This window comes from Flectobacillus rivi (assembly GCF_030056655.1).
Taxonomy (GTDB): domain Bacteria; phylum Bacteroidota; class Bacteroidia; order Cytophagales; family Spirosomataceae; genus Flectobacillus; species Flectobacillus rivi.
In genome coordinates this window covers 115,344-173,014 of record NZ_JASHIE010000014.1, presented here as the reverse complement: position 1 = coordinate 173,014, position 57,671 = coordinate 115,344, and the positions used below count along the sequence as shown (strand labels likewise).

The window sequence follows — 57,671 nt, the reverse complement described above, 5'->3', positions numbered from 1 at the left end:
TTGATGGAGAATTTGAAAGAGGAGAAGTTTTTGAAATCTTAGACCAAGCTACAAACGTAATAGCTATTGCAAGAGCGAGAGAGTCATCTTTAGTGATTGCACAGAATCTCAAAACCCAAAATTTTGAGGTAGCCAACGCCGACGAAATTGTATTATTATAAAATTGAAAGGGCCGAAGAGGCCCTTTTCTTTGCCTTCTTTACCTGCTTATGAACTTGATTCGAACCTTAAAGTACGCTTCGCTTATCTATCTTCTTATTCCATCCATCTTGTTTTTATTGACTTGGGTCAACCTTAGTGTGGGGATAAGTGCTAGTATCTTGATGATTACCTATTTCTTTTGGTATGTGAAAAAAGATATAGCAAATGATATTAGAGAAGTGTCTGCTCAGTATTATGGTTGGGCTCATATCGTGGGGATATTGACTTTAGCAATAGGTGTGAATGTATTATTAGGGATAGGAGAGTTTAAGAGACAAGAGTCTGACTTTGTTGCTAATAATTTCAAATATTATGATTTGATTCAGCATGATTGGCCTTTGTATTATGCTCACTACAAAGTACACATGTGCTATTATCTAGGATATTATCTACCCGTAGCGCAGCTTGCAAAATGGTTCTCTTTGGAGAGTGCCCGCTATTTTGCTTTGGCATGGAGTGTTTTAGGTTTATTTTTTGCGTTATTGTGGATAAGCACTTTTGTAAAAAAGAACGGAGGTTTATTGGTCGTATTAGTCATAATATTTCCAAATGCTTGGATAATATATGCCTTGATTGATTTGATAGGATGGCATCGAGAGGTATTTCCGCACTATTTTATTCTTATCAACGATTTTTATCTTGTGCTTTCCAAATTTGAAGATAACTGGGCTTGGGCTCCTCAACATACTTTACCCGCTGTATTGGGGGCTTGTTTTATTTTAGAGGCGTTTTTAAGCAAGAAAATTAACCGACCTGAGCTCTTGTTAATGCTACTTTCAACCATGTATTGGAGTCCTTTAGCGAGTATCGGTTTATTTCCTTTTGTATTAATTCTTTTTTTAAAAGACTTCCAGACACTTTTCCTTCAAGAGAGGCTGCCTGAATTATTCGGAATGATAGGGTTAGTGACAGCTTTCCTACCTCTTATGATTTACTTTATCAGTACCGAAGGAGTGAATAGCGGAAATACAGGCTTTATTTGGCAAGCGGGCAGTTCGTTATGGATAGTTTACTATGCCATCTATGTGCTCGCAAATGTAGGTATTTGGTATTGTTTTATTCGAACTGAGCCATTCGACTGGAGCCCATTAATCTATGGGTGTATGTGTTTAATTATGATATTTGGTATTTATCGAGTAGGACTCTACAATGATTTGAACATTCGTGGTGTGATACCAGCGTTTACTATCATGTCTTGTTGTATCAGTATTTGGATTATGTATTATTGGAAAAAAAAGAAATGGACCGTTTATTTTTTAGCCATATACATTTTATTAGGAGGGCTACATTCGATACGTAATTTCGGTTTAGCAATATCTCCAAGTAAGCCTCAAACTACGATTGCAAAACCTTTTATAAATAATTATACCTCAATGCTCTCTTTTCAGGAAAGTGCTTATGGCGACTCTACGGCAATTAAAGAGTATTGTTTGAAAAAAGATGGCTTTTTTGATAAATACCTTTTGAAAAAATAATTACTTTTTGATAGTCAAGAATACAGAGCTACCAAACGGAGTTGAATCAAATAGCCTTCTTTCTATCCTTGAACACTGATAAAACAATTGATTGATACCTGCACTGGGAAGAGACACATCCGATACAATTTGAGTTTTATCAATCAAATTTAATTTAAGTTGTAGTTGTTGTAACTTACGTACTGCCAAGATGAGTGGAGATAAAAAAAATGGCCAATAGGTATGTTTCTCTATGGTTAGAGTGGCTGGCAAATACTGTGCATACGTAGATTTGGTAAAACGATGTTTACCTCCCACAGCGATATCATGAGTCCCGAAGAACATATCAAAGGCATTGTTATTTGTTAAAAAAACGCCTTTCGGTCGAAGTAATTTTGCAATCCCCGCTAAAGTACTTTTAATAGCCTCTGAGTCAAGACAATATACGACATCATTGCAAACAATTACATCAAAAGATTCATTGGGAAAATGATTACCCAATTCGGCAGCATTCATTTTCTGAACGTTTAAGCCACGCTGTTGACAAAAACTTAGAGACGATTCCGAATAATCTATACCTTGAATATTCGTATATCCTTGTTTTTGTAGAAAGGTTAATAATCCTCCTGTACCAGCACCAACATCTAATATCTGAATTTCCTTATTTTGTCCAAAATTCTCGACAATACCTTCCAATACCCTTTGATGTAGCGTTTGATACCACCAGAGTTTTTCCTCTACCTCAAACATCATTTTGTATTCTTCGTGACTACTATTCAGCATGGTTGATATGTTTTGATTTTATGACAAATTGTGGATGATTATTTTGGGTCAAAAAGCCTTTGGCAACATATTCGCCAATAATTCCTAGTCCAGTAATCTGAATACTTCCTAAAATAGAAATGGCATAAAAAGTGGCACTACAATCAATAAAACCAAGAAGTTGTATCAAAAGAAGTATAAAACTTAACCCGAGAGTGATAAGCCCAGTGCTGAGAATGATTCTAACAGGTAAAAGTGAGTACCCAAAAAGAATGGATAGGAATAATGCGACTAATTTTTGAACGGTATAACTGGATTGTCCTTCGGTTCGTGCATGATGTTCAACCAAAACACGACCAACATTTTTGGTTACCCGAAAAATTAATGCATCGATATAAGGGTAAGGTCCTGTGTATTTACAGATTTCGGTTACCACTTCTTTTTTAATAAGTTTAAAGCTAGACAAGTACAAATCTTTAGGTTTTCCGAAAAGGTATGTTGTCATTTGATTGACGAGCCAGCTGCCAATATTGCGAAAATAATGATGCTTTTTATCTTCGTAATAACTATAAACCACATCTAGATTATCAGATTGAGCTTTCTGTAAAAGTTTTAGGATTTCACTAGGAGGGTTCTGGAAATCGTCATCGATGATTACAGCAAAATACCCTTTCGTATGGTTAAGCCCACAGATTACCGCATTAAATTCTCCAAAATTTCTACGCAAAGAAATAAAGCTTACTCTTGGATAACGGAGCGCCAATGCAGCACAAACTTCCTCAGAATTATCAGGACTTCCGTCGTTTACAAGAACGACTTCGAATGAAACGCTCTGTAAGGTTTCATGTAATTTACTTACCAACGAACCAATAGATTGCGCTCCTTTATAGACAGGAATTACAACTGATAATAGCATATCTTAAATGAAAGGATGATAACTTTTTGGGAAAGATTTCAAGAGAATGCTCTCTAACCTTTAAAATTATTGATTTTTTCGATAATGTACTCAATTTCTAATTCTTGCAAAGTAGGGTTTAAAGGAATACTGAGTACTTCTTGATGAATCTTTTCTGTAATTGGAAAACTGAGATGATTAAACTCTGAAAGTGCCTTTTGTTTGTGTGGAGGAATGGGATAATGTATGTCAGTTCCGATACCATTCTCTGCTAAATAGGAACGAAATTTGTCCCTATCGGAGGTTCTAATCACAAATAAATGCCATGCATCCTCATCGATTGAATTAGATGGAGGAAGGACGATTGAAGGGTTTTGAATTTGTTCTAGATAATGGCGAGCAATTTTTTGACGATACAGATTTTCGCCATCCAAATGTTCTAGTTTAAGAGATAGAAAAGCAGCTTGTATTTCATCTAAACGACTATTGAGTCCAACTTCATCAAATACATATTTTTGAGATGAACCATAATTTCGAAGTTGTCGATACGCTTGAGCAAGCGATTTACTATTGCAAGTAATCGCACCACCATCACCCAATGCTCCAAGGTTTTTGGAAGGATAAAAACTAAAACCTGCTGCATCACCTAAATTGCCTGCTTTTACACCTAAGTACGTAGCCCCATGAGCTTGCGCTGCATCTTCAAAGATGTGTAATTGATATTTTTCTGCAATAGCTTGAATAGCTGTCATCTCACAACATTTTCCATACAAATGTGTAAGCATGATAGCCTTAGTATTAGTGGTAATAGCTAGTTTTATTTGATTGGGGTCAATCAGATAAGTCTCTTGTGATGGTTCGACTAATACAGGCTTTAGACCAGCATTGATTACAGCCAAAATCGTAGCAATGTAAGTATTAGCAGGTACAATTATTTCGGATTGTGGAGGATATTTACAGGCTTTTAGGATAATGGTAAGAGCATCTAAACCATTGGCTACCCCTAAGCAGAAATTAGTTTCACAGTAGCTAGCAAAGCGATTCTCAAATGTGACTAACTCTTGCCCTAAGATAAACCAACCTTTTTCAAGTGTTTCGGTAAAAATTCTTTTTAAATCATCATGATAAGGCTTATTGGTATTTTGAAGGCTCAAAAAGGGGATAATCATACGGTTGTAATGGTCGATTGAGGGTAAGGTTCATAAATGTAGTCTTCTTTATCATAAAACTGATTGGCCAAGACTAATAGAATAGCATCACTAGAAAACTGGTCCATTACGTGCCAATCCTCTGGTGCTAAGACTAAACATTTTTGAGGCGAATCTAGTAAGAATTCTTCTTGTTTAAGGCCGTTATTATTGAGAACGCGACAACTTCCAGAAATACATACTAAGGCCTGCCAAGTTTCCTTGTGACGATGTCCACCTCGGACAGAATCTTCTTTTCCTTGAATATAAAACACGCGTCTTATATGTCCAGGAAGGATTTTTTCAAATACAGTTAAATTTCCTGCATCAGAGCTGAATGTATCCAATAGTAACAATTGACTCACTATTATTAACGAAGGTTTAAAAAATGACGTGGTTGTATAAAGTATACTAGGTACGATTATCGTTGTATTTTAATCGATAACGCAATTGATTGGAAGATATATATGTATTGTAAATACTATAGAATCCAAAAATACTAAATATAATTTAATTGTAAGGGTAATAGGGCTTTTAATTGCTCAATTAGGAGAGTAAATAGATTAAACGGTTATAAAGTGCGAAAATCTATAATATGATTGAATCGTGTAGAAAAAAATATACCTTTGTAAAATATTTACGATTTCAAAATCCTGTTGAAGGGATTCTTTGATATAGATTTTAATATAAAAATGGTTAATTTACAAAAAAACGCCCGTTTTGCGGGCGTTTTTTGTTTTTGTTATGCAATCACAACTGCAATGCCTTTCTCTACATCTTGCTCAACAGTTTTGTATTTTACATTTTCCTTAATTGAACCATCTTGATATTGAACGGTTACTCTTTGATTGCGATCAGCAATTTTGATGGCTTGTCTTGGAGCAACTTTCTCAACATGCTGACCTGCGCTTGGATCAATATAATCAAGACCTGAATCTAAAGTACCAGCCAAACCACCTACTAATGATGAAATAGCTTCATCTTTTTGTGTTTGTAGCTTCGGTTGTGGAGCTGGTGCTTGTTGTACCACAGGTTGTTCTACTGCTTGCTGAAAATCAGGCATGTCGGCCTTCATTAAGAAGCTAACAGTGTCTACGTTGATACGACTCAAGAAACGTTCGAACAATTTAACAGCTTCGAATTTGTAAATCAATAATGGATCTTTTTGTTCAAATACTGCATTTTGTACTGATTGTTTCAAGTCATCCATATCACGAAGGTGCTCTTTCCACTCTTGGTCAATAAGGCTTAATGCAATGAATTTCTCCATTTCAGAGATAACCTTTTTGCCATTTGTAGCAAGCGTTTCGTTGGCATCAGCAAAGACACCTGTTACCAATACGCCATTTGTGATAGGCACCTGAATACCTTGATAGCCTTGAGATAAAGCTTCTTGAGCAAAGTCAATAACTTTTTCTGCTAGCGCTTTATTTTTGGCGTTATAGTGTTTCTCTGCTGCATCGTACAAGCGATTTGTACGCTGTTGAGTATTTAACTTGGCAAACTCCTCACGATCGAATGGAGGCTCCATTCCCAAAATATCAATAACACGAAGCTCTACTTCATCGTAAGAAATATTGTTTTGGATAATATCTGAACAAACGTCAAACGTTGTGTTGGCAATATCCAATGACAAACGTTCTCCAAACAAAGCATTCTGACGACGTTTATAGATAGCATTACGTTGATAGTTCATTACGTCATCGTATTCCAACAAACGCTTACGAATACCAAAGTTATTTTCTTCTACTTTTTTCTGAGCACGTTCTACCGACGAAGTAATCATAGAGTGTTGGATTACCTCACCTTCTTCCATACCCATTCGGTCCATCACTTTAGCAATACGGTCTGAACCAAATTTACGCATCAAGTCATCGTCCAACGATAAGAAGAATTGAGATGAACCTACGTCACCTTGACGACCCGAACGACCTCTTAACTGGCGGTCGACACGACGAGACTCATGACGTTCTGTACCAATAATAGCCAAACCTCCAGCATTTTTAGCTTCTGGTGATAACTTAATATCGGTACCACGACCAGCCATGTTAGTCGCAATAGTAACTTTACCTGCTTGACCAGCTTCTGCTACGATATCGGCTTCACGTGCGTGGTGTTTCGCGTTGAGTACATTGTGCTGAATCTTACGAATCGTAAGCATACGGCTCAATAACTCAGAGTTTTCGACAGAAGTAGTACCCACAAGTACAGGGCGACCACCTTCTACCATTTCTTGAATTTCTTGAGCTACTGCATTATATTTTTCACGAACAGTTTTGTAAACTTTATCTTCGTGGTCATTACGAGAGATCTTTCTGTTCGTAGGAATTGTTACAACATCCAATTTATAGATTGTCCAAAACTCACCTGCTTCTGTTTCGGCAGTACCCGTCATACCACAAAGTTTATGATACATACGGAAGTAGTTTTGTAAAGTAATCGTAGCGTAAGTCTGTGTAGCATCTTCGATGTTAACATTTTCTTTTGCTTCGATTGCTTGGTGCAAACCATCAGAGTAACGACGACCGTCCATGATACGACCTGTTTGCTCATCTACAATTTTCACTTTACCTTCATCGATGATATATTCAGCATCTTTTTCGAATAAAGTATAAGCTTTGAGCAATTGGTTTACTGTATGGATACGTTGAGTTTTTGCTGAGTAATCACGAATCAAAGCCTCTTTTTTAACCAAGCGGTCATGCTCGTTCAATTCTGCATCTTTCTCTATGGTATTCAAATCAACAGACAAATCAGGAATAACGAAGAAGTTTGCATCGTCAATCAATCTTGCCATGAATTCAAGACCTTTTTCCGTAAGTTCTACCTGATTATTTTTCTCTTCGATAGTAAACATCAAAGGAGCATCTGCTTCAGGCATTAACTTCTGGTTTTCAGCAAGGTAGATAGATTCTGTTTCTTGCATGATTTGCTTCACACCAACCTCTCCTAAGAATTTAATCAACGGACGGCTCTTTGGCAAACCGCGGAAAGCACGGAATAATGACAAACCACCTTCTTTTTTCTTTCCTGCTGCAATTAACTTTTTCGACTCTACCAATAACTCCTGAACGATACGTTTTTGTTGATCAACCAATCGAGCTACTAATGGATTGAAAATTTCGAAATCTTGTTCATCTCCACGAGCCATTGGCCCACTGATAATCAATGGTGTACGGGCATCATCAATCAAAACGGAGTCAACCTCATCGACCATGGCATAGTGGTGCTTGCGTTGAACTTGTTCCTCTGGGCTACGAGCCATGTTGTCACGTAGATAGTCAAAACCAAACTCGTTGTTTGTACCATACGTAATATCTGCCAAATATGCTTTACGACGAGCATCTGTATTTGGTTCGTGCTTGTCAATACAGTCAACGGTAATTTGGTGGAATTCAAACAATGGCGCATTCCACTCAGAGTCACGTTTAGCAAGGTAGTCGTTAACGGTTACAAGGTGTACGCCACGTCCAGCCAAAGCATTCAAGAATGAAGGTAGGGTAGAAACCAAAGTTTTACCTTCCCCAGTTGCCATTTCGGCAATTTTACCTTGGTGCAATACAATACCACCGATCAACTGTACATCGTAGTGAATCATATTCCACTCGATTTCGTTACCAGCGGCCATCCATTTGTTATGCCAGATGGCGGTGTCTCCAACAATTTCAACGTTTTTCTTGCGGCTCGACATCTCAATATCATAAGGAGTCGCGGTTACCTCAAGTTTTTTGTTTTCCGTATATCTTCTAGCCGTTTCTTTTACAATCGCAAATGCCTGAGGGAGAATTTCCATCAAAACTACCTCTAGCGATTTGTTACGCTCAACTTCCAATTTATCGATTTGGTTAAAGATATTTTCTTTAACATCAACCGACATTTCAGGATTACCTTCAATTTCTAACTTGAAATCAGAAATTTCAGCATCATATTTGGCTAAGCGCTCTTGAATAAGAGCTTTAAGGTCAACTGTTTTTTGACGAAGTTGATTGTCCGTCAAATTAGAAAGTTTGGCGAATTCAACTTTGACGTTTTCTACAATTGGCATTAATTCTTTGATGTCACGCTCTGACTTAGTACCAAAGAATTTTGTAACTGCCTTGGTTAAATAATTTATCATTTTGTTCGTATTCGTTAATCTTTAGAGATTATTAAATGAGGTTTTAAAATAGGGTATTTTTTCAAACACAAAGCCTGTAAATTCCTATTGGTATTCCTACAGAAAATTAATTACTTACAAATTTAGTTCATTAGAACCTTTTAAAAACAATTTCGTTATAATTAATATTGCATTAGAAAACGATTTGTCATATTTTAGAAATCACTTAAAACGCCTTTTTGAATAGGTAAGTTATTGAATATCATGGAACAAACTCCTCAACGCCGTCGTCCACCTCGTCAAAAGTTAAAAATGCCTTTCTTTGGAGATTTGATGGGCGGATCAGGCAATAGTTCGGCTGGTCAAGAGAAAAATCCTATAAATGGCAAAATCACACCTTTGATTTTTCTAGTTGTGCTGGTGGTTTATGGCATTGATTATTTAACAAGCAGTGGCAAAAATAGGCCTGTTACAGGAGCTGGCGATATTAAACAGATGGCTTGGAATGGTAAAATTACCAAAAAATGGGCCAACGTAATTGATTCGGCACGAATCCATTATTTACTCGAAATAACCGAAGTAGTTAATGATAGCACCAAGGAAAAAAAGGTAATAGATTTGTTTGAAGAGAAAGGTGACTTTTGGGATAAAGTTAGTCCTAAAAATACCTTAATCAAAAAAGAAGGAAGCTTAGATGTTACCATACAACGATATTTTAAAAAGGATACAGTGATAAAATTACAATATCCTTGATAATGAGTTAAGTAAAGATTTGAGTACGATTTAAGGGTGAAGCTTGCTTCACCTTTTTTATTTCATAAACCTCATGGTCGAATGGCATAAAATTTGTACGTATAGATGTATTACCCACACGTTAAGACTATTTATTAAAAAAATGAAAAGAAAGTATCTCCTAGTCCTAAGTATTTTAAGCATTTATACCGCCAATACATTTGCTCAATCATCGAAGAAAAATAGTAGTAAGTTTGCCTTGAAGCTACCAGACCACCAAGCTTTCGTGTTACCTGCCAATCCTTACACGAGCGTGAATGATGTATCTGTTTTACTTTCAGTTTCTTCTCTGTTATCATCATTTGCTTTAGTTGAATCGGTAAAATCCGAAACCCCAGATTTGAAGCTTAGTTCCTCTAATCGTGATTACATAATTACGAATGTCTCGTACGATGACGAAAATGATGAGGATGATGAGGCTGCTTTGCGTTCAATTATGGATAAAAAAGCAAAGGTTAAAGAAACAATTGTTTTACCAAAAACAGCACCGAAAGTAGAAGAGCCCAAGTCTGTTGCCGTTAGCGGTGCAAGTAGTTCTAAAGCAGAAGGCGGGTTATATGAGTATGTCGTGAAAGAGGCTGTTCCAGAGGTAACCTTAACTGAGGAAGAGAAAAAACAATATAATTCTAGAGGAATGCGTGTGCTTTCTTTGTTGGAAGAAGAAGCCTACAGCGATTCAGTTTTTACAAAACCTGATCAAATCGCCGTATTCCCAGGGGGAGCAAAGTCTTTCTTGAAATATTTAGATAAGACACTTAAAACCTCTAAAAAGCTATCAGATGCTGAAAAACAAGATAAGGTTGTCGTACAGTTTGTAGTTCGTAAGGATGGACGTACTGAGCGTTTCAAACTTATGAAAGCTTCTGATATAAATACAACAGGACTAGTGTTGGACGCATTAAACAAAATGCCTAATTGGGAGCCAGCTATTACGAAAGGTGCAACGGTTAGTTCATTAGTGCAGGTAGAAGTGCCTGTTATTAGTGCTAAATAAACTTAGATTAACTAATATAATTTAGGGCTTACAGCGGAGGTTTTAGCTAAAATCTCCGCTGTAAGCCCTAATATTTGAGCAATAATGTACAATGACTTGTTGACCAATTCATCACATAGCCAACTAGTCGCAATAAATAGGTAGTTCTGGGTTATCGTAGTACTCAAACATTTTAGCAATTTGACTTTCTACAACGCGGTCTACTGAAAGAGGAGGGATGTTGTTCCTATCAAAAAACTCTACTGCTGATGTTTCTTGTGTATGTGCATTTAGTTCTCCACCGATGATTTCGCATAAAATAAATAACTTGTAAACATACCAAGCTTGCGGAGGATGAGCATGATTTCTTTTGTCAAAAACCCCCAATAGTTTTACGGCTTTTACTTTAAGACCTGTTTCTTCCCAAGCCTCTTTTTCAGCTACTTCAAATGGGGTATATCCTATATCGCCCCAGCCACCAGGCAAAGACCATTTACCGTCTACTGTTTCTTTTGCCATCAAAATCTTACCCTCTTCATTGAATACCACAGCACGAATATCCACTTTAGGAGTTTGATAACCATCTCGTTCGCTTGCAAATAGGTTAATGATTTTTTCAACAGGTTCATCCGTTAGTTTCTCTAGGATTTTTACGCTTAAATCAGAAATTTCTTGATAACGCTCAAGGTCATAAGGTTTGTCTGCTGCATAAAAAATACCTGCTTGGGCTATTGACTGGAGTTTTTGAGCTATTGCTAGCCAATCTAGATTGTTCATTTGAAAAGGGAGGTAAATTATTAGATTCTGAATCGTTGAAGTTAGAGAAAATAGCAATACTTTTTGTACAAATGCTTTAAAAATGAGGTAAGGGCACAAATAAAAACATAAGTCATCCCTAATTTAGTAATTGAGCGGATGAGTGATTATGTTACAATTTGTATTCTAGTAGTAGAGACGCAATGATTGCGTCTTGAGCTGAATAAAATCTAGTATAATAGCATCAAAAAGCGGTCGAAAAATATTTTTCGACCGCTTTTTGATGAAAATTATGGAGAATAATCCCAATCCTAAAAATTCAGGATGACTCATATTTTAAAAATACATAGCATGATTAGCTATTGCTTAATTTGGTTTCTGAGCCTTTATGTTCAAAGGTTTCCAAACGTTATTTTTTGAGTTGAAATCAGGAAGAACATGGTCAGGATCGATGCTCACTGATTTAAAAGGCAAAGTTGTTGAGGTTTTAAAGGTCCAAGAGTTACCTCTTTGCCAGATTTCAACAGGAAGTTTGATACGTTCTTTCGTACCGCCAACCATTTCTAATTCGACCTCGACAGGCATGGCTAGCTTTTCAAGATTTTCAATAGTGATAACAGCACCGTTTTTAGGATCTTGTTCAATATACTGAACATCTTTTACGGCTTGGTCTAATTTCCAAGTTTCGTAGAACCAACCTCTCCAAAACCAGCTTAAATCTTCGCCAGAGGCATCTTCCATGGTTTTGAAAAAGTCATAAGGAGTAGGGTGTTTAAAAGCCCAACGTTTGATATATTCTTTGAATGCATAGTCAAATCTATCTTTTCCTAAAACTTGTTCTCTCAAAATTTTCAAGCCAATAGCGGGTTTGTAATAGGCTTCATAACCCAAGTTGCTTGACTGCAATACATCAGGAATATTCATGATAGGTTCTGCACTTTCACGGAATAACTGTTTAGCCATTTGGTGCATATCCATTTTATAACCTTTGTATTCGCCATTATTAAAATCGTCGGTCGAGTAAAAATTGATGAAGGTATTAAAGCCTTCGTCCATCCATGCGAATTTACGTTCGTTTGAGCCTACAATCATTGGGAACCAGTTATGTCCAAATTCATGGTCTGTTACGCCCCAGAGGCCTTGTGTCGTGCTTGTACTTCCACAAAAAACAATCCCAGGATACTCCATACCGCTGATTGAACCTGCCACATTGGTAGCCACAGGATAGGTGTATTCATACAACCATTTTGAATAGAATTCCAAGCATGATTTTACGTATTCTGTTGAGCGTCCCCAGCCTTTATCACCTCCAGATTCTGCAGGATAAGCAGACATTGCGAGCGATTTTTTGCCACTTGGTAAATTAATTCTAGCAGCATCAATCACAAATGCTTTCGAAGAAGCAAAGGCTACGTCGCGGGCTGTACTGCATTTAAACTTCCATGTGATTTTACCTTCAGTTTTTGGTCTTGAATTAGCTTCTACAACTTCAGCGGCACTTCTAATCATGACGGTTTTATCGCTATTGCTAGCTTGAGCCAGTCTTTTGAGTTGTTCACTTGTCCAGCATTCTGATGGATTGGTAAGTTCGCCCGAACCTACAATAATATGTGATGCAGGAGCTGTAATAGCATATTCAAAATTACCATATTCTAGGTAAAATTCGCCTGCGCCTAAATAAGGAAGAACGTTCCAGCCTTCAACATCGTCATATACGCACATACGAGGATACCACTGCGCAATTTCATAAACGGTTCCTTGTTGTGCCTCGTGCATTCCCACGCGGTCTGAGCCGTATTTAGGAATCTGGAAAGAATATACAATTTTAATTTTGGCTGAACCGATTTTCTCAGCTATTGGATTCGCCAAACGAATTTGCATACGTGTATCTTCTACCACAAATTCAGCAGGCTTTCCATCGATTGTCACAGACTTGATGGTATAGCCACCATTGAAATTGACATTGCCAAAGCGCCCGCCTGAAATAGGCGTAGTGGCCGAACCACGAGATGTATTACTAAATTGGTTTTGATCAAGTTGTAACCAAAGAAAATTAAGCTTATCTGGCGAGGCATTTTTATAGGTAATTTCTACGTCGCCATCTAAGATATTTTTTTGGTCATCGAGTGCAACATTGATTTTGTAATCTGCTTGGTTTTGCCAATAAGTAGCCCCTGGCGACCCTGTGCCACTGCGAGTAGGAGTAGACAGAGTATAATTGAAAAGTGGGTTAAAAAGGTCGTATTGACTGTAATTAGATTTTTGTTGTGCCTGACTGCTCCAATGCAAGGCAAGCAATGAACCTAAGGCAATTAATTTTTTTACCATCTGTTGTTGAATGTTTAAAAGTAGATTTGGCAGAAACTATAAAAACGAATCCAATGCAATTTAGATGTTTTCCTACAAAGACAATGTTTTATCTTTGTAGCTTTGAGCTAACGGATACCATTTATAGTTAAAATAAAATCATTCTGAAACGATAAACGATTGAGAGAACAAAAATAATGAGTCAAGATACAAGAAAAATTAAACCGCAAGAGCTAGCATTGATAGAGCACCTTTTAGGATTGCTTGGTTTTACCTCAGCACAATATCCCATTCGTGAGGATGTCGTAGAATATGAAGGAGGTAAAATGGGGAGTATAAGTATGGGTGACGACCCTAATCTTTACGATGGGGATTTGATTCAGGTTGAATACGTAGATTCTGATGGAACCCCCGTGGTGATTACGCTCACAAAAGATTCTAATGGCAAGTTGTTGGATTTAGATTTTTGGAAAGTAGATTTTTCCAAATTAATCACCTATCCTCAACCTCACCAAGTGAGTGTTAGACCATTAGATGCAGGGGTGTGAAATTTAAATAAATAGTTCATAAACATATTTTTTATGTTTATGAACTATTTATCTACCATAAATGAACTTTTTGTCCAATATAGCCAAAGTTAATAATCTCTAGGTTTTGAATAGTACAAAGGGCTATTTGATAATCACCTCGCGGGATATCTAGATATGAAAATCCAGAACTAAAACCTGGGTTTAATGGATTTTTACCAGCTAATAATTTTCTAATAGAAGGGGCATTCAAAGTGCATGCAGTCATAAACATATTTTGCTTTCCTATGAGCACAATAAAATGCCCATTTGAATGCAAAATCTTTGATGGTACTGGTAAGTTACTATTTTCAATCACTTCATATTGAGGATAAACCCCATACATATCCTTATTTTTCCCTTGTCCTCTAGTAACTTTAAATAAAGATGGTTGATACTGTAAGGTTGTATCCTTTGCCAACTCTTTAAGATTTTGAACAAATGCTGGAGTGAAAGACCCTTTTGGAGTAAAAATACCTTTTTGTCTTAAAAAGTCATATTGATGTTCTTCATCGTTAGCTATATACTTTGAAGCTTCCCAGTTAAAAATGTCACACTGTAGTCTTTTTTGATATTCAATGGCATTACGAAAGTTTATAAAGTTAGCTCGTGCATAAAATACTAGAGCAAATAGCATCATACTAATTCCCACAATTCTTTTCTTTATTTCACTTTTTTGAAGTCCTGCAAGAACACATATATATATAAGGCTAAAAAGCCCCAATGTAAATATTAATTTATGACCAGTCAAAATTTCTGATAAATACCCATTATAATCTTCTCTCCATCGTTTCAACGTATTCAAAGTAATCATTATTAGCATAAAAGCTATACTTGTGATAATGAAGTTATGTACTGTATTATTCCACCTCATTTTTGTGAAAAATAAAAATACAGGGCAGAATAACAATATTGCACCAAATATAATAGTAGTGAATTCAGAAGAATTAAAAATAGTTATAATATTACCGCAGAATGCAACAACTAAAAGTGTTATCTCTTTAAAATGGAGAAATATTCCTGATAGTTGGTTTCCTGAATGTGGGTCTTTAATGTCTGGAATAGAGATAATCATCAAAAATAAAGCTATCCCAAAAACCATACTTTCCTTGTAGTATTTTCTCACAAGATTATTTAAAAATAAAAATAATGCACAGAGTAGTGCCGTGCTTCCTATACCAAAGGATATAATAATAAATATGATAGCTAGGAATGTTTTTTTCCTAACTATATCTAAGTAGAAAATATAAATAGGAACAACAAAGGAACTGATATAAAAAAAAGTCTCGTATGAAAAAAGATAAGTGAGGTAAGGTCCTAGATTTAAAAATAAGAAAGGAATGGGTAAAAAGTAGAAAGAAGAAACATCTAGCTGTTTTATAATTGTTTTGATTAAAAACAAATACCCTAATAAAATTAAATTACCAAGAATACAAATAAATTGAAAGTTGACATTACCAGTTAATGTGTAACTCAATACATATAAAAGACGAACGACCACAGGTCTACTTTCATTTTCTGGAGCAATAAGTGTTTTGGCTGAATTTATGAATCCTTCAGCATTGTAATAGTTTTTTAGAAATTTTCCTGCAATACGATACTCATCTCTAGAAATCATATTGAAGCTATTTTGTATCAACCAAATGAAAAATAATGATGTTGGTACACATACTATAATCCAAAATAATAAAGGTGAATAATGCTTATGAAGAGCTTTCGAAAACTGAGTAATCATGAAATTGTGAAGTGGTTTCTAATACTTGTTTATGATAAAATAACTAATGTACTAAATGTAAAGGTCGCATAATACGACCTTTACATTTAGCTTATCAAATTAGTGCTGCATGAAGGATTTCAACTGCATGCAAAGCTGTACGACCAGTACCATCATGGATTTGGTGACGGCAGCTTGTACCTGAAGCAGCAATGATTACCTCATCAGGTTGCTGGCGAATCGTCGGGAACAATACTAATTCGCCTACTTGATTAGAAAGTTCGAAGTGTTCTTTTTCGTAGCCAAACGAACCCGCCATACCACAACAACCACTTGGAATCAATTGAACTTCATAGTTACTTGGTAATGAAAGCGCTTTTTTGGCAGGAACTAAGCTAGAAAGTGATTTTTGTTGACAGTGACCGTGTAATTTGATTAAACGTTTTTCACTTGTAAACAACGACTTATCAATACGTTTAGCGTCAATTTCTTTTGCGAAAAACTCTTCTACCATAAAAGTGTTTTTCGCTAATTTTCTAGCATCTTCTAGGAGATTATCATCAACCAAATCAGGATATTCGTCACGGAAAGTTAGAATTGCTGATGGTTCAATACCTACTAAAGGAGTATTTTCTGAAATAACATCTTTTAGTAAGGTTACGTTTTTCGTAGCCAAAGCTTTTGCATCGTCCAATAAACCTTTTGATAATTGTGGACGACCAGATTCCACATGGCTTGGAATAACTACTTCATAGCCCAGTTTTTCTAGCAACTCAACCGCTTTTTTACCGATTTCTACATCATTGTAGTTCGTGAATTCATCAGCAAAGAGATAAACTTTTTTGCTTAAACCAGTTGCTTTTGAGCGTTTCTTGTTCCAATTTAAGAACGTTTCCTTTGCCAAAAGAGGCATCGTACGTTCAGGGTGGAACCCGACGATATTATTAGCAATTTTACGTAGCGCAGGCGTATCAAATACCAAATTGTAAGCCCAAGGAACATAAGACGCAACTTTTGAAAGTTTCGAAAAATTGGCAATTAACTTGCTACGAAGAGGTACTCCATTATCCTTGTAATATTGGTGCAAGAACTCCATCTTTAGTTTTGCCATATCTACGTTCGACGGACAATCAGATTTACATCCTTTACATGCCAAACATAAATCCATTACTTCTTTGATTTCTTCATGATCAAAACGATTGGCTTTGTCCGAACGAGTCAAAAACTCTCTTAAGATATTGGCACGAGCACGAGTTGTTTCTTTCTCATTGCGAGTAGCCATGTAAGAAGGACACATAGTTCCGCCTGACAAATGCGTCTTACGACAGTCGCCTGAACCGTTACATTGCTCGGCATGTTGCAAGATATCTTGGTCGTAAAAACGGAAAGTTGTTTTGAATTCTGGGGTAGTTTGTCCCGGCGTATAGCGTAGGAACGTATCCATCGGAGGAGTATCTACAATTTTATTTGGATTGAAGATATTCTTAGGATCCCAAACCTTTTTGATTTCTTTCATCAATTGATAGTTGTGGTCACCAACCATCTGCTTGATAAACTCGCCTCTCAAACGACCATCACCGTGTTCTCCAGAAAGAGAACCTTTGAATTTTTTTACCAAAGTAGCAATCTCTTCCGCAATCAATCTAAACTGTTTATTGCCTTCTTCCGTCTTTAAATTAATGATAGGGCGGAGGTGAAGTTCGCCAGAGCCAGCGTGCGCATAATGCACACAATACATATTATTGGCTGCAAGAATTTCATTAAACTCTTTAATAAATTCAGGCAGGTCATTGACATCTACGGCTGTATCTTCGATAACAGCTACTGCTTTTTCGTCGCCAGGAAGATTTGATAATAACCCTAAACCAGCCTTTCGCAAATCCCAAACGCGCTTGGTATCAGCACCGTAAACTCTTGGAAAATGATAGCCAAAGCCAGCAGCACGCATTTCAGCCTCGATAGCAGCAGCCTGTTTTTCGATTTCGGCAACATCATTATCGCGAAGCTCAACCACCAAAAGTGCACCTGGGTCACCTTCCACAAAGAAACGATTTTGGCGGTGCTCAGGGTTTGCTTTAGTACATTCTAGGATATAATGATCCATCAACTCCGAAGCAGAAGGCTTGTATTTCATCGCAATAAGATTGGCTCTAAGAGCTTCGTCTATGGTATTGAAATGAACACATAATAAACCGATTTCTTTAGGAGGTAAATCGTTGACATGAATTTTAATTTCGGTGATAAAACAAAGTGTTCCTTCAGAACCAGCAATGAGTTCACACATATTGAATGCTTTACCATTTGGCGTAAATGGCTCACAGTTCAATAGCATATCAAGTGCATATCCTGTATTTCTACGTTCGATGGTAGGCTTAGGAAACTCCGCACGGATTTCGTCTTGATTTTTTGAATCGCTGAGTATATCGTTAGTTTTAAGATAAATCTTATCTAACAAGGTTGCAGAGCCGTTTTTTTGCTGTGCTGTAGCTACTAAAGTGTTAAAGTCTACCTTGTCAGTTGATTTAAAAACCGTTTCTGAACCATCCGCTAAAATAGCATGCACTTCTAATAAATGGTCACGAGTAGAGCCATAAACCACAGAGTTTGAGCCACATGAGTTATTTCCGACCATTCCGCCAATCATAGCACGGTTGGCAGTGGAAGTCTCAGGACCAAAGAACAAACCATGTTTTTTGAGTTCCATGTTGAGCACGTCACGCACTACACCTGGTTGCACACGTACCCAATGTTCGTCTTTATTTATTTCAAGAATTTTCGTAAAGTTTTTGGAAACATCTACCACAATACCGTCACCAACAACCTGTCCAGCGAGCGACGTACCAGCAGTACGAGGAATAATGGAGGAACCGTTATTGGCAGCAAAAGCAATAAGTTTTTTGATGTCCTCTACCGATTTTGGGATAGCAACAGCGGTAGGCATTTCACGATAGGCCGAAGCGTCGGTCGCATACAAGGTACGCATTACGGTATCGTAATGAAAATCACCTTCGAGCGTACCAGCAAGTTGTGCTAAGAGCTGATTACTTACTTTTTGACTCATTTTTGATAAGGGATTAATCTATCAATAGTATGGTTGCTATTGAGATTAATACAACATTAGTACGAATTATGAAAGAGTTTTTTGGTTCATCAATACAGACATTGAATGCCCAAAGATACAAAATTAAAGGCATAACCGCCTAAGTAAAATTGTGGTAATAAAAGATTGAAAAAATTGGAGTGAGATAATCTAACGCATCACTTTGCATGGCAATAGGGGAGTTATTGGAAAGTGTAGATAACTCGGCTAAATAGAGCGATAAATTGGAAGGAAATAGGTAATTAGTATAAAAGCAAACTCGTGCAAAAATATACTTATCGGTCTTGAGAAAATGTATATCTGTAGAGAAAAAACGGGGAGGAATCAAACCTTAAAGTACAGATTATTTAGGATATACATAACGATGTTTAAGGTGAAATATTTTGCAAATGATTGCAAATTTTATGCAAACTTGTTCAAACTATTGAACATGAATTACTTTACTATAACCAGACAAAGTATAGGATTTTTAGATATGTAATAAATAATAGCGGTATGAAGTAAAATACCAAAATGATTTTAAATAAAGTAAAATCAATAATTGTACTTTTTTGTGATGATAGGCTCAAAAGTAGAAATTTTCCTGTTTAAATGTATTAATAAAAGAATGTTAGACTGTTCTAAAGTACACAAAATTTATTATTTTATTTATTAGAAAAGTACAATGTTTTTTTATTGTGCTGATAATGCCGTTTTTAACATTTATTAACAAAAAACGTGAATACGCAAAGTTTTACAAAGTTTTGCAAATCTGTCCTACACTGTGCTAAGTTTGCAAAGTATCGTTTTAGTGCAATTTTGGCAAAAGTAAGTATTTTTTTGAAATAAAATTTTTTCAAAAAAAAATTGAATTATAGAAACTTTATCGCCTACTTTGTTGTGTGAAATCACAGCAAATTCATACTTTTTAGTAAGAAAATTCCATAACTAGGCTAGCTACTAATTCCCAAAACAATTCCTCTAGTATGAGAGTTTTTACCTACAAAAATGCTGTGAATAGCATTCTCAAATTTCATTAACCATTTTTCCCAATCTTAATATTACCTATGAAAAATCATTTTTACCGATGGTTTGGTCGCCCAATGCGACAAGGTTCAGTATCAACGGGGCTTCTTAAGTTCGCGATGATAGCTGTAACTATGCTTTTGTCTATTGGGGCTTATGCTCAAGACAAAACTGTTACCGGAAAAGTTACTGACAGTGGCGATGGCTCTGGGTTACCAGGTGTATCTGTAAGTGTAAAAGGAACAAACAAAGGTACACAGACAGATGCGACGGGTTCATTCAAATTGAACAATGTATCAGACAATGCTGTTTTGGTTTTCTCATTTGTAGGTTATGCAAAACAAGAAGTTTCAGTAGGTGGCCGTTCTCAAGTGAACGTTTCATTAGCATCAGAAACAAAAGCATTGGAAGAAGTTGTAGTAGTAGGTTATGGTACTACAACGAAAAAAGATGCAACAGGTGGTGTTGTAGCTTTGACTGCTAAGGATTTTAACAAAGGTGTGATTGCTTCTCCAGAACAATTATTGCAAGGCCGTGCGGCGGGTGTTCAAATGACTCCTAACTCTGGTGAGCCAGGTGCAGGTATCAATATCCGTATTCGTGGTACAACTTCAATTCGTTCAGGTAATGGTCCATTGTATGTAGTAGATGGTATTCCTTTGGATGGTGGTAACACTTCTGAAGGTACGGATGGTAGTGCTGGTGTTGGTACAACTTCTGCAAGAAACCCATTGAACTTCTTGAACCCAAGTGATATCGAAAATATCTCTGTATTGAAAGATGCTTCTTCTGCGGCTATCTATGGTTCTCGTGGTGCAAACGGTGTTGTATTGATTACTACTAAAAAAGGTAAATCTGGTCAAAGTAACTTGAATTTCTCTGCTAATACAGCGATTTCAAACAACTACAAAAACTATGATGTATTGTCTACTGCTGATTTCTTGAAACAAGCTACTGCTGCTGGTTTGGATGTAAACAACAAATTAATTAATGCAGGAGCTAATACAAACTGGCAAGACCAAGTATATCGTACTGCGGTTGCTCAAAACTACAACTTGAGCTACGGTGGTGGTAATGATAATACTAACTACTTCTTCTCTTTGGGTTATAACGACCAACAAGGTACTATCAAAAACTCAGGAATGAAGAAAGTTACAGCTCGTGTAAATGCTACGCACAAATTGTTTGATAACAAAGTAATTTTGGCTGTAGCAATGACTACTTCTAAGGTAACTGACCAATTGTCTGCAACAGGTGGTGACATCGGTTTTGAAGGTAACGTTATTTCAACTGCTATCAAAACTAACCCTACTTACCCAGTTTATGCAACTGACGGTTCTTATTTTACAAGTGGTACTCCATCGTTCCGTAACCCAGTTTCTTTATTGAATCAATATAGAGGTGGTGCTGTAACGAACAGAACATTGATGAACATTAGCGGTACTTGGAATATCCTTCCAAACTTATCTTACAAAGCTAACTTTGGTTATGACAATTCTGATGGTGTAACAAGAACAAGTGTTGACCCTAACACACCAGGTTTTGCAACAAACATTCCTGGTAACCAAGGTTATGCTCGTATTGCAAACCGTTATTTGACTACAACAACTTTAGAACACACGTTGAACTACAAGTTAGATTTGGGTAAACACAAAATCGACGCTTTGGCTGGTTTCTCTTATCAAAAATTTGAAAACCAAAGTAACTATGTTCAAGCTAATTATTTTGTTTCTCCTGCAGGATTTGATTTGGCAAACAACATCAACTTTGTAGATAACTCAGGAACAAACAAAGCTTACTCTGGAGGTTCTAGCAAAGGTATGAGTGAATTGCAATCATATTTTGGTCGTGTGAACTACAACTACTCAGACAAGTACTTATTAACAGCTACTTTGCGTGTGGATGGTTCATCAAAATTTGGTGCTAACAACAAATATGGTTATTTCCCATCATTTGCAGGTGCATGGAGACTATCTAACGAAACTTTCGTTCCGAAAGAAGTATTTACTGATTTGAAATTGAGAGCTGGTTGGGGTGTTACAGGTAACCAAGAGTTCCCTACAAATACTTCTTTGGCTACTTTTGCTCCTAACTCTTCATCAGGTGGTTTGCAAAAAGAAAACGTACCTAACCCTGACATCAAATGGGAAACTACAACGGCCTATAACATCGGTTTAGACTTCTCATTGTTGAAAGGAAGATTGTCTGGTACTGTTGACTACTTCAACAAATCTACTAATAACTTGTTGTTCCCATTTGCTGCACCACTACCAGATGTAGCTATTACAAGATGGAGCAATATTCCTGCTGACATCAGAAACAAAGGGGTTGAAGTTTCTTTAACTTACCAAGTATTGGCAGGCAAAAAATTGGATTGGGAAGTTTCTGGTAACGCAACATTCTTGAAAAACGAAGTAGCTAGTTTAAACGTAGCAACTATTCAAACGGGTAACTTGTACGGTCAAGGCTTGTCAGGAGCATTTATCCAACCAATCACTCAAGGCTATCCATTATATGGATTTTTCTTGTCTGATTTCTTAGGATATGACTCAAACGGTAACACTAAATTGTCTGCAGATAAATCATACAAAGGAAGTCCATTCCCTACAATGACTTGGGGTTTGAACAACAGTTTCTCTTTGGGTAGCTGGAACGCTAGTTTGTTTATCAATGGCCAACAAGGTGGATACGTTTACAACAACACTGCTAACGCTGTATTGAACAGAGCATCAGTTAAGCAAGGTAACAACGTTACAAACTACACGATCTCTAGCACTACAGGTCAAGCATTCGGTGACGCACCAGTACCGTCATCATTCTACCTTGAGAAATCTGATTTCATTCGTGTATCTAACTTCTCATTGGGTTATACATTCAAGTTGCCTGCTAACAGTTTTGCTAAGTCTCTTAACATCTCTTTGACAGGTCAGAACTTATTGTTGATCTCTAATTACTCAGGTCTAGATCCAGAAGTGACTAACACTGCTGCTACTAGAAATGGTGTTCCTTCATTGGGTATCGACTATATCTCGTATCCTAAAGCTAGAACATTCTCATTGGGTATCAACGCTAACTTCTAAGAACTTGTATAGTTTAGTTTTGACATAGCTTAAGACTTTACTTTAATCCACATTATCCGAAATAAAAAAATGAAAAATTTTAAAAATATATTGTATCCTTCGTTGTTAACACTAGCAATGGGAGGCGCGATCGGATGTACGAACTTGGATGATGCTGTGCTAGATCGTTTGACTGACGCTTCATCTATTTCGCCTGATTTAACATTGAAGTCTGCTTATCAAAGTCTCGGATCTAACTTTACGGATCAAGCAAATGTGTACGCTTTGACAGAGCATCCTTCTGATGAAATGCAAGGTCCTACGCGTGGTGCTGACTGGGATGATAATGGTCGTTGGAGAAACCTTCACACGCACACTTGGACAAACCAGAGTGATGATGTTCTTGGTGCTTGGAATAATCTAAATAGAGGTCATGCTCTTGCCAATGAAGTAATTAACAATCCTAAAGCAACAGCAAAGCAAAAAGCTGAAGCTACTTATCTTCGTGCATTCTATATGTTTTATACAATGGATTTGTTCGGTCAAGTAACATTTAGAGATCCTGCAAATCCAGGTGCATTGCCAAAAGCTTTGAGCCGTAAAGAAGCTGCTGCTCAAATCATTTCTGATTTGAATGCTAATATTCCATCATTGGATAATGCTTCTGGCTCTAATTCAGGTACAGCAACTAAAGAAGCAGCTCGTTTCTTATTGGCTAAAGTTTATTTGAACAAAGCTGTTTATGATCAAGATCCATCTAGCCCAGCAGGTCCGTTTACGTTTGCAAAAGCTGATTTGGATCAAGTAGTATCATTAGCAGATGCTATTACTGGTTCAGGTAAATTTAGTTTAACGGCTAACTATTTTGATAACTTCCACTTCGAAAACTCTGCTCGTTCAAAAGAATTGATTTTTGTAATTCAGAACGAAAAAGGTGCTAGTAATAACAATGGTTCTTCTGTAAGAAACCGTTATTTCATGACTACGCACTACAACCAAGTTCCGAGTGGTTGGAATGGTTTTACTACTTTGTCTGATTTCTATAATAGCTTTGAGAAAACGGATAGCCGTTTTGGAGCTGCTGTTCCAGGATTGACTGACAAGTCAGGTTTGCGTGCAGGTTTCTTGGCAGGTCAACAATATGATCAAAACGGTGTCGCATTGAACGACCGTTCTGGTAAACCACTTAGCTTTACTGCAAAGTACGACTTTAAAGTAGCAAACGAAGCAGATGGTATTCGTGTTATCAAATATATTCCAGATTTGACTGACATCGATTCTCCTGCAAATGACTATGTATTCTTCCGTTATGCTGACATATTGTTGATGAAAGCTGAGGCTTTGTTCAGAGGTGGTAACACTGCTGGTGCTTTAACTATCATCAACGACTTGAGAAAAACTCGTGGTGTAGCTGCTTTGGCAACATTGACAGCAAACGACGTTTTGGCTGAGCGTGGTCGTGAATTGTACTGGGAAGGTTGGAGAAGAAATGACCAAATCCGTTTTGGTACTTTCGCAAACCCTGTTGATAACAGAACAACAGCGTCTCCTGCTTACCGTGTTGTATTCCCAATCCCTCAAAGAGAATTGGAAATCAACTCAAACTTGAAACAAAACTACGGATACTAGTCTTCTGATGGTTTAATCATACGGAAAATGCTCGATTTATCGAGCATTTTCCTTTTAAGGATATTATTATACCTTACATTACCAGAAAAGAAAAATTACTGATTATATTATCAGCTTACCTATTTCATTATTTACTACATAAACATTAATAAGCTCTCAAAATAATGGTACGTCAATTCGTTTTTTTTATTGGAATTTTATTGTTGGTTTCGGGTTGTACAATTTCAGATAAATTCAAGGCTGATGAAGTTTATAATCAGTTGAAGGACGACCAAGCAAAAATTATTTTACATATCAAAGGTAGCAACTTCTATAAGGAGGAAAGTATCTTTCATGGTCACCTCGAAATCGTAGAAAAATCTTTTACTATTAACTATTTCGATCAGTTTGATAGCAATGTAATGATTCATTTCGGTGCGGATAAATGGTATGAAGAAAAACCCATTAAAGCTCCTATCAGAATGTTTAACTCCTCAACTTCTACAGTAATGTTTGGTAAAATCAAAGACAAAGCGAAAAGAAAAGGTGAAGGGTACTTGATGAGCCAAGGGCTTCTTACGTTCAAATCTCTCAACAAAGATAAAATCGTTATTGAGGTAGTCGGAAAAGCAAAAAAATACCCTAATGTTGGTGAAACAGATCCAGCTTTTGAGGTGGAAGGTATTATTGTGTGCAAAAAACCAAAAATAGCTTTTCTGGATGTAAATGAAGCAAATACGCTTTACTAGACAACTGAATCGTTTGAACCTATGAATTAATGAGAAAAATTAAACCTATTAATAGCATTACGCTTCCTATAGTCATCCTACTAGTAGGTATTTTGGGAGCTAACTTTTTTTCTTTGGGACAAACTCAGAGGAGTTCAAATGAATTACTAGCTAGATTGAATTCGTCAGTCAACAGAGATAGAATCTTCCTACGAACCTTTGCGCTTGTTGGAAATGTGGTTGATCTAGAAAACCAAAAACCCATTCCAAATGCAAGTGTTTCTATCGACTATGTGAAGTCAGGTGTGATTACAGATTCTACAGGTAATTTTTATATGAGATTGACACAAGGTGAATATATTTTGAAAATCTCAGCCGTAGGATATAAGATATTTAGAAAGTATATCAAGCTAGATAAAGATACTAAAATGAAGATTGAACTTCAATCTGTATCTAATATGCTTGAAGAAGTGATTGTTTCGAGTGTAGCAACTCGTAAGGATATTCAGACACCCTCTTTAGGGGTTTCTTTGTTGAGCTTAAAAGGTATCAAAAAGATTCCTGCTATGATGGGAGAAGTGGATATTTTGAGAAGTTTGCAGACTCTCCCAGGTGTAAGCTCCGTGGGCGAAGGTAGCAATGGTATCAATGTACGTGGAGGAGCTGTTGATCAAAATTTAATATATGTTGACGACACTCCCATTTTTAATCCAACGCATTTGTTTGGGTTATTTTCCATTTTTCCATCCGATGCGATTCGCGAGGTTGAATTGTACAAAGGTGGTGTTCCTGCTCGTTTTGGAGGACGCACTGCTTCTGTGTTAGATATTAAGATGAGCGAGCCTAGTCTCGAAAAGGGGAGTGTACAGGGAGGAATCGGTGCTATATCAAATCGTTTGACATTTGAAACGCCTTTAATTAAGGATAAACTGTCATTGATGACTTCTGCTCGGGTATCCTTTAATGATTTTTGGTTTAAATGGTTTGGCTCTCCTGAAGTAAAAAATACCAGAGCTAACTTTTACGATTTGGCATCCAAAGTATTTTTTAAGCCTGATAAGAAAAATACGATTTCGCTGACCGCCTACATTAATCATGATTTTTATCGAGTTGATTCTTTGTTTAGCCTTGAGAATGTAGTGGCAAATCAAACGGATTTTACTTACGGACATCAGAATTTAGCCCTACGTTGGAATCATTTTTTTTCAAGTAAAAGTAGTTTAGAGGTTTCTGCGATTTCTAGTTTGTACAAAAGCCAGACGGTTGCTCCTGATACTGCTAATAAGATAGACCTTCGTAATTCGATTCGATATTATAATTTCAAAGCTCAATTTTCCTACTATCCTAACGAGAAGCATAAAATCAATGCGGGTATATCGGGTATTCGATATGAGTTAGAGCCAGGTATATTGAACAGGGATATTGTGTCAAATATTGCCAAAGTCATTTTGGATAAAGAACAGGGCTACGAACTGGCAACTTATGTTGATGATGAATATAAGCTTAGTGAAAAACTAAGAGTTCAATTGGGTTTGCGCTATGTACAATACTTGAGTATGGGACCAGCTCCTAAGCGAGTATATGTGGCTGGTGAGCCTCTTTCGGGCGAAACGCTTTTACAAAGTACATTGACATCAGGTGTGATTGAAAATTATGGAGGACTAGAACCTCGTTTGACAGCACTCTATACCATCGATGCAAACTCTTCTTTGAAACTCGGTTATAACCGAATGCATCAGTTTTTACAATTAGTTTCCAATAATACAACACCTCTTCCAACGGCTAGATGGAAATTGTCGGACAATAATATCAAGCCTCAAAGTAGCGATTTGGTGTCATTGGGATACTTCAAAAATTTGAAAGAAAGTATTTGGGAGTTATCTGTAGAGACTTACTATCGCAGAACTCAAGATATGATTGATTATATTTCAGGCGCAAATCTACAGCTCAATCCTACGATCGAAACTCAATTATTAAACGGAAAGGGTTTGGCTTATGGCGCAGAGTTGATGCTTACGAAGAAAAAAGGAGAGGTTACAGGCTCGATTGGATATACCTTCGCTCGTTCGTTTTCGAAAGTTGATGGTCAATATCCAGAACAACGTATTAATAAAGGAAACTGGTATCCAACCAATTATGATAAGCCGCATACGCTCAACCTGATGTTCAATGCACAGCCTGATAAGCACAATAGTTTTTCTTTCAATTTTGTCTATAGCACAGGACGTCCGTTGACAGCACCTGTAGGAACTTATACGCTTGATGACCAGAAGATTCTGGTATATACCAGTCGAAACAATGACCGCATTCCTGACTACTATCGATTAGATTTTTCTTGGATTATTTCTAATCCGAGTATGAAAACCAAACGATGGGAAGGAAGTTGGGCATTTACGGTATATAACCTTTTGGGGCGCTCAAATGCTTATTCGGTATTTTTCAAAACACAAAACGACGTAATTAGAGCTTACCGATTGAGTGTTTTTGCCTCGCCGATTGTTTCCCTAGGTTATAATTTCAAGTTCAAATAAGTTTTACGGACCTTTAGCATTCATAGCGTATGAAAACCTATTTAAGATTTTTAATTCTGAGTTTAATGCTGGGATTGAGTTCTTGTATCGACGAACTTAGAGATTATACCCAAGCTACAGGAGAACGATATTTGTCGGTAGAAGCCTCGCTTTCAGACTTGAAAGGACCTCATAGAGTGTATCTGTCTTTTTCGTCTCCCAACATCAATATCAATACCGAAAGTACACCTATAACTGGTGCGACGGTATTTTTTGAAGATGATTTAGGAAAACAAGAAAGACTTTCAGAGCTTTCTGGAGGTGTTTATGAGTCTTCATCTACGTTTCAAGGCGTTGTAGGTAGAAGTTATACCTTAAATATTACCTTGCAAAATGGAAAAAAATATAAATCAACACCAGAGCAAATTACGGCATCGCCTGCGATAGATAGTGTTTATACACAGTTTAAAATAGATACGGACTATCCGACCAACGATGCACGAAGATACGCTTTTCAAGTATTTGCCGATTTTAAGGATTCTTCTGACCCCCAGCAATATTATGAATGGAAGTGGACGCATTACGAGCGAACACTTTACTGTGCAAGCTGTGAACGTGGGTATGATTATATCCAGAACAAATGTAGTATAGAAAATAATTTTCCTTTAGGGCAAACAGTTCCTGAACTGATAAATTACAAATGCTCAGAGACTTGTTTTGATATAGAATATTCAACTTTAATTAATATCCTTTCCGACAATTTGTTGAATGGACAAACGATTAGAGGCGTAAAAGTAGCGAGTGTTCCTTACACAGATAAATCTTTGTATTATTTGAAGATTGAGCAAAGAGCTATTCCGACAAAACTTTATCAATATTTGAGAACGATAAAAAATGTATCTCAAAGCTCAGGAACGCTATTTGACGTACCTGCCGAAACACAGTTTAGTCCCAATATCACTTCGGTAGATTTTCCTGAAGAAAAGATTTTAGGTGTTTTTGAAGTATTCGGTGCCAAACAAAAAATAGTTTATATTGACCGCTCGATTGGTTCAGACGGATATACTGCTATTCCAAAAGTATATCAAGGAAGAACCATTCCACCGCCACCAGGGGCATTAAGTGGCCCGTTGACGCCTTGCGTAGAAGGCAAATATAGAACCAAAAAAGAACCTGAAGCTTGGCGTGAATAAGCAATAAGGAATAAAAGCATGACAAAGCATTTGATAGTGATTAAACATATTTTCAAAAATATATTCTACCTAGGTTTTTGGGGTGTAATGGGTATTTCTTGTCAACAGCAAGAAACACTTTTTACGCTTAAAACACCTGAAGAAACTGGTATTCAGTTTGCCAATATCGTGACAGAATCTGAACAGGAAAATATTCTCAATTATGAATATTTTTATAACGGAGGAGGTGTTGCTGCTGCCGATTTCAATAACGATGGTTTAACGGATTTGTATTTTACAGGCAACCAAGTTCTTAATACTTTGTACTTGAACAAAGGAGAAATGCAATTTGAGGATATAACCTCCAAAGCTGGAGTAGCTGGTCGTCAAGGTGCTTGGAAAACAGGTGTTTCGGTGGTTGATATTAATGCCGATGGTTGGCTGGATATTTATGTTTGTTATTCTGGTTTAAGATCAGATGAAATTCGTAAAAACCAGCTTTTTATCAATAATCATAATCTGACATTTACTGAAAAAGCACAAGAATATGGACTAGATGATTCAGGGTATTCGACACAAGCAAGTTTTGTAGATTATGACCTTGATGGTGACTTAGATTGCTTTTTGATTAATCATAACCTAGCTGGATACCAACGTAAGGAGGCAGCCGTTATGCGTGCTGCTCGTGATTATAATGCAGGAGATAAACTTTTCAGAAATGATAAGGGGCATTTTACCGATGTATCCGAACAAGCTGGTATCAAAGGAAACCCATTGGGTTTTGGTCTGGGAGTAATGGTTTCGGATGTTAATCAGGATGGGTATCCCGATATTTATGTAACCAATGATTACGTGGAAGATGATTATTTATACATCAACCAGAAAAATGGAACATTCAAGGATGAGCTTCGTGAGCGTATTGGACATACGTCGTATTCGTCCATGGGAGTTGATATTGCCGACATCAACAACGATGATTTACCCGATATTTTTACCTTAGATATGTTGCCAGAGGATAATGCTCGACAAAAATTGTTGCTTTGGCCAGACAACTGGAATACCTATCAGGCACAGTTGCAAAATGATTTTTGGCATGCCAATATGCGTAATATGTTACAGATAAACCAAGGAAACGGACAATTTGCTGAAATCGGTCAATTGGCTGGTGTATCTAATACCGATTGGAGTTGGGGAACGCTTATGGCAGATTTTGACTTGGATGGTTACAAAGATATTTTTGTAAGTAATGGACTAGGAAAAGACTATACCAATGCCGACTTTATCAAATATTACAACGATGAGGAGGCTTATGGTTCTAAAAAGCCATTATTAGAGCATTTGAAGCAGATGCCAACGAGTCAAACCAAGAATTATATTTTTAGAAATAATCACCAATTAGGCTTTGTCAACGAACAAGTAAACTGGGGCTTTGACCGTGCGACTGTAGCAAGCGGTGCAGTGTATGCCGACTTAGATAATGATGGAGATATTGAAATTATTACAAACAACCTAAATGATAAGGCACACGTTTATGAAAATCAAAGTCAAAAAATTCAGCCAGATTTTCATGCGGTAAAAGTAAAATTGACAGGTTCTTCACAAAACCCTTTTGCTATAGGTGCTAAAGTGCATGTTCGTGTGCAAGTAAAAGATTCCACAATGACTTTGACCCAAGAAATAGCCAATAGTCGTGGTTTCCAGTCGAGTAGTATTGAGCCCTTGACTTTTGGGATTGGTACTGGGAAAGTTATTTCTGTAAAAGTATTTTGGCCTGATGCGCAAGGTTCTATTACAGAACTGTGTCAACCTAAAGCTGATAATAAATACGACATAATTTATCAGAAAACACCAACTTGTAATGCTCTTCAATCGGAGCAAAAAGTAAATCCAATTTTTACCAAAACAACCATTCCTTCGGTGGTTTCTGAGATTGCTCTTACCAATAACTTCGACCGTCAGGTAATGTTGCCAATGCACTATTCTTACACAGGTCCCAAAATGGTAGCAGGTGATTTTAATAAAGATGGACAAATGGATGTTTGGGTATGTGGAAATGCTTTGTCGTCGCCAGTAATCTATCTGGCAAAAGGAGAAGGTTTTACTCTACAAAAACTTTCGGCACCGCCAGTCTTTCAACAAGATGCCGTAGTTGGAGACTTTAATGGCGACCAGTGGCTAGATGTATATGTGACAGTTGGAAATTATGCCAATGCACAATTGAGCGAACAGCAAGACCAGTTATGGTTAAATGATGGAAAAGGAAATTTAAAACTTGCACAAACTATCGAAGATAGTTTGAATACTAAAACAGTAAAAGCCTCGGATTTTGATAAAGATGGCGATTTAGATGTTTTTGTAGGTGGTCATATTCAACCTAACCGTTTTCCAGTGGCAGAAAAGAGTGCTATCCTTTGGAATGACGGGAAGGGACATTTTACCAAACAAGAACTAGAAGCATACGGCTTGATCACGGGTGTCGAAGCAGATGATTTTGATCAAAATGGTACAACTGATTTAGTTATCGTAGGAGAGTGGATGAGTCCGATAATCCTAAAAAATAAGGGTAGCAGAACGTTTGAAATTCAGGCAACAGATATTCCTTCAGGTTGGTACACAAGTATTGCACAAGCCGACTTGGATGGAGACAAAGACTTGGATTTAGTACTGGGAAATATGGGACTCAATACCCAAATTCGTGCTTCGAAAGTAGAGCCAGCTAGCTTGGCTTTTGATGATTTTGACATGAACGGAACGGTTGACTTTTTCCTCAATTATTATATTCAAGGAAAGTCGTATCCTGCTTGTACCAGAGATGAAATGGCAGAACAGATGCCAATTTTGAAAAAGAAATTTCCAGATTATGCCACTTTTGCGAAGGCAACCATAGAGGACGTTTTTGACCAAGCAGCTTTAGAGAAAGCTCATAGACTGGAGATTACTAACTTGAAAACATTGGTTCTGGAAAATCAAAAAGGGAAATTTGTGGCACATCAATTACCGATGCAAGCGCAATATGCTCCTGTGTATGCGATAGCTTTGCAAGATTTTGATAAGGATGGCAAAACTGATATTTTGTTGGCAGGTAATAATAGTAAATTGCGTTTGAGAATTGGCAAGGTTGACGCCAATTATGGTATTTTGTTGAAAAATAAAGGAAAGTTTGCCTTCGAAAGCATGTCCGTCGCTCAAACAGGTCTATTTTTCAAAGGAGATATTAAATCTATCCTAGCGCTACCAAAACATTTATTCGTTGGAAAAAATAACGAAGGAGTGGAAGGGTATGTGTGGAAGTAGGAGGGGAGACGCAATAGTGAACAGGCACAAAGGCACATAGGCACAAAGTGTTTTTAGGGGATAGGGTTTAGGGTATAGGCAAAGAGGAGTTGGGTTTTAGTGAACAGGCACAAAGACACAAAGTGTTTTTATAGGATAGGGTTCAGGGGATAGGCAAAGAGGAGTTGTGTTTTAGTGGGCGATTAAAATTTTACATTCATCACTCAGCATTCACAACTCTCAACTTACAAATCTCTCTTTGTGCCTTTGCTACTTATGCCTTATCCCTCAAAAAAAAGAACCATTTTTATTTAAACAATATTATATCAATCTATGAAATTCACTGGCTTATTATTGGGGCTTTTGCTGTTGTCAGCAGAGGTTTTTTCTCAAAAGGCATATCATCTTGCCTCTCCGAATGCACGTGTTAATTTGACTCTAAATGTCACCAAAGAAGGTAAGCTTACGTATGCCTTAAATTTGGCTCAAACTTCGGTTGTAAAGCCTTCTTCTTTAGGTTTTAAGCTCCAAAAACCTGCTATTTCTCTCACGAACTTTACCGTTATTTCTGCTGATTCTAGTGAGTTTTCTGAAACTTGGAATCCTGTTTGGGGAGAAGTAAAAAGTATCGAGAATCATTACAAGCAACTCAAACTTCGTGTGAAAGCCATTCCTGCGAATGTATTGGTAGATGTTGTCTTTAGGGTTTTTAACGATGGTATTGGATTTCGCTATGAGTTTCCTGAGCAAGAAGGATTTAAACATTTTGTTGTTGCAGATGAGTTAACGCAATTTAATTTAGCGACCAATAACAAAACTTTCTGGATTCCAGGGGATTATGATACAAACGAATATTTGTACAATACAACCTTATTTTCAGAGATTCATGCTTTAGCTGCTGCTAAAAAAGAAAAGGATATTGCCCTACAATCCTTGATTGCGGATAATGCCGTTCAAACGCCTTTGATGATGAAAACCCCTCAAGGAATTTATCTTAATATCCATGAGGCGGCTCTTGTCAATTATCCCGTTATGCACCTGATGGCAAATACCAAGACTTTTGGGCTTACTTCACATCTGACACCTGATGCTGTAGGAAATAAAGCCTATTTGCAAACGCCTTTTAATACTCCTTGGAGAACGATTGTTTTGAGTAATAAAGCTGAAGAAATTTTAGCTTCTAAACTCATTCTTAATCTTAATGAACCGTCTAAAATTGAAAAGACTGATTGGATAAAACCACAAAAGTTTATCGGTATGTGGTGGGAAATGCACGTGGGGAAAGCTACTTGGGAAAAAGTAGGTGGAAAGCATGGGGCAAATACCGAAAATGTAAAAAAATACATTGATTTTGCTTCTGGCAATGGCTTTGACGGTGTGCTGGTAGAAGGTTGGAACGAAGGCTGGGAAGATTGGTTTGGAAATTGGAAAGAGGAAGTTTTCGATTTTGTTACTCCATACTCAGACTATGATGTAGATGCGTTACTCGCTTATGCCAAAAAGAAAAATGTAAAATTGATTATGCACCACGAAACATCAGGTTCGGTGACCAACTATGAACGTCGAATGGATAAGGCATTTCAGTTTATGAAAAATAAAGGTTTTGAAACTGCCAAAACGGGTTATGTTGGTCGTATTATTCCTCGTGGCGAGCATCATGATAGTCAATGGATGGTAAATCACTTCAATCGTGTAGCAGCAAAAGCTGCTGAGTACCAAATTATGATTGAAGCGCATGAATCATCTCGTCCGACGGGCTTGCACCGTACGTATCCAAACTGGCTTGCCAACGAAGCTGCTCGTGGGAATGAGTTTAACAACGCCCCAACTTTGGGTTTGGTACCAGAGCATGAAACCATCTTGCCATTCACTCGCTTGATGGGCGGTCCTATGGATTATACGCCAGGTTTTTTCAAAATGCACCTCAATCAGTTTATTCCATCTCGCACCACACGTGTGCGTACGACCTTGGCAAAACAATTAGCGTTGTATGTGACCATGTACAGTCCGTTGCAGATGGTGGGCGATTTGCCTGAAAATCTCAAGGTTTATCCCGATGCTTTGCAATTTATCAAAGATGTTCCTGTAGATTGGGACGATACCAAAATTTTATCTGCCGAGCCAGGAGAGTTTATCATGATTGCTCGTAAGCAAAAAGGGCAGAACCAATGGTTTGTAGGAGCTGTGAGCGATGAAAATTCAAGAGAGCTTTTGGTGAATTTTGATTTTTTACCTTCTGGTAAAACTTATACAGCAACCATTTATCAAGATGCTAGCAATGCGGATTGGGAGAAAAATCCAGAAGCTTATCAAATCCAAAAAGTTTCGGTAGATTCACAAACCAAGCGCACAATCAAAATCGCTAAAGGTGGTGGTTTTGCAATCAGTATTAAATAGGATATCGACTGTTGGGTTGAAACATGGAATACTTTTCCCAACAACCATAACTAACCTTATATAAACAAAAGAATGAAAGTATTACAACAATTGTCGCTTATAGCCCTCATGGGAATTGGATTGGGATGTTCGAGTAAAAGCGACACCGTGTTCGAACTCATCGATAGTAAGGATACGGGCATTGATTTTGTGAATAAAGTCGAAAACTCAAAAGACTTCAATATATTCAATTACCGCAATTTTTATAATGGCGGAGGCGTAGCCATTGGCGATATCAATAACGACGGTTTGCCCGATATTTTCTTGACATCCAACATGGGCGCCAACAAACTATATCTTAATAAAGGCGACTGGAAATTTGAGGATATTTCCCAAAAAGCAGGCGTAGAAGAAATAGGTAAATGGAATACTGGCGTGGTTATGGTAGATATCAATCATGATGGTTTTCTAGATATCTATGTGTGTAACGCAGGGATTAATAAGTTTACCCAAAAACAAAAAAATGCCCTTTTTATCAACAATGGCAATGCGACTTTTACTGAGTCAGCCGCAAAATATGGCTTGGACGAAGGAGGTTATACTACCCATGCGGCATTTTTTGATTATGATTTAGATGGCGATTTGGACTGTTATATTCTCAACAACAGCTTTATCCCTGTCAATACGCTCAATTATGCTAACAACCGTGAATTACGTGCTGAGGATTGGCCAGTAAAAGATTTCTTGAAAGGTGGAGGTGATAAATTGATGCGTAACGATAACGGCTTTTTCCATGACGTATCCAAAGATGCAGGTATTTACAGCTCTTTGATTGGTTTTGGTTTGGGCGTAACCATTGGCGATGCTAACAATGATAACTATCCAGACATCTATGTTTCTAACGATTTTTATGAAAAAGACTATCTCTATATCAACCAAAAGGATGGAACTTTCAAAGAAGAAATCGAACAGCGTATGAAACATATCAGCCTTGCTTCTATGGGTGCTGATATGGCTGATATCAATAATGATGGTTACCAAGAAATCATTACTACAGATATGCTTCCACGTGATGAATATCGTTTGAAAACTACTTCTTCTTTCGATAATCATTATGTTTTTAAACTGAAAAAAGAACGTGGTTTTTATAACCAATTTCAGCAAAATAGTCTTCAGTTAAATAACCAAGATGGTACTTTTTCGGAAATAGGAAATTACGCTGGCGTAGCAGCGAGTGACTGGAGTTGGGGTGCCTTAATGTTCGATGCCGATAACGATGGATACAATGATATTTATGTTTGTAATGGTATTTATAACGACGTAATCGACCAAGATTTTATTGACTTTTTTGCCAATGAACTGGTACAGGATATGCGCATGACGGGTGTGAAGCAGGATTTTAATAAAATTATTGAAAAAATGCCTTCAACGCCGATTCCTAATAACTTTTTCCATAATACTAAATCATTGAAGTTTGAAGAAAAGGCTAAGGATTTTGGTTTTGATGCACCTTCGTTCTCTAATGGTGCGATGTATGCCGATTTAGATAACGATGGAGATGAAGATTTGGTGGTAAACAACGTGAATGCTCAATGTTTTGTATATCGCAATAACTCTGACAAACAAGCCGAAAAACCTCATTTCTTAAAAGTTAAACTTCAAGGCGAAGGTCAAAATACCTATGCGGTAGGAGCTAAAGTAGATGTTTTTACAGGAAAAGAAACACAAACTCGTTCACTGATTCCTTCTCGTGGATTCCAGTCGAGTGCGGAGTATGTCTTGAATTTTGGTCTAGGAAAAAATACCAAAGTAGACTCCCTCATTATTACTTGGCCAGATCAGCGTATTAGTATTTTCAAAAATCCTAAAATTGATGGCTTGGTTTCGTATCAAATGAAGGATGGTAAAAAAATGTCTTATCCAAAGGCAAAGCTAGTAGATGGATATTTTCAATGGGTAACTCAGCCGTTTGAAAAACATCAAGAAGATCCGTACGAGGATTTTTACCAAGAAAAAAATCTTCCTGCTATGCTTTCGAAAGAAGGACCAAAGGCTGCCGTTGGCGATGTCAATGGCGATGGTTTAGAGGATATTTACATTGCAGGGGCAAAAGATCAAGCGGGTATGTTGTATTTGCAAACAGCCGCTGGGTTCAAATTGTCCAAACAAGAATCGTTTGAAAGAACAGCCTTTTTTGAAGATACTGCGGTGCTATTTTTCGATGCCGATAAAGATGGTGATTTGGATTTGTTCGTAGGTAGCGGAGGTAATGAGGTTTCGGAAGGTACGAATGACTTGTTGGATAGACTGTACCTAAACGACGGTAAAGGCAAATTTACGTATTCGTCAGGAGCTATTCCGATGAATACCTTGAATACTTCTGTAGTATTGCCACTCGATTACGATGCCGATGGCGATATAGATTTGTTTGTAGGAAGTCGTAGTGTACCGATGCAATATGGTTTAAATCCTAATAGTTTTATTTACCAAAACGACGGTAAAGGTGCTTTCAAAGATGTGACAGCAAGCGTTGCGCCACAATTGAAAGAGCTCGGTATGGTACGTGATGCCTCTCTGTCGGATGTCAATAAAGATGGCAAGAAGGATTTGGTCATCGTGGGCGACTGGATGGCACCTGTTACCTTATTAGCTAAAGGTGCAAAATTCGAAAAAACAGATAATGGTCTAGAAGAATATACAGGCTTCTGGGGAGCTATTAAAGTATTAGATGTAGATGGCGATGGCGATAACGATATGGTATTGGGTAATATGGGTGAAAACTTTACGCTACATACCCAGTTAGATGCTCCTTTGAAGGTTTGGGTGAAAGATTTTGATAAAAATGGAAGCATTGATAAAATTTTAACTAAGACAATTGACGAAAAGGATTCTCCTGTTTTCTTGAAAAGAGAAATGGCAGAGCAATTCCCAGCCTTGAAAAAGCAAATTCTGCAACATGCTGAGTATGCTAAAAAGTCATTGCAAGATTTGTTCCCATCGGATGTCTTAGAAGGAAGCTTAACCAAAACAGTGGCTTACTGTAAATCTGTAGTAGCTATTAACGATGGTAAAGGCAAATTTACAGTAGTAACCTTACCTGAGGTGGCTCAGTTATCATGTATCAATGCTATCGAACAAGCTGATGTAAACCACGATGGTAAACCTGATTTGCTTATTGGAGGTAACTACACGGGCTTTATTCCGCAGTTGGCGATGATTGATGCAAGTCGTGGAAATGTATTGATTAATAAGGGCAAAGGACAGTTTGAAGTGCTTACCAATCAAGAAAGTGGTTTTGTTTTGAATGGTGAAATCAAGCAAATTTTGCCTGTTAAAGTAAAAACCCAAACCGAATATTTGGCACTCATTAATAACGAAGTACCAAGGTTATTTGCTCTCAAAAAATAGTTTTGTATCCCCTTACATTGGCAATCACCCTTGTAAGGGGATACTTTTAATACACACATTATTCCAGCTGATTCGATGAAAAGATTTTCATTTCTTATATACCTCCCTCTCGTCCTATTCCTTCTTTTTACGCAAAGTTGTCAGAAGAAAACGCCATCTGCATTTGAATTGTTGGATGGTGAAACTACAGGTATCGACTTTTCGAATAACCTCAATCCAACCAAAGATTTTAATATTTTCCGTTATATGTATTTCTACAATGGTGGAGGTATAGGTGCAGGAGATTTAAACAACGATGGTTGGGTAGACTTGGTGTTTACAGCCAACATGACCGACAACAAGGTCTTTTTGAATAAGGGTAATATGAAATTTGAAAATGTTACCGAAAAAGCAAACTTCAAAGGTGGAAAAGGTTGGTCAAATGGCGTATCGATTGTCGATATTAATCAAGATGGATTATTGGACATTTACGTCAGTCAAGTTGGTGATTTCGAGATTTTAAAAGGACATAACTTATTGTTTGTTTGCCAGAAAATAGGCGTTGATGGCGTGCCTGTTTATGAGGAACAATCCCAAAAATACGGACTTGATTTAATTGGATTTGGCACACAAGCAGCCTTTTTCGACTATGATTTAGATGGTGATTTGGATATGTTCCAATTGAATCACTCGGTGCATCAAAATGGTACCTTTGGTTCTAGAAATAATTTTAAGGGGACCATTCATCCTTTGGCTGGCGATAGATTTTACGTAAATAATAATGGCAAATTTGAGGAAATCACGCAGCAAGCTGGCATAGCAGCCGATGCTTTGGGTTATGGATTAGGGATCGGTTTGGGCGATTTCAACTTTGACGGCTACCCAGATATGTACATTGGAAATGATTTTCATGAAAATGATTATTTGTACATCAATCAAAAAAATGGAAGTTTTGCCGACCAACTTACGAGCCAGATTGGTCATACAAGCCAGTTTTCGATGGGAGTCGATGTGGCCGATTTGAACAATGATTTTTGGGACGATATTGTGTCGATGGATATGCTTCCGTATGACCGAGAAATCCTCAAACGTTCGGAAGGGGAAGATTCTTACTCTACTTTTTTTTACAAAATCCAAGCAGGTTATGGGTATCAGTTTGCAAGGAATAATTTACAACTGAATCGAGGCGATAATACTTTTAGTGAAATAGGTTTATATGCCAATATGTTTGCTACAGACTGGTCGTGGTCGCCATTGATTTTTGATTTTGATAATGATGGTCGTAAAGATTTATTTGTTTCTAATGGTATTCCGAAAAGAGTAAATGATATGGATTATATCAACTTTATTTCTTCGGAGGAGGTTCAAAATAAGCTAGACCAAAAGCAGATGGATGAGAAGGATATTTCTTTAGACGGGAAACTTCCTGAAATCAAAATTCCCAATCAGTTTTTTAAGAATAAACCTGACTTAGCTTTTGAAGAAATCGCTTCGCAAATTGCCAATAATCAAAATTCCTATTCCAATGGCGCTATCTATGCCGATTTAGACAATGATGGCGATTTGGATATTGTGACCAATAATATCAATGAAAAAGCATACGTCTACAAGAACTTAGCGGATGCTTACGCCCCAGAACAAGGACATACGCGTTTGTATTTGAAAGGAAAAGTTCAAAACCTCAATGCCATAGGAGCGAAGGTGCTGATTTTTAAGAAAAATGAAACACTTTATTTTGAAAAATTCCCTGTAAGAGCATTCCAAGCGAGTATGGAGATTCCGATGGTGATGGGATTAGGCAATCGTGCCGAGGTGGATTCGGCTTATTTGATTTGGCCCGACCGAACTTTTCAGAAAATTAGAAAAGAAGACTTGAAAGATTCTTTAACGATTTCGTATAAGGCTAATCTTCCTGTATTTGATTTTGAAGGTTTCAAAAATAAATATCGTCCGAAAACATATTTTAAAGATGCTTCAGACATTTTAGGAGTAACGGTGAAGCATGAAGAAAATCTTTTCCATGAGTTTGAAAGGGAAGCGTTAATCCCGCACAAAATGTCATCGGAAGGACCAGCTTTAGCGGTCGCCGACATCAACCATGATGGTTTGGAAGACTTCTTTATTGGGTCATCGCAAACTAGTTTGGCAAAAGTGTATCTTCAGCAAAGTAATGGGAAGTTTACAGAAATTGCTCAGCCCGATTTGCAAAAAGACCTGAATTATGAGGAGGTAGATGCGCAATGGATAGACATCAATGGCGATTCACATTTAGATTTACTAGTGGCAGAAGGTGGAAATCAATACGCTGTTGGCTCCGAATATATCCAGCCTCGTTTGTATCTCAATGATGGCAAAGGTCTTTTAAAAGCTCAAGGAGGCGCTTTCCCAGCGGTAACAATGACCGAAGCTTGTATCAAAGCCCAAGATATTGACGGCGATGGTCGCCCAGAAGTATTTGTGGGTGGGCGCTCGGTGCCGTTTGCTTATGGTAAAATTCCTCATTCGTATTTGTTTAAATACAATGGAAAACAATTTGTGGATATTACAGCCAAAACAGCTCCAGAATTATCAGAAGTAGGTTTGGTCAAAAATGCTGAAAATGTAGATTTAGATAAAGATGGCGATATAGATTTACTGTTGTCTTTGGAATGGGATGGACTTTGTTTATTCGAAAATCAAAAAGGAAAGTTGGTGAAAAAAATGCTAACGCAAGAAAGAGGTTGGTGGAATTTTACCTATACTACCGATATTGATGCTGACGGCGATTTGGATATTGTGGCAGGGAACTTAGGCTTAAATAGTCGATTAAAAGCCGCTCCAGAACAACCTGTGCGTTTGTATGTGAATGATTTTGATAAAAATGGCTCAACCGATGGCTTATTGACCTATTATTTAGGCGGACAAGAAATTCTTTTTGCCAATAAGACTGAGACGCAAAAGCAGTTTCCTTTTATGAAAAAGAAATTTTTGCTAGCCAAGGATTTTGCCAAAGCCGAAATCAAAGACTTGGTGGGAAGCACTGAACTAGAAGTTGCCAAAACCTTAGAAGCCAACTATTTTTCAAATGCCGTGCTTCTGAATGATGGTAAAGGAAACTTTAGTATAAAAGCCTTGCCATATCAGGCGCAATTTGCCCCATACTTTGCGGCACAAGCCATAAATGCCAATAGTGATAATCTGCCCGATTTTCTCCTGATGGGCAATTTTTACGATTGTAATGTCCAAATGGGACGCTACGATGCCGATTATGGAACCTTGCTGGTCAATAAAGGAAAAGGAGATTTTGAGGTGAAGCCTTTAGGTATTTCTATCAAAGGGCAAGTCAAGCGTTTGAAGCCGATTAAAATACAAGGAAAGACCTATATTTTGGTGGTTAGAAACAATGATACATTGATGGTGCTGTCTCAAATCTAGTAGTTTGTCCGAATGGTCGAATAATTTCTAAAATACAAACCTCACTATGCGTAAAAGCGTGGTGAGGTTTGTATTTTTGTAAGGAAAAGTTGTAGATAGCGGGAACAGGGGCAAAGGCAAAAGTGAGAATAATTCTATTAATGTGAGTTTATCTCTAATCTTCCCAAGATACCCATACAAAAAATGACCTTAGAAAATGCCTAAAGCTTTGGCTCATAGCATTCTGTTTATATGAAAAAAATAGTTGGATTACTAGTATCAATATCGTGTTTATGGAGTTGTTCTACATCGCCCAAGGATACCCTTTTTGAAGAGCTTTCTGCTAGTCAAACGGGTGTGGACTTTACCAATCATATTCTTGATCGACCAGATTTCAACATTTTTAACTACCGTAATTTTTATAATGGTGGTGGTGTAGCCCTTGGTGACCTCAACAATGATGGTTTGCCAGATATGTTTTTGACTTCCAATTTTGAGCAAAACCGCTTGTATCTCAACAAAGGAAATTTGCAGTTTGAAGATATAACCGAAAAGTCTGGAATTTTAGGAAAGAAGTTCTGGAGCACAGGGGTAACCATGGCGGATGTTAATGGCGATGGTTTGCTGGATATTTATGTTTGTAATTCAGGAAATAAAGATAATCGAGGTAACCAACTTTATATCAATCAGGGAATAAAAGCTGGAATGCCAACTTTCAAAGAGCAAGCCCAAGCGTATGGTTTGACCAATGGTGGTTTTACAACCCATGCCGCATTTTTTGATTATGATCGTGATGGCGACCTCGATATGTACTGTCTCAACAATAGCTTCACGCCAATGGATAGGCTAGGATATGCCAATCTCAGGGCAAAAAGAGACTCTTTGGGTGGCGATAAGTTGTATCGGAATGACAATAACCACTTTGTAGATGTCAGCGACCAAGCAGGTATTTATGGAAGTTTAATTGGCTTTGGGTTGGGTGTAACTGTCGGCGACGTCAACAATGATAACTGGCCAGATATTTATGTGTCCAATGATTTTTATGAAAGAGATTATCTCTATATCAACCAACGCAACGGTACTTTTAAAGAAGCCATTGAAGAACAAATTGGACATACCCCATTATCATCTATGGGCTCCGATATTGCTGATTTGAATAACGACGGGTGGCAGGATATTATCGTGACTGAAATGTTTCCAGAAAGTGAAGAGCGTGTCAAGCGTACTGCCACTTATGAAAGTTACGATTTCTTCCAGTTTAAGCTCAAACAAGACTATTATTACCAATATATGCGCAATATGGTGCATATCAATAATGGAGATGGGACATTTTCAGAAATGGGGCAGCAGCTAGGGTTGCATGCGACCGACTGGAGTTGGGGCGGTTTGATGTTTGATATGGATAATGATGGTTTGAAAGACTTTTTCGTGGCAACAGGCATCATGAAGGATTTGACCGACCAAGATTATATTGCCTTCTTGGGCGACGAAAATACCATGCAACAAATGTTGAACGGGAAGAAGTTTGATTACCATGAGTTTGTTGATAAAATGACCTCTACACCAGTGCCCAATTATGCTTTCAAGAATTTGGGGAATCTAAAATTCGAAAATCATGCTGAAGATTTTGGACTTGAAGGTCCAGGATTTTCGAATGGCGCTGCCTATGCCGATTTGGATAATGATGGTGATTTGGATTTAGTGGTAAATAACAATGACTCTCCTGTTTCGATTTACAGAAACAAAACCAACGAAAAACTTCAGCGTAATTATTTGAAAATTCGTTTGAAAGGATATGAAAAAAATGTTTTTGGTGTAGGTGCAAAGGTTTCAATTTTTCAAAAGGGAGAACAACAGGTTTTACAACAGCTACCCAATCGAGGCTTCCAGTCTTCAATGGACTTGTCTTTAAATTTTGGTTTAGGAAAGAATGCAACTATCGATTCTTTAGTGATTATTTGGAGTGATGACGCTAAACAGACACTTCGCAACATTAAAGCGAATCAAACTCTTACGTTGGAACACGCTCAAGCCAAGGAGAGATTCGTCTATAAAACGCCAAACAATCTAAAGCCATTATTAGTAAACCATACCGTACAGTCTGGTTGGAAATATACCCATGTTGAAAATGACTTTGTAGATTATAACCGTGATGGTTTGCTCAAGCAAAAATACTCTACCCAAGGACCAGCATTAGCTGTAGGAGACATCAATGGCGATGGCATCGAGGATGTATTTATCGGTGGTTCGGCAACGCAACCCAAGCAAATCTATTTACAGTCAGCATCGGGACAACTATCATTGAGAAATATGCCTTCTTTTGAACCATATAAGGGTTTTGAGGTGGTAGATGCCTTATTGTTTGATGCTGATGGTGATAAAGATTTGGACTTATACTGGGTCACAGGCAGTAACGAGTTTTTACCTAACGACCCACAATTGGCGGATTGTCTTTTCTTGAATGATGGGAAAGGAAATTTTACTTATAGTCCAACTCTCCCAACTAATCGTACCAGTGGAGCTTGTGCCAAGGCATTAGATTATGATTTAGATGGGGATTTAGACCTATTTGTAGGTACTCGTATGACTCCCGCACGCTATGGGCAGAACCCAAACAGTTTTATTCTACAGAATGATGGCAAGGGTAATTTCAAAGACGTATCGGGTCAGCTTCTAGGCACTAACCAAGCATTAGGAATGATTACCGATGTGACTATACAAGATTTGAATGGCGACCATTATCCCGAAATAATAGCCGTTGGCGACTGGATGTCTGTAGTTATTTTACAAAATAACAAAGGTAAAAGCTTTACCAAATCAGACCTTGGAAATCAGGCTTTAAACGGTTGGTGGAACGCCATCCAAGCCGCGGATTTGGATAATGATGGCGATTTAGATTTTGTGTTGGGTAATCTAGGCAATAATCATCACTTCAAAGTATCTGCCACTGAGCCAGCAGAATTATATGTAAATGATTTTGATAAAAATGGTTCTTTCGAGCAAATCATGACTTGTTATCGTCAAGGAGAACCTTGGCCAATGGTTTTGAAAGCCGATTTGCAAAAGCAGTTACCAGAAATAAAACAGAAGTTTTTGAAGTTTTCAGATTATGCCTCAGCCCAAATGGGGGACCTTTTTGAAGATAGTCAATTGGAATCTGCTACAGTCCAAAAGGTTAATAATAGTGAGTCTGGCGTTATGTGGAATTTGGGCAAAGGACAATTCAAGTTTACACCATTCCCCATGATGGCGCAAACATCACCTATTACCAGTATCCAGTGCGTAGACTTGAATAAAGATGGTGTACTTGAAATTATCATGAATGGAAATTTCTTTGATGTTTTACCAGAAATCGGAAGATTTGATGCTAACTACGGGGTTATTCTTCAAAATGATGGGAAAGGTAATTTTAGGAAAATGACCTCTTTAGAAACAGGATTTTTAGTAAAAGGACAAGTTCGCAAAACAAGAATTCTCAAAAAAGCAAATGGTAAAAAAGCCCTACTCATTGCCAAAAATAATGATACGGCAGAGATTTGGGATATAGTGAATTAGTATGAGTGATGAATTGTGAGTTAGTAAATGATACCCGTAAAGACGCAATGCTTTGCGTCTAACGGCATGAATACAGAATCAAAAAGCCCTCATTCAAAAGTAAAAATGAGGGCTTTTTGATATTTTCTAATAACGAATAACTATTAATAAATAACGCTTACTCAAACATCAAATACAAAGTAACTGAATGAGAATTAAGTCTTTGTATGGCATTAGAGTATGAAAGTGGATTAGTTGGCGCCACATACATATTGGCTAATCCATGTGAGAATCGTAGTTCTGGAGTGAATTTGAAGTATTTGAAAAATTGTTCAAATCCAATGCCATATTCAATCGAAAAATCTCCCGTTTTGGTATTTAATCGAGTAGTTGTAGCTGCATTTTTACGAACATTTGCCTCGAGTCCTATCTTAAATCCTGCATCGACAAACATCCTCGAATTACCCCTTCTTTGAGATTTTAGTTTTAATAATACAGGTATTTCAAGCCATGTTGATTCTCGCAATTCGGGTGGGTAATTGGGAGAATTGTTGAAACGGTAATCAATTTCACGACCATAGAGCGCAATATTAATACCCGTTTTAAGGTCAAAATGCTTACTTAGCGTAAAGTTAGCAATACCTCCAACGAGGAAGGCAAAATTGCCTGGCGAAACGATCGACCTTGATGTATCGGAAGGCGCTGCTACTTGAGGACCATGATACAAGTTGAATCGAGCGTCACCAAAACCAAAAAGAAAACCAAAATGTACAAGTTTTTCATCATAAAACTCGTCATAGATTCTTTTGTATTTGTAGCGTTGCGCCTGAGATTTTGGAGAAAACCCTAGCACCAATATGCCTGTAACAATCGCAAAAATTATTTTTTGCCAATGTAAATCGTACTTATTCCGAACGTAAGTGGTAAGCATTGCGTCTGAGTAAAACCTGCTTTGTGATATACTTTCAAAAAGTCTTCACCATCAGGAAATGCTTGTACAGACTCTGGAAGATATGTATAAGCCGATGAATCTTTTGAAACCATATTACCAATAGTAGGCAAAATGTATTTGAAATAGAAATTATATATCTGTTTGAAAGGGAATGACTTCGGTTTTGAAAATTCCAAAACGATACATGTACCTCCTGGTTTTAACACACGGCACATGTCAGTGAGTCCTTTCTCCAAATTTTCGAAGTTTCTTACGCCAAAACTAACGATGACAGCATCAAAAGTATTGTCTTCGAAAAGTAATCTTTCAGAATCGCCCAATTGCATGTCGATGATATTATCAACGCCCAATTTCTTGATTTTCTCTTTACCCACATTCAACATTCCTTCCGAAATATCCACGCCGACAATTTTTTCAGGCTTTAAAGCTAAAGCTTCAATAGCAAAATCACCCGTTCCTGTAGCAATATCCAAAATGGTTTTTGGTTGAGCAGCTTTCAATAATTTGATGGCTTTTTTACGCCATAAAATATCAATACCACCACTCAAAAGGTGATTCAAAAAGTCGTACTTATGTGAAATATTATTAAACATTTGAGCTACTTGCTCTTTTTTGCTAGCCTCTTGCTCTTTGTATGGAAGTACTGTCATTGTACAAAATATTTTGATGAAAAAAATGCCTTGAAAGTCTAACTGCGCTTTTGTAATTTATAGAATCCAAAACAGACCACAAAGTTACACTTCCTATCTGAGATAACAGCCTGTAAAATAAGAATGTTTTAGGATACATAAATTATCCCTACCTTAGTGTAACTGGAATGTAGAGCTATCATAAGGATTTCGGATTTTAGATTTTGGATTTCAGATTCGTAAATATCGAAGCTGTTTAAACTTTTCAAAAAACATATTTTATTGATTAATTCTTCGTCTTACTTTTTAACTAGGTGTTCCCGCCTTGATACAAAAAGTAACCGCAGCGGCGGCCGCAAAAAAATCAAGAATTATAATCGGAGTGGCGTACCACCTCGCTTCGCTCAAACAGTATAAATTCATTGCTTACGAAAGCAATTTTAAGAAAGTTTAAACAGCTTCTTAAAAAATTTATCATAATCCCAAATCAGCAATCAAAAATCTCAAATCAAACATATTCCTAACCTTTCAAATCCATAGCTATGATGTACTTATTAAGTTTACTGATGGTATTGGCTGGTATTTTTCACTTTGTCAAACCTAAGTTTTTTCTAGCAATAATGCCACCGTATATCCCTGCTCATCAACTGATGGTGGCACTAAGTGGTCTTGCTGAAATTATTTTTGGCGCAGGGCTATTATTCGAAAATACTCGCTCATGGGCTGCTTGGGGGCTTGTTGCACTTTTTGTTGCCGTATTTCCTGCCAACATTTATATGGCTACTTCCGATAAATTTAAACAATTTCCAAAATGGATTTTGTATGCTCGTTTGCCACTCCAATTTGCTCTCATGGCATGGGCATATAGCTATGCGTAGTGGCTTTCAGCTATCGAAAGGATACACTTCCAATAGCTGACGGCTGACAGCCGACCACTCTTTCTAACTCATAAAATAATCTATGAAAACACGTTTACTACTAGTAGGATTATGCCTGTTTTTAGGCTTTTCTTCATTTTCTCAAAATGCCTATTATGATGCGCTCACGCTGCGGGTGTACAAGGATTCTTTGGAGAAAATTTATCCAAACTCAAGCCGTGGTGGCGCCAAACGGACTTTCTTCGGCTATCTGGATACGAAAAGAGTCATGAATGCCAAAGATTATGAGGCGATTAAAAGCTTTGCGAAAAAGCCTTTCTCTAAAGTCAATAATGAGTTGAATACGATTAATCAGCTCCCTAATGCCTTTAAACTTTTTCATGAGTTTGACGGAGCTCAGTCGGTGATTAATGACAAGGCTCGTGTAACGGCTAAGGCGATAGATACCCTCATGAGCAAACTCAAACTGCGCATTGATTCGCTCAATACACGCTACAAAGTCAATGTGGTATATAAAACGACTAGTTTTGTAGGGGCTGAACGTTTGCCTATTTCGAGCCGTAATTTGTATATAAAGTTTGAGCCGATGCCTGATTCTATTCGCCAAAAGTATCAGGAGTCGATTCAAATAACTCAATTCAAAGTAGGTGAAATAGCCTCTGATTTGGATTCTACTTTAAGCGAAATGGCAGGTGCTCGTATAGCGATTATGGATTCGGTTATTAACAAAAATCTTATCAAGAAAAAGGAAAAAGAGATTCTCGAAACACAATCATTTGTTACGACTGATGCGCTTAACAATACACGAAAACCTCAATTACAAAATGTTTCATCCTCGGGCTCAGGGCTATCTTTGGACATGACCACTCGCATGGTGGACGCCACTGCCAGATGGTTGGTCAAACGTACTAAACAGGAATTGACATTGGCCTTTTTTGATAAACTCCGAAATCGACTTGATACAATTCCAGAGCTTCGGGCTTTTTTTCCTGCTACTTACTTGATGTTGCAGAATGATGAAAATATTTACCGATTGCCCTCATTAGGAAATACGTGGTTGGCGGCTTTTCATACTGATGTAACCAAAATTCCTCAAAATTTTGAAAGCTATATTCAGCAATATCATCCAGAAATGTTGAAGGAAGATAGCTTCAAAATCTTTTTGATGACCTATCATTCTTTTGATTTATTGGAAAAAGGTACCAATCCTGCGACCCTATTAGATTTTTTGAAAACACGTTATGCGACCGATGCCGACATTCGAACTTCGGAGGTGAGTCGCACGATACGTTTGTTAGCTTTGTTGTCAGACAACCTTATTGATTTGACTAATGACCCTGCCAATAAGATGTGGATTCGTCCTTCGGAGGCATTGAAGCAGTTTTCGGACCCTTTGGTTGGTCGCTATTTCTTGGGCTTGTTGTACCAAAAAGATACCTTGCTTTTCAATAATTTGAAAGTAGGTGTGGACGGGCAGAGTCTAGGAAATTGGCTAGGCGAGTCCAATAATCGTTTAGAGTATTTTAATCAGACGGTTAGCCAGTTTTTACTCATGCTAGATGATATTCAAAAGCAAATTATCTATAATTCTACCTCCGATAATCTGCCTTTGCGAGATGTAAAGCCCTTTTTACATTATACCCAATCGATTTTTGATATGGTAAATGTAGGTTTTCAAATCAAGTATTTGCTCAAAAGTGGTGAGCCCGATACAAGTTTTTACAAAAGTGCTTATAATCAAAAATGGAAACCCATTGCCACCGATGCTATTGAAGCCATCAAGGCATTTTATACTAAAAGTTATGGTTCGGGCTTACTGCATACTATTGCAGCGATGAAGCCTATTTGGGCAGAGGTTAGTCCCAAAGATGTACGTTTAGGACTTCTGAATAATGGTTTGGCGATTTTACAAAAAACACATATTGCTCAGGTAGAAAAGGATTTGCTAGCCAATAAAGGTCTGATAGCAACAAAAGAGAAAGAAGCGAATCAGCTTTTGAAGCAACTAAAAGACAACATGGACAAAGATTCTTTGAGAATTTTGACCATCAAAAAATTACAAGAAACCAAAATACAGCTGGAGTTGCTACAAAAGCAAGTAGATGATTTGACAAGCCAGAAAAAGACTTTTGAAAGTATTCAGAAAAGTTTATCAGAAGTAAAAAACATCGATGAATTGATGGCTCAAAATAACACTAAGGTTCAGGAAAAACAGAAGGAGCGACTCAAAGCAAAATTTGACCAAATTACCTTTTATGCCAATTTCATGACCGATGTCATTACCTCAGATTCGACGACAGATTTACAGGAAATTATTGATAAATATGCGGCTCCTGTTGGCTCGTATAGTCTTAAGCGCAAAAATGCTTTTAGTCTCGATATCAATGCTTATCCAGGGTTGTATGCGGGCGTTGAGCAACCCATTGCTTCAAGTCGAGGCGTGTCGCAAAGTGCTTTTGTGACAGGTATTACCGCTCCGATTGGTGTGGCTTTTAGTTGGGGCAAAAAACGCAAAGTGTTGGGCGGGTACGAAAGAGATAGTCGAGGAGGACATTCATTGAGTTTGTTTGTGCCAATTGTAGATATTGGGGCGGCATTCAGCTATCGTTGGTCACAAGGAGACGAGATTAATGGTTTTCCGAAAATCAAGTTTTCTCAAATCTTTGCGCCAGGTTGTTATTTGGCTTGGGGTGTCAAAAATGCGCCTATTGCTCTGAAAGTAGGTGCTCAAATTACACCACAATTGAGAGATGTCAACGTATCAACTTCGGCGGGCGGTTTGACTAATACCGTTTCTGAGGTGAGTATGCTACGTTATGGCATGACTTTGAGCGTAGATATACCAGTTTTTCATCTTTTTGAAAAAAGGATGAGATAGCGAAGGAATGTTTTTGATTAAGAAATATGAGGCATTTTGAATTGAGTGAATTGAGTGAATTGAGATTGAGTGAATGAGTGATTATTATTAAAATCTATATTCTAGTAGTAGAGACTACTGGTGAAGTTTATCCTAATAATAATCAACCACTCATTCACTCAATTCAATACGACTCATGTCTGATATTTTCTAGAAAATACCGATATAGTGATTTCCTGCCTTATTGACTAAGGTAGCACCTTTTGTAACAGTACCTGTTTTCTTGTTGAAAATATAAATATTCCCATCTTTCCCTACTGGTGTTACGGCAACAAATACCTCATCGCCGCTCACCAAAACGCCCTGATATTGTCCGAAATTTAAGTCAGCATCGTAAGTAATATCAATTTTTGTGGCTGTTTTGGCATTTAGATCCAAACGAGCTATATATCCTTGCGTAGTGCCATCGTGAGTATAAAGGGCATAAGCAATTCCATTTCCAGCATATTTCCAACAGTCAATATACACACCTTTTACGCCAAGAGCAGCGTCTAAGCTAAATACGTAAGAATTGTCATATTCATTGTTTTGGGTAATTCTTAAGATATGTGAGCCCTTACTGTCACGCTGGGTTGCTTGGTAGATATTGCCGTCTGTTGCCACGAAAGCATTGGGACTACGGTATCCACTATTATCACCAAAACCAACAGTTGAGGTAATTACTTTAGGGTTTTCGAGAGAAGGATAATCAACAATAACAGACTTGCTACCTAGACGGTCGAAGGTACTTTCTGTGAGTCCTGTGGCAGGGTTGTATTTGCGCATCCATGTACCAAGAATCAATTTGTTTTGTGCTTTGTTCAAAACTGGAGCATCCAAACGGAAAATACAGTGACCATTGAGTTCTTCTGCTGTAGCAAGCGGGATTTGATATTGTTTGTAGCTATTGATAAGGACATTTTGCAAATCTAAAGAAAGAACCGTTGCTACTCCACGATAGTATTGAAAGGACTTGGTTTTGTCGGTTGCGTTATTGGCTGCAATACCTGTAACGTTTAGAGCAACACCACTTTTATCTCCATCATATAATTTTGACCAACGAGGCGTTGTAGTAGCATATTGGGAAATATTTACCGTAACATCTTGTTGTGTAAAACTACCTGCGCCATTGACTTTGTAGCGAGCAAATTCGCCTCCATTATCGCCTGAATAAGCAATGTTAAACAAGGTATTTCCGTCTTCAGAAGATTGTAAACGAGCCGTTCTGGTTGATTTTACTGGAAAACCTTTGTCATAAACATTGATGGAGACATTGGGATTTCGAGCATCCTCTTTACTTACCGAATAAACCATCGTTCCACCGTTACCATCACCTGGAGCAGTACTCATTAAAGCACCAGCCACGGTAATCCAGCGGTCTTGATTGGTAATAGGGTCAACGTTTTCGGAAGAGTCTACTTTAGCACAACTCGATAAAGTAAAGACAGCAGCGGCAATAATTGATAGGGATTTAAACTGATTTTTCATTTGTATGTATTGGTTTATTAAAATTTACTAAGCATATAATTAAGTTTCAGGTAGAAGGCTCTTCCGGGTTTTTGAACAGCAAAATTGTCGTATACCTGCGCATCAAGGATATTTTTTGCATCGGCAGTAATGACAAATTTGTTGTTTGGAAAAGCATAGCTTACACCAATGTCTTGAATATATTGACGTGGGGTTCTGAAGTCTTCAATGTCTAACCAAGTGGTATAAAATCTCTCTACAAATCTGAAGCTGTAATAAAGATTCAAGACGGTGTTTTTCTGGAGAATATTTTTAAAAGAGTATTGAATATTAGTATTGGCTGTCCAGTAAGGCTCGTTGGGCAATTGCTTGTTATAATAGTCATACTCTCGTCCGTTAGGGTCATAACGAATGTTGAATACCGAGTTGAATTTTGACATATTCAAGCCCACCATCAGGTTGTTGTTATAGGTATATCTAAAATCTGATTCGAAACCAATCGCCTTTGTTTTTCCTAAGTTTTCGTAAGGATTCGTTTGTACAGCATCGTTGAGGCGAGGATTGATTCTTTGGGTAATTTTATCACGAGTATCACGAATAAAACCAGATACCGTAAACGAGTATTTATGCTTTCCTACTTGAAAATTTGCTCCATTCAGACCCACATTCAAGTTGTAACTTACCTCAGGACGAATACCAAAGTTTTCTACAATGTTTTCGCCTGGACTTCCAAATACTTCATTTTCTGAAGGCAGGCGAACCGCCTTTTCGGCTGATACCAAAATGGTATATTTCGGCGCAATAACATAAGACATGGCAATTCCGTAGCCAGTGGCAGTTTTGCTGCTATTGGTTTTGTTTTGAGTGGTAATGGGCTGATTCTCAACAAAGGTTAAAACAGGATCCATGCGGTCTATCCCTTGCTGATAGAATTTAGCGAAGATATTATTCTTAAATCTGGCGTCAAAAGCTCTTAATTCGTAAGCAATAGAAGTGATATTTTTGACAAGATTTCGGGTGCCAATAAAAGTTCGTTCAACTTCAGAACGCATCATATCTTGCTCATTTCTATCAATGGCGTAATAAATATGATTCAATACAAACCTATGATTGCGGTTTAAATCATAATTAAAACCAGCTCTGAAAGTACTTACATTTCTATTAATATGATTAATGGTTGGCGCTGCTTGCTGAGCACCACTAGGTCTTAAAATGGGGTCGCCATTCAGACCAATACTGATTTGCCCATACCAATTATAATTCCATTTTACGGTGTCCACCACTAGCTGAGTTCTTTGACTATACATCCCATTGATGTTGAATTCTAAGCCTTTGGTCATGAAATCTTTCTTGATATAATTAAGACTAAAAACATGAGCTTGCGACTCCGTAAATCGCCCTTTGTAAGGAATCGACATGTATGTTCCGTGCTGAATTTCTTTGTAATCATCTGAGCCATTATAGCCAATCATGAATTGGTCAGCCCATCGCACATTGGTAAAGCCTACTTGAATTTGTCCGCCAGTCGAGCGATAAGCATCATCAAATCTTTTGGCTCTAACATAATCGTAACGTCCATTGGGCAGAATATTTCTGACAAACTTTCCCCATACTTCATAGTCATTGTCTGAGTAATTATGAAAGCCTGAAGCCTTGACCGTGAAGCCTGTTTTTTCTTCTCGGTAAGAAGCATTAAAATTGGTTTGGAAAGTATTAAAAGACCCATAGGACACAGAAGCTGAAAGATTATTCATACCACCTTTTTTCAAAATGACATTGATGGCGCCACCAAGAGCGTCATCGGCTAAGTGTGCAGGAATAACACCTTTGTAAACTTCAATTCGTTCGATTAGTGCAGGAGGAATACTATTGAGGCTGAAAGATTCACCATAAGTAGAAATTGAGATACCGTCGATGAAAATCCTGACGGAGTTGCCCGACATGCCATTGAGATTATAATTGACGGCCGAACCTAAGCCTCCATTTTGACGGACTCTGATACCCACAGTTCTGTCCAGCATCTCATTGGTTTGAACATTTCGTTGGGCAATATCTTTTGTTTCGATGATGTTAACCGCAAAACCACTTGTCTCAATTTCCCTTTTTTCGGTTTTCTGTATCACATTTACTTCTGCCAAGTCAAGACTTTTATGCTTGACCACAACAGGTATTTCCGTATGTGCCTGATTGACATTAATCTTGAGGCTTTGAGTTTCAATTTCGACCGAAGAAACCACAAGGTCATATTGTCCGTAAGGGACTTTTTTTAAAACAAAATAGCCATTGTTATCAGCAATTGTAGCAATGTTGCTATTGACAAGCCGAATACTAGCGTGACTAATACCTCCTTCATTTTGACTGTAAACTCGACCTTTAATCGTTGAGATTTGTGTAAAGGAGGTAAAATAGGCTAGTATGAGTAGAATCGTAGTAACCGTGATTTTCATAAAATATAGCAGACTATGTATGTGATTTTTTCGCCATCATCAATTACATTGATTCGTTATAAATAGTTCTTCTATTTAGACTAAATATAAATAGGTGGCTCAGCAAAAGTAAGTCTCAAAGGTAAATCGTCCAAATATTTATTTAGACTAATAATAAATAAATATGTATGGTTATATTTTTACTTTGTATAATGATAAAATAAACTAAGATAAAAGGGTTAAGTCGGGATTGAGGGGCAGTTGCTCAGATATTTGAAAGCAAATGAGTTGAGATTAGGGTGATTACTAGGAGTAAAACTAAACATGAGTCATTGGTGAATTGAGTGAATGAGTGGTTGAGCAAATTAGTGATTACTATTAGGATAAATTTCACTTGTGGAGACATAACACTTTGCTTCTAGAGATATGTTATTCCACCTTTAATTGGCATTCCCCTTAGTGGGCGACTTAAGTCGCCCACTAAGGAGAAAAGTGTTGTTTGTGGGTTGTAAGGTGTTAAAAAAACAGGCAGTAAGCGTCGTATTTATAGAATTGCCTTTAACAACTCCTTAAGTTTAGGGTCTGATGGGCGAGGGGCGTCAGTATTGATAAATTTACCATTTTTATCAACAATCATATAGCGAGGAATGGATTTAATCTTATATTTTTTGGCAAGCTCCGAACCGAAATCTTTGGACAAAAGATAATTAACTGAAAGAGAAAGATCTTCGGCTTTTAAAGCCTTTTGCCAAGCTACTTTGTTCTCATCCATCGAAATGGTAATTACTTGCAGTCCCTTGGCTTGATAGGAGGCAATAAGCTTTTTGGAATCAGGAATTTCTTGTCTGCAAGGGGCGCACCAACTTGCCCAAAAGTCAAGGTAAATGACTTTTCCTTTGTGTTGTTTTAGGATTTCATCCAGAGAAATACTCTCATTTTTATCAGAAAGGAGATTTCCATTTTTGGCTTTTGGACTACTAAGATATTTCTCTTTGAGATACTCGATATATTCTTTGTTTCGCGAAGTATTGAGATAATTTTGGAGCGCTGTATCAAACTTAGCATCTTGTTTTTGAGGATGACATAGAAATGCAAACAGCAAAAAATCTTTGATTTTTCCTTTAAAATTACTTGAAATAGATTGTTCGATACCACCAAAATCGGTAGTTGATACCATCGCCTTTTTTAGCAAGGCTTTTTCATAATTAATCAAGGCATTACGAAATTGAGCATCCTTCAGAAAGTTTTCATTTTGATAGGCGGCTTTTTCTTTTTCGAGTAGTGCCCACGCCGATCCCGATGTGTTTTTCCCTTCAGGATATAAGTAATTTGAGGCGATCATTGCTAGATAATTGTTGTAGACATGATTTTTTAGTATTTCGATATAGCTTGGTGCTACTACATTTTTGGTATTTGCCGCATCAATTTTTTGCCAAATAGAGTGGTAGTCAAGAGATTTACCCAAAGCAAAAAAATCTTGATTGCTAACAATAATAGGTACTAAAAAAGCCAGTTCGTTAGTCCTGTTTTTATCGTCAGATACCAATCTTGTGATTTTTTCAGCATCCTTGATAACATACAATTTTTCCGAATTGGTAATGGGAAAGATCATTTGTTTCTCAGTATCCTTGAGAATTAGTAAATCCCTAAATGCGATTTTGATTTTTTTAGTTTGATTAAATTCAATTGGCATCGGAAATTCCTGAAATTGATTGTAGTAATACAAATAGGCTTTTTCGCCTGGTTTAAGCTTACTAATGATTTCGACAGTGTCGGTAGAAATGCCATTTTGTGCAGACCCTGCAAACGCAAAGAATAGTAAAAGTACCAAAAGAGATAGGGTGTATTTCACGGTAAAATTTGGTTGTTATGGTGAGAATATTAATAAATGTAAAAGGAGGTTATTAGTTAATCGGTTATTTGAATACGGTCATGTTATTTTGAAATGAGTAATACCTCTCTGTGAAAATGCCTTAAAAGCCGAACTAAGGAAACTGAATAGAAAAGTAGGTTTTATATCTCAATCGCTTACCGTCTTGTAAAGCAGGAGTCCATGGTGCGGAGGCAAATAAAGCCTCTATTACATGACTTTCTAAACCTTTATCGGTATTGTTGGTAGGTAGAATATGAACAGAAGAGATGCAACCATTTTTTTCGATAATGATTGAACACAAAACCATGACCTTATCTTGTACGGAGCTTTTAATGTGCTTTTGTAGATATTGTTTTACAAAACGATTCAGCGCCATATTTCCTTCGGGGAACGTTGCAGGATGTTGTGTTGCCATATATACCATCGTATCAGGGCTAATTTCTTGGTAAGAACTCATAAAAGATTCAATATCAAATACCCTGATTGTATCTTGCTTTTGTGCAAGACTTGTATATGCCATCATACATATAAGAAAGAGATTGATGAGAATGAGTTTCATAGGGGGTAGGGCTTATTAGAGACAATTCAGAATGCTTTTCGTAGAAAAAGAATCAAGAAAAAGACTCAGCCAATTAGATTGAAATGAGTTATTGTTGTAATAATTTATCTAATACAGTTTTTAATCTAGGGTCGGATGGGCGAGGAGCATTATTATTGATTATTTGCCCATTTTTACCAACTATCATATACCGAGGAATAGATTTGAATTTATGCTCTTGATTAAACTTGGAGTTTCCGAAATTCAGTATTTTAAAATTGTTAGCATATTGGTCAAGGGTTAAACGTTCGCTTGCTTTGGCCCATTTTTGAAAGTTGTCATCTGTTGAAAAAAATACAACCTCAAGATTACGGTCTTTATAGGTTTGAGAAAGTTGCTTTGAATATTTCATCTCTTCGATACATGGTCCGCACCAACTTGCCCAAAAGTCAATAAAAAGAATCTTACCTTTTTTGCTTCTTAGTATATCTTCTATAGAGGTTTGTTGTTTAGTGAGTGATTCTAAATGTAAATTTGAGGGCTTATTATTGGCAATAATATCCTCCTGATATTTTTCTTGTGCCTTTTCAATTAGGCTTTTATTCTTGGCAAATGCAGTAAATAAATGTAAGTATTTATCAATTTCAGTACGAAAAAAGTAGTCAACATTACTTAAACCGAGAAATAACATTTGCTCTTTTACCTCATGGCTCAACAACGATGAATTCATGACTAACTTAAAACTTTCTCTAGGGTCTCTGAAATTAAACTGATTAATTACTTCCCATTTCGCTTTTGAGGCAAAATACCTCCTTTCATAGTTTTGAACACAAGCATTCAAATAATAATCATTGAAATGAGTTTTGGTAAATTTTTCATTAAGTCTCTTCGCTGATGAAAGAGAGTCCATTTTTCCAGACATTAACTGTATTTTGAAAAGTAAATTGGCATATTTGTCTTGGTAAAAAGAGTAAACTTCTTTGGATATAAGCCTATGTCTATTCAAAGAGTCTAAAAACTCTTGGGCTTTGTTATTAATGAGATCCATTGGCGAAATCAAGTCTGTAGCCATTTGATTTTCCAGTGTTTCAATATAAATCGCTTTTTCGCGAGCAGTTCGTGTACTGTGTGTCTTAATTATTTGTGGGTCATCATAGAAATATT

General features: G+C 37.3%; 33 protein-coding genes (2 of these 33 cut by a window edge). 17 read left to right on the top strand and 16 right to left on the bottom strand.

The annotated features are described in order from the left end of the window. On the top strand, positions 1-161 hold the 3' portion of the coding sequence (proB, locus tag QM481_RS19270) for a glutamate 5-kinase (protein ID WP_166550445.1). The gene continues 874 nt to the left of window position 1, outside the view; the window shows 161 of its 1,035 coding nt (coding positions 875-1,035); the start codon falls outside the window, past its left edge; the stop codon is at positions 159-161. Between the two features lie 48 nt (positions 162-209). Beyond that, entirely contained in the window at positions 210-1,676 is a 1,467-nt protein-coding gene (locus QM481_RS19265; RefSeq protein WP_283382959.1) for a hypothetical protein, read from the top strand. Here the strand turns inward: QM481_RS19265 and QM481_RS19260 are convergent, their stop codons facing one another. The 5 genes from QM481_RS19260 to secA form a co-directional block, all read right to left on the bottom strand. Continuing rightward, a complete protein-coding gene (locus QM481_RS19260) occupies positions 1,677-2,438 on the bottom strand; it encodes a class I SAM-dependent methyltransferase (protein WP_283382958.1) in 762 nt (253 codons plus the stop codon). Next, complete coding sequence (locus tag QM481_RS19255; RefSeq protein WP_283382957.1) at positions 2,428-3,333, bottom strand: glycosyltransferase family 2 protein; 906 nt, start codon at positions 3,331-3,333, stop codon at positions 2,428-2,430. The genes QM481_RS19260 and QM481_RS19255 overlap by 11 nt, the downstream gene beginning before the upstream one ends. A 53-nt stretch (positions 3,334-3,386) precedes the next feature. After that, complete coding sequence (locus tag QM481_RS19250) at positions 3,387-4,481, bottom strand: DegT/DnrJ/EryC1/StrS family aminotransferase (protein ID WP_310589677.1); 1,095 nt, start codon at positions 4,479-4,481, stop codon at positions 3,387-3,389. After that, positions 4,478-4,864 (bottom strand): sugar 3,4-ketoisomerase, encoded by a 387-nt coding sequence (locus QM481_RS19245; protein ID WP_283382956.1) that lies wholly within the window; start codon positions 4,862-4,864, stop codon positions 4,478-4,480. Before QM481_RS19245 ends, QM481_RS19250 begins: the two co-directional genes overlap by 4 nt. A 377-nt stretch (positions 4,865-5,241) precedes the next feature. Next, positions 5,242-8,616, bottom strand: coding sequence for a preprotein translocase subunit SecA (secA, locus tag QM481_RS19240; RefSeq protein ID WP_283382955.1), 3,375 nt, complete (start codon positions 8,614-8,616; stop codon positions 5,242-5,244). A 243-nt stretch (positions 8,617-8,859) separates the two neighbouring features. Here secA and QM481_RS19235 point away from each other — a divergent pair, with 243 nt between their 5' ends. Both QM481_RS19235 and QM481_RS19230 read left to right on the top strand, forming a co-directional pair. Continuing rightward, a complete protein-coding gene (locus QM481_RS19235; protein ID WP_283382954.1) occupies positions 8,860-9,348 on the top strand; it encodes a hypothetical protein in 489 nt (162 codons plus the stop codon). 142 nt (positions 9,349-9,490) lie between these two features. Beyond that, a complete protein-coding gene (locus QM481_RS19230; protein ID WP_283382953.1) occupies positions 9,491-10,381 on the top strand; it encodes a hypothetical protein in 891 nt (296 codons plus the stop codon). A 123-nt stretch (positions 10,382-10,504) separates the two neighbouring features. Here QM481_RS19230 and QM481_RS19225 read toward each other — a convergent pair whose 3' ends face one another. Together QM481_RS19225 and QM481_RS19220 are read right to left on the bottom strand one after the other, a co-directional pair. Beyond that, positions 10,505-11,137, bottom strand: a complete 633-nt coding sequence (locus QM481_RS19225; RefSeq protein WP_283382952.1) for an NUDIX hydrolase N-terminal domain-containing protein — start codon at positions 11,135-11,137, stop codon at positions 10,505-10,507. A 345-nt stretch (positions 11,138-11,482) separates the two neighbouring features. After that, a complete protein-coding gene (locus QM481_RS19220) occupies positions 11,483-13,444 on the bottom strand; it encodes a M1 family metallopeptidase (protein WP_283382951.1) in 1,962 nt (653 codons plus the stop codon). Between the two features lie 176 nt (positions 13,445-13,620). Here QM481_RS19220 and QM481_RS19215 point away from each other — a divergent pair, with 176 nt between their 5' ends. Beyond that, a complete protein-coding gene (locus tag QM481_RS19215; protein ID WP_283382950.1) occupies positions 13,621-13,971 on the top strand; it encodes a DUF6984 family protein in 351 nt (116 codons plus the stop codon). A gap of 52 nt (positions 13,972-14,023) precedes the next feature. Here the strand turns inward: QM481_RS19215 and QM481_RS19210 are convergent, their stop codons facing one another. Continuing rightward, a complete protein-coding gene (locus QM481_RS19210; RefSeq protein WP_283382949.1) occupies positions 14,024-15,607 on the bottom strand; it encodes a hypothetical protein in 1,584 nt (527 codons plus the stop codon). A gap of 211 nt (positions 15,608-15,818) precedes the next feature. After that, positions 15,819-18,764 (bottom strand): FAD-binding and (Fe-S)-binding domain-containing protein, encoded by a 2,946-nt coding sequence (locus tag QM481_RS19205; RefSeq protein ID WP_283382948.1) that lies wholly within the window; start codon positions 18,762-18,764, stop codon positions 15,819-15,821. 1,085 nt (positions 18,765-19,849) lie between these two features. Between QM481_RS19205 and QM481_RS19200 the strand changes: the two genes are divergently transcribed. From QM481_RS19200 to QM481_RS19155, 10 genes are all read left to right on the top strand, one after another. Next, positions 19,850-22,888 carry a SusC/RagA family TonB-linked outer membrane protein gene (locus QM481_RS19200; protein WP_283382947.1) on the top strand — a complete coding sequence of 1,013 codons (3,039 nt, stop codon included), beginning with the start codon at positions 19,850-19,852 and terminating at the stop codon, positions 22,886-22,888. A 69-nt stretch (positions 22,889-22,957) separates the two neighbouring features. Then, positions 22,958-24,496: a RagB/SusD family nutrient uptake outer membrane protein gene (locus QM481_RS19195; protein WP_283382946.1), complete on the top strand. Its 1,539-nt coding sequence runs from the start codon at positions 22,958-22,960 to the stop codon at positions 24,494-24,496. Between the two features lie 164 nt (positions 24,497-24,660). After that, positions 24,661-25,224 carry a hypothetical protein gene (locus QM481_RS19190; protein WP_283382945.1) on the top strand — a complete coding sequence of 188 codons (564 nt, stop codon included), beginning with the start codon at positions 24,661-24,663 and terminating at the stop codon, positions 25,222-25,224. A gap of 29 nt (positions 25,225-25,253) precedes the next feature. Beyond that, positions 25,254-27,734 carry a TonB-dependent receptor gene (locus tag QM481_RS19185; protein WP_283382944.1) on the top strand — a complete coding sequence of 827 codons (2,481 nt, stop codon included), beginning with the start codon at positions 25,254-25,256 and terminating at the stop codon, positions 27,732-27,734. A 29-nt stretch (positions 27,735-27,763) separates the two neighbouring features. Further along, entirely contained in the window at positions 27,764-28,906 is a 1,143-nt protein-coding gene (locus tag QM481_RS19180) for a DUF4249 domain-containing protein (RefSeq protein ID WP_283382943.1), read from the top strand. Positions 28,907-28,924: 18 nt separating this feature from the next. Further along, positions 28,925-32,179, top strand: coding sequence for a VCBS repeat-containing protein (locus tag QM481_RS19175; RefSeq protein WP_283382942.1), 3,255 nt, complete (start codon positions 28,925-28,927; stop codon positions 32,177-32,179). Positions 32,180-32,491: 312 nt separating this feature from the next. Then, entirely contained in the window at positions 32,492-34,555 is a 2,064-nt protein-coding gene (locus tag QM481_RS19170) for a glycoside hydrolase family 97 protein (RefSeq protein ID WP_283382941.1), read from the top strand. Positions 34,556-34,627: 72 nt separating this feature from the next. After that, positions 34,628-37,942 carry a VCBS repeat-containing protein gene (locus tag QM481_RS19165; protein WP_283382940.1) on the top strand — a complete coding sequence of 1,105 codons (3,315 nt, stop codon included), beginning with the start codon at positions 34,628-34,630 and terminating at the stop codon, positions 37,940-37,942. Positions 37,943-38,017: 75 nt separating this feature from the next. Further along, positions 38,018-41,335, top strand: coding sequence for a VCBS repeat-containing protein (locus QM481_RS19160; protein ID WP_283382939.1), 3,318 nt, complete (start codon positions 38,018-38,020; stop codon positions 41,333-41,335). Positions 41,336-41,566: 231 nt separating this feature from the next. Beyond that, complete coding sequence (locus QM481_RS19155) at positions 41,567-44,869, top strand: VCBS repeat-containing protein (protein WP_283382938.1); 3,303 nt, start codon at positions 41,567-41,569, stop codon at positions 44,867-44,869. A 157-nt stretch (positions 44,870-45,026) separates the two neighbouring features. Here QM481_RS19155 and porT read toward each other — a convergent pair whose 3' ends face one another. Both porT and ubiE read right to left on the bottom strand, forming a co-directional pair. Continuing rightward, positions 45,027-45,779 (bottom strand): type IX secretion/gliding motility protein PorT/SprT, encoded by a 753-nt coding sequence (porT, locus tag QM481_RS19150; protein WP_166550471.1) that lies wholly within the window; start codon positions 45,777-45,779, stop codon positions 45,027-45,029. Then, a complete protein-coding gene (gene ubiE, locus QM481_RS19145; RefSeq protein WP_166550472.1) occupies positions 45,728-46,450 on the bottom strand; it encodes a bifunctional demethylmenaquinone methyltransferase/2-methoxy-6-polyprenyl-1,4-benzoquinol methylase UbiE in 723 nt (240 codons plus the stop codon). Before ubiE ends, porT begins: the two co-directional genes overlap by 52 nt. A gap of 521 nt (positions 46,451-46,971) precedes the next feature. On the opposite strand from ubiE, the gene QM481_RS19140 reads away from it, so the two are divergent. Both QM481_RS19140 and QM481_RS19135 read left to right on the top strand, forming a co-directional pair. Then, positions 46,972-47,307, top strand: a complete 336-nt coding sequence (locus QM481_RS19140; RefSeq protein WP_283382937.1) for a DoxX family protein — start codon at positions 46,972-46,974, stop codon at positions 47,305-47,307. Between the two features lie 82 nt (positions 47,308-47,389). Then, complete coding sequence (locus QM481_RS19135; RefSeq protein WP_283382936.1) at positions 47,390-50,185, top strand: hypothetical protein; 2,796 nt, start codon at positions 47,390-47,392, stop codon at positions 50,183-50,185. Between the two features lie 189 nt (positions 50,186-50,374). Here QM481_RS19135 and QM481_RS19130 read toward each other — a convergent pair whose 3' ends face one another. The 5 genes from QM481_RS19130 to QM481_RS19110 all read right to left on the bottom strand — a co-directional run. Continuing rightward, on the bottom strand, positions 50,375-51,691 hold the full coding sequence (locus QM481_RS19130) for a DUF4374 domain-containing protein (RefSeq protein WP_283382935.1): 1,317 nt from the start codon (positions 51,689-51,691) through the stop codon (positions 50,375-50,377). A gap of 17 nt (positions 51,692-51,708) precedes the next feature. Beyond that, positions 51,709-54,117, bottom strand: a complete 2,409-nt coding sequence (locus QM481_RS19125) for a TonB-dependent receptor (protein WP_283382934.1) — start codon at positions 54,115-54,117, stop codon at positions 51,709-51,711. Between the two features lie 523 nt (positions 54,118-54,640). Continuing rightward, a complete protein-coding gene (locus QM481_RS19120) occupies positions 54,641-55,948 on the bottom strand; it encodes a TlpA family protein disulfide reductase (RefSeq protein WP_283382933.1) in 1,308 nt (435 codons plus the stop codon). 133 nt (positions 55,949-56,081) lie between these two features. Continuing rightward, the gene (locus QM481_RS19115; protein ID WP_283382932.1) at positions 56,082-56,528 is read right to left on the bottom strand and encodes a hypothetical protein; all 447 of its coding nucleotides are present in this window, start codon (positions 56,526-56,528) and stop codon (positions 56,082-56,084) included. An 88-nt stretch (positions 56,529-56,616) separates the two neighbouring features. Continuing rightward, positions 56,617-57,671, bottom strand: partial view of a TlpA family protein disulfide reductase gene (locus tag QM481_RS19110; protein ID WP_283382931.1) — the 3' portion only. Its footprint extends 535 nt past the window's final position; 1,055 of the gene's 1,590 nt are visible here — the last part of the coding sequence; the start codon falls outside the window, past its right edge; its stop codon occupies positions 56,617-56,619.

Bases quoted from the DNA above. Each gene is read 5' to 3' on its own strand.
- QM481_RS19265 (WP_283382959.1), top strand. From the start codon at position 210: ATGAACTTGATTCGAACCTTAAAGTACGCTTCGCTTATCTATCTTCTT.
- QM481_RS19260 (WP_283382958.1), bottom strand. From the start codon at position 2,438: ATGCTGAATAGTAGTCACGAAGAATACAAAATGATGTTTGAGGTAGAG.
- QM481_RS19255 (WP_283382957.1), bottom strand. From the start codon at position 3,333: ATGCTATTATCAGTTGTAATTCCTGTCTATAAAGGAGCGCAATCTATT.
- QM481_RS19250 (WP_310589677.1), bottom strand. From the start codon at position 4,481: ATGATTATCCCCTTTTTGAGCCTTCAAAATACCAATAAGCCTTATCAT.
- secA (WP_283382955.1), bottom strand. From the start codon at position 8,616: ATGATAAATTATTTAACCAAGGCAGTTACAAAATTCTTTGGTACTAAG.
- QM481_RS19235 (WP_283382954.1), top strand. From the start codon at position 8,860: ATGGAACAAACTCCTCAACGCCGTCGTCCACCTCGTCAAAAGTTAAAA.
- QM481_RS19230 (WP_283382953.1), top strand. From the start codon at position 9,491: ATGAAAAGAAAGTATCTCCTAGTCCTAAGTATTTTAAGCATTTATACC.
- QM481_RS19225 (WP_283382952.1), bottom strand. From the start codon at position 11,137: ATGAACAATCTAGATTGGCTAGCAATAGCTCAAAAACTCCAGTCAATA.
- QM481_RS19220 (WP_283382951.1), bottom strand. From the start codon at position 13,444: ATGGTAAAAAAATTAATTGCCTTAGGTTCATTGCTTGCCTTGCATTGG.
- QM481_RS19215 (WP_283382950.1), top strand. From the start codon at position 13,621: ATGAGTCAAGATACAAGAAAAATTAAACCGCAAGAGCTAGCATTGATA.
- QM481_RS19210 (WP_283382949.1), bottom strand. From the start codon at position 15,607: ATGATTTCTAGAGATGAGTATCGTATTGCAGGAAAATTTCTAAAAAAC.
- QM481_RS19205 (WP_283382948.1), bottom strand. From the start codon at position 18,764: ATGAGTCAAAAAGTAAGTAATCAGCTCTTAGCACAACTTGCTGGTACG.
- QM481_RS19200 (WP_283382947.1), top strand. From the start codon at position 19,850: ATGAAAAATCATTTTTACCGATGGTTTGGTCGCCCAATGCGACAAGGT.
- QM481_RS19195 (WP_283382946.1), top strand. From the start codon at position 22,958: ATGAAAAATTTTAAAAATATATTGTATCCTTCGTTGTTAACACTAGCA.
- QM481_RS19190 (WP_283382945.1), top strand. From the start codon at position 24,661: ATGGTACGTCAATTCGTTTTTTTTATTGGAATTTTATTGTTGGTTTCG.
- QM481_RS19185 (WP_283382944.1), top strand. From the start codon at position 25,254: ATGAGAAAAATTAAACCTATTAATAGCATTACGCTTCCTATAGTCATC.
- QM481_RS19180 (WP_283382943.1), top strand. From the start codon at position 27,764: ATGAAAACCTATTTAAGATTTTTAATTCTGAGTTTAATGCTGGGATTG.
- QM481_RS19175 (WP_283382942.1), top strand. From the start codon at position 28,925: ATGACAAAGCATTTGATAGTGATTAAACATATTTTCAAAAATATATTC.
- QM481_RS19170 (WP_283382941.1), top strand. From the start codon at position 32,492: ATGAAATTCACTGGCTTATTATTGGGGCTTTTGCTGTTGTCAGCAGAG.
- QM481_RS19165 (WP_283382940.1), top strand. From the start codon at position 34,628: ATGAAAGTATTACAACAATTGTCGCTTATAGCCCTCATGGGAATTGGA.
- QM481_RS19160 (WP_283382939.1), top strand. From the start codon at position 38,018: ATGAAAAGATTTTCATTTCTTATATACCTCCCTCTCGTCCTATTCCTT.
- QM481_RS19155 (WP_283382938.1), top strand. From the start codon at position 41,567: ATGAAAAAAATAGTTGGATTACTAGTATCAATATCGTGTTTATGGAGT.
- porT (WP_166550471.1), bottom strand. From the start codon at position 45,779: ATGCTTACCACTTACGTTCGGAATAAGTACGATTTACATTGGCAAAAA.
- ubiE (WP_166550472.1), bottom strand. From the start codon at position 46,450: ATGACAGTACTTCCATACAAAGAGCAAGAGGCTAGCAAAAAAGAGCAA.
- QM481_RS19140 (WP_283382937.1), top strand. From the start codon at position 46,972: ATGATGTACTTATTAAGTTTACTGATGGTATTGGCTGGTATTTTTCAC.
- QM481_RS19135 (WP_283382936.1), top strand. From the start codon at position 47,390: ATGAAAACACGTTTACTACTAGTAGGATTATGCCTGTTTTTAGGCTTT.
- QM481_RS19130 (WP_283382935.1), bottom strand. From the start codon at position 51,691: ATGAAAAATCAGTTTAAATCCCTATCAATTATTGCCGCTGCTGTCTTT.
- QM481_RS19125 (WP_283382934.1), bottom strand. From the start codon at position 54,117: ATGAAAATCACGGTTACTACGATTCTACTCATACTAGCCTATTTTACC.
- QM481_RS19115 (WP_283382932.1), bottom strand. From the start codon at position 56,528: ATGAAACTCATTCTCATCAATCTCTTTCTTATATGTATGATGGCATAT.